Source organism: Alterluteimonas muca (genome assembly GCF_021191595.1).
GTDB lineage: Bacteria > Pseudomonadota > Gammaproteobacteria > Xanthomonadales > Xanthomonadaceae > Luteimonas > Luteimonas muca.
Genome location: NZ_JAIWPS010000007.1, coordinates 1 through 55,804 on the forward strand (window position 1 = coordinate 1; position 55,804 = coordinate 55,804).

The following is a 55,804-nucleotide window of genomic DNA, read 5'->3' on the forward strand; positions in this document are numbered from 1 at the left end:
ATCTCCTTGCGGGTCCGCTTGCGCTTGCCCATGCCTTCGGCATCACCGAACGTCAGCTGCATCGATCGTCACCCTCATCGCGTTGCGCTATTGTCGCCCACGTCGGGGGAGTTGTTCAGAGTTTCCCTAGGCACTAGGGTCGGCCCCAGTTGTCGGCCCTGGCTGACTTGTCCAGTATCGCTTCCATCGCGCTGCAGTCCCTGCTTTACGACCGGGACCCCTACGGAGACGACATGGTTCGTTTACCCCGCCGCCCCACCGCTCGCAGACCCGCGACGCAGGGATTGTCGATGGCAGGTTTCCCCGCGGCGCAGGTTGCGGTGGACCAGCCGGCAGTTCCTTCCGTGGAAGAAGATGGCGCAGCTGCACGGATCAGGGCGAACGTCCTTGCCACCTTCGAGAGTGCACTGCGGGAACAGCCGGGGCTGGAGGGTGAGGAACTCGAATCGCTGATCGACACCTATCGAAAGGCGATCGAGGAGACCCCGCTTGAAGCCACATTCAGGCCCTACGACCCGGACGATCTCGCGCAGACCCTGAATGGTCTGGTTGCCGTGGGTGCCATCGACGAGGACGACCGCAACGGCCTGGCGCGCCAGTTCGAGGCCATGCTGGAGCCGCTGCAGGACAGGGAAGTGCAGGTCGCGATCGAATTCGCCGAACGCTGCGAGCGCGATAGCGAAGAACAGGCCCTCGCATGGTTGGAGGCACAGCGTGCCGCCGCACTCGAATCCAAGAGAGCCACCCAGGCGGGCCTCGTCGGCCAGACGCTGGAGCCGAAACAGGCATCCGTCCGCCGCAGCCATCGCTCGAGGGCGCCGCCGGCCTGAGGTGATTTGCAGGTTCCGCGCATCCACTCTGGACCACAGCGCGGCCCCATCACCCGGTCCGTTTCGATTTGCCCAAAACATCAGACACGAGGAATTACCCATGGCCAATATCTCCGTCAGCGATTTCAACAACGCCGCCTTCCTGCAGGGTGTCGATAGCGCCAACAAGAACACCTCCGGCAAGACCCAAGGTGGCAAGAGCTGGCTCGGCGCCCTTGTCGAGGGTCAGATGAAGGCGCTTGACGCCAAGGCCGGCGAGATGAAGAGCCTGTCCGAGAAGGTGAGCAGCTCCAATCCGAGCACCATGGCCAAGTTCCAGGTGGCGTCGCAGGAGTTCTCGCTGCTCATGAACACGGTCACCACCGTGATCAAGACGATCGGCGAGGCCCAGTCCAACGCCGCACGCAAGCAGTAAGCATCAATCGCGGATCGCGGATCGGCGCCACGCGTCGATTCGCGATTCCGCAGATCGGAAAAGGCCCGGCATCTCCGCCGGGCCTCTTCTGTTCTGCGACTCCGGGACCCCGGGTGCCATGGATGGCCAATCCGGGGCCGGGCGCATCGAACTGGGACGGCTGCCCACGATCAGCGCATTCGAGCGACCAGCCAGGCGCCAACCGCGGACGCCAATCCCAGCGCCACCAGCAGGCCTGTCGAGACAGGCTCACGCACGCCCCGGCTGACCAGGGCAATGCCTTCGCCCCACGGCAGCAGCGCGACCAGCAGGATGCCGAAGCTGGAGAACGCGACGATGGTGAGTACCCAGTACAGCCACTGATAGGCGAGTTCCGCCTTCTGGATTTCGGCGAGTTCGCGACGTGCGGCCTCGGAGCCCGCTCCGACCGCGGCGAGCAGGGCGCCGAGGCGGTCGCGCCGGTCGCGGCGCCCGTCGCCGGATGATGCGACGGTATGGCCATGGGCCACCGTGGCGCCCGTTGGCTGGGTGACGCCGCGTTCGGCGCCTGCGAGCAGTGGATTGCCACGCACGTCGGCGGGGGACTGCGACGGTGGTACCACGGCGGGCATCGTCGGCATCGCGGGGACCGGTGGCGCCGTGGCCAGGGCAACGGTGGCACCGGCAGCCGCTGCGGTACCGCCGGGCGCCTGCGCGAGCATGGCGCTCGACGGCATCGCCCCTGCGCGTTCCGCGACCAGTGCTGCATCCGCGCGCAACACGCCGGGAAGCGCGGGTTCACCACGGACCGCGACGTGGGCCGGGTTTGCGCCCGCAAGGTGCGCCGCCTGCGCCTGCGCGGCCAGGGCGGTCGGCGAGGCGTTCGATGCGTTGGACGTATTCGCCGTGTTGGTGGCGAATGCGCTCCCGGCCGGCGTTCCTGGCTGGGCCATGGGTCCCGTGGGCGTCATTGTGGCCGGCACTGCGGCCGCTACGGGCGCGCCCCGGGGAAGCATATTTGCCGTCGCCGTCGCCGTCGGCGTTCCGGGTGCACTCTGGAGCGCCGCCGGCGCGGCCTGGCCCCCTGTCGGGGCACCTGCTGCCGTCCCTGCCATGGCTGGCCCGGCACCGGTCGGCGCCATAGCCCCGGGCGGTACACCACCGGGCGTCGCCTGCCGCGGAAGTGCGGTGGAGACGGATGGGTCCGCCAGCGGACGGGCGGCTGCGGCACCGGCGGCGGTGGTGATGGCGGTGACCACCGCAGCGAGGGGTGTTGTGGGGCCGGCACCGCCGGCAGTCGCCATCATCGATGGCATGGCTGCCGCTGGCGTCGTGGTGGTGGACACCCCCGCCGCCGTCGCTGGCATTCCTGCTGCGGGGTTTCCGAGCCCCTGCCCACGCGCGAACGCAGCCTGGGCAAGGCCCGGCGGCGCCGGCGGCGCCACCGGCGCCGATGCCGGCAGCGAAGGTTGCAGGCCGTTTCCACGCACCGTCTCCGCCACATGCGAGCGGGCGCCCTGTGTCCATGCATCCGCGCGCCCCTCCCCCAGCCCCATGCTGCGGGCCAGCGGGCTGGTCAGGCTGTGCAGTACGCCGATCAACGAACGCCCGCCGCCGGGACCGGCGAAAGGCGAGGGGGGAGCGAGATTGGAAAGGGGACCGACCATGGGCCTTTGCGCGGTTGCCGGGTGCCGGCTCCCCCATCGCCGGTTGCCTGCACGCTAGCCTGCACGCGTCGGCTGCGCACCCCCGGGAAAACCCCAGGGTGCGCGCACGTGTACGCGGATACGACGCTCGTGCGGCGTCGTGCTACTGCGCCAGCCGCAGCGCCTCGCGCTTCAGCACGCGGCGCTGTTCGCGCGGCTGCTCCCAGCCGTTGTTGAACAGCGCCGGCTCCCAGCCACCGTAGGTGGGATTGGGCAGCATCCACCAGCGCTCGCCGAACCAGTCGCCGTATTCCTCCAGCAGGCCGTTGCGTGCCTCGTCGGTATTGGCGATGACCTGCACGAAATCGCCGAGCTGGTCGCCGAACTGCATGATCACCCGGTAATCGCGGCCAGCCAGTCGGCGCCGGCAGAGCTTTTCGCTGCCGTGCTGTTCGCAGCCGTCGACATGGGTGCCGAGGCCGAGGAACACGCTGTCGTCCTTCACCGGCAGGCCCACGGCGCGCAGGTTGGCGAGCGTGGCCTCGTTGAGATGCTGGGCGCGATTGGACAGGTAGAGGATGGTCACGCCCTTGTCGCTGGCGGCGCGTGCGAAATCGACGACCCCGGGCACCGGCTCCGCCTTCTTCTCCGCCACCCAGGCGGCCCACGTCGCCTCGTCGTACTCGGCGCCATCGCGCACCAGGCGTGCCTGGTAGGGCGAGTTGTCGAGCACGGTCTCGTCGATGTCCATGATCACCGCCGGCGGCAGCTCCGCCCACGCGTCGGGGTTGTCGCGCTCGTCCGGCACCAGCGCGTCCCAGTTCTTCTCGGCGATCGCCGCGTCGAGGTGGTCGGCCGCGGCGCGGAACAGCGACAGCGCCGTGGCCCGGTATTCGACGGAGCGCTGCACCCACAGCACCGCGTTGAGGTTGTCGTCGGCGTCGGTCGCGGCCGGACGCGTGGCCTGCTGGGTGGGAGTGGCCTGCGGCACCTGCGCAGTGGTGGTCTCGGGTGCCGGCCGGCAGGCCGTCAGGCCCACCGCGAGCAGGGACAGGGTCAGCAGCAGGGGACGCATCGCGATCTCCGCGGATCTTGCAGGGCGTGCGAGTTTAGCCGAGGCGCATGACAGCCCGCCGCGCGCGCTCGCGCCTGCGGTGAGGCGGCACATCACCGCAGCCCCGGCAACGGCGGCGCCGGCTCAGGCGTCGAGCAATGCCCTGATCGCGGCGAATCCCGCCCCCGCGCGTTCGCGCTTGTGCTCGGCATCGGCCACCGGGTCGGCGCCGTCGCGTTGCAGTTCGTCGGGCGGCAGTTCGTCGAGGAAGCGACTGGGCTTGAGCTTCATCCGGCTGCCCCACTTGGTCGCCTCGCGGGCATGCGACAGCCACAAGCGCTCCTTGGCGCGGGTGATGCCGACGTACAGCAGGCGCCGCTCCTCGTCGATGCGCCCCTCGTCGATGCTGGCCTCGTGCGGCAGCACGCCGTCCTCCACGCCGACGATGAACACGTAGCGGAACTCGAGGCCCTTGGCCGCGTGCATGCTCATCAGCCGCACCTGGTTGCCGGGATCGTCGCGATCGGCATGGGTGAGCAGCGCCAGCTGCGCGGCGAGGTCACCGGGGCCTGCCCCACGCGCGCCGCCCTCGAACCAGCCGGCAAGCTCCTCGAGGTTGCCACGGCGCATCGCGAACTGCTGTTCGGTCCTGCACTGCGCGCGCACCGCGGCAAGCATCCCCGACCGCTCGACCAGGTTGCGCACGAGTTCCGCCGGCGGCAGCCGGTTCGCATCCTGGCGTAGGCCGCGCAGGATGTCGGCGAAGGTGCCGAGGGAGTTCGCCGCGCGTGGCGGCAGCTGCTTCAGCAGCCCGATCGATTCGATCGCCCGCGACATCGGCATCTGCGCCTGCTGCGCGAGTTCCGACAGCCGCGCCAGCGTGGTCGCGCCCACTTCGCGCTTGGGCGACTGCACCGCACGCAGGAAGGCGCTGTCGTCCTCCGGGTTGGCGACCAGCCGCAGCCACGACAGCGCATCCTTGACCTCGGCGCGCTCCAGGAACGCGGTGCCGCCGGACAGGTGATACGGCACGCGCATCAGCTGCAGCGCCTTTTCCAGTGCGCGCGACTGGAAATTGCTGCGGAACAGGATGCAGCACTCGTTCCACTGCATGCCGCCCGAGGCATGCAGGAACTGCAGCTCGGCGGCCACGCGCTCGGCCTCGTGGGCGTGGTCGCGGCATTCCCAGATGCGGATGCGCTCGCCATCGGCCTGCGCGCTCCACAGCGTCTTCAGATGCTCGTGCGGGTTGTTGGCGATCAAGGCGTTGGCCGCGCGCAGCACCCGGTTGGAACAGCGGTAGTTCTGCTCGAGCTTGATGATCTCGAGGCTCGGGTAATCGGTGCCGAGCGAGGTCAGGTTCTCGGGGTTCGCGCCGCGCCAGGCGTAGATCGACTGGTCGTCGTCACCCACGCAGGTGAAGTTGCCCTTGGGCCCGGCGATCGCCTTGAGCAGGCGGTACTGGGCATCGTTGGTGTCCTGGCATTCGTCGACCAGCAGGTAGCCGATACGTTCGCGCCAGCCCAGCCGCAGGTCCTCGTGGGCTTCCAGCAACTGCACCGGCAGGCGGATCAGATCGTCGAAGTCGACCGCGTTGAAGCTCGTCAGTCGCGCCTGGTAGCGGCTGTAGAGCTCGGCCGCCTCGAGCTCGCGGGTGCTGCGTGCGAGCGCAGCGGCTTCCTCCGGCGACAGGCCGGCGTTCTTGGCCCGCGACACCAGACCCTGCAGCGCCTGGATCGCGTCGGGTTTCATGCCGCTGCACAGGTCCTTGAATTGCGCCGCGCAGTCGTCGGCATCGAACACCGAGAAGCCGCGGCGCAGGCCGGCGCGTTCGTGTTCGATCTGCAGCAGCTTCAGGCCCAGCGCGTGGAAGGTGGAGATGGTCAGGCCTTCGGCCGCGTCGCCGCGGATGCGCTTGGCGACGCGTTCGCGCATCTCCTTGGCCGACTTGTTGGTGAAGGTGATCGCGGCGATGCGACGCGCGGGGTAATGCCCGGCGGCGATCAGGTGGGCGATCTTCTCGACGATCACGCGGGTCTTGCCGCTGCCGGCGCCGGCGAGCACCAGCAGCGGCCCTTCGCAGTGGAGCACCGCGGCACGCTGGGGGGGATTGAGACCTTGCATCGGCAATCGGCAACGGCGGGCCGGCCATTGTCGCCGAAGCGGCCTGGTGCGCTGCACGTTGCAGCTGCCGGCGACGTGGTGTAAGGAAAGCAATCCACAGGGAGGGTGGGCGATGAACAGGCTGTCGTATGGACTGCTGGCGGGTGCGATCGGGCTGGCGATGGCGGGCGGAACCCCGGTCCTGCCGGCACGCGCAGCGGATTCGCCCTCCTGGAATGACCGGACTCCCGATTACTGGAACGCGCATCCCGACCAGAAGCACCGGATGCTCGGGATTGCCGCGTTGCAGGAAGGGCGCGCGGAGGAAGCACGCGGGCATTTCGAGCGCGCCGCGCGCCATGCCGACAAGGCATCGCAGGCGCTGATGGCGCAGTTGCTCTGGGAAGGCCGCGGCGTGCCCAGGGACCGCGCGCTGGCCTATGCGTGGATGGATCTCGCCGCCGAGCGTGGCGATCCGCGGCTGGCGGCGCAGCGCGAGGTCTACTGGGCGGAGCTTGACGGGGCCTCGCGAGAGCGCGCGGTCGAGGAAGGCAAGGCAGTCTATGACCAGTACGCGGACGATGTCGCCCAGCCACGCCTGGAACGCGAGCGCCGACGCTGGACGATGGTGGCCGCCGGCAGCCGCCTTGGATCACCGGGCGCGGCGCGCGTTTGCACCGAACAGGCCATGCCGCGCGGCAAGGGTGCGATCACCGGGCTCGGGATGTGCGGGTCCGGGGCCGACTCGGCCGTGCATTACGCGGACGCGAAACTGAGTCCTGCCGAGTACTGGCGCCAGCGCGACCTCGAGGCCGCACGCCTGTTCGGCGCGGACCTCGGCCAGGTCGACGCGCCGCGTCGTTGACCCCACAGCGCGGGACCGCGGCATGAACAGCGCGGCTCGGTGTTGCGCAACGACAGTTCCAGACAGGAAACACAGGCATGCGACAGGACGTTGCCCTCATCATCGCCGCGTTCGCGGCGTTCACCGTTGCCGGCGCGGAGTGCAGCGCCCAGGAGGCCGCCCAGGGCGTTGCGGCGGCGATGACCGTCGATACCGGGTCGGGGCGCTTCATCCCCGAGCTCGATCCCTCGGTGGTCACCTCGGGGATGCTGGAAGCCCACCCCGACCTTGCCGGCCGGCAGCGGGGCATGGACGCGCTGCTGGATGGCCGCGCGGAGGACGCTTTGCGGCACTTCCGCCGTGGCGCGTACTACGGCGACAAGCCGTCTCAGGCCATGCTCGGCGAACGGCACTGGTCGGGCAGGGGCGCCCCCGCGGACCGCGTGGACGGCTATCTGTGGATGTTCCTCGCCGCCGAGCGCGGTTATCACCAGTTCCAGGTCTGGGCGCAGCTCTACTGGGAGCAGCTCGACGCCGCGGAACGCGCGCGCGTGGCCGAACGCGGCCCGGCGCTGCGCGCGGAATACGGCGATGCAGCCACCGGCCCACGTCTGGCCACCGTGCTGCGTCGCGAGCGCCGACGCGGCACCGGCAGCATGCTCGATGCGTCCGGCCAGGGGGCGACGATCACCGCCTACGACGGTACCCGCCCCATCGCGATCGATGGCCGCAGGTTCTACGCCAAGGAGAACGTCGACCCGACGGCCTATCGGGAGGTGCAGGACCGGGTGTGGACGGCCCCGGTGCGTGGCCGGGTCGACGTCGGCGAAGCGGAAAAGGTGGGCAAGCCGAAGGAGCCGACGCCGTAGAATCCACGGCATGGCCAAGCTGTACTTCTACTACTCGGCGATGAATGCCGGGAAGACCACGACCCTGCTGCAGTCCGCGCACAACTATCGCGAACGCGGGATGCGCGTGCTGATCCTGACGCCGGCGCTGGACGATCGCGCCGGGCGCGGCCGGGTCGCCTCGCGGATCGGGTTGGAGTCGCCTGCCGAGGCGTTCACCACCGAGGACGACCTGCTGGCCCGGGTGGAACGCGACGTGGCCGACCACAACGGGCGGCTGCACTGCGTGCTGGTGGACGAGGCGCAGTTCCTGCGCAAGCCGCAGGTGTGGCAGCTCACCGAAGTGGTCGACCGGCTGCGCATCCCGGTGCTGTGCTACGGCCTGCGCACCGACTTCCGTGGCGAGCTGTTCGAGGGCAGCCAGTACCTGCTGGCCTGGGCGGACGAGATGCACGAGATCAAGACCATCTGCCATAGCGGCTCCAAGGCCACGATGACCGTGCGCGTGGACGACAGCGGGCACGCGGTGCAGGCGGGGCCGCAGGTGGAGATCGGCGGCAACGAGCGCTACCTGTCGGTGAGCCGCGCGGAGTTCAAGCGCATCGCCCGCGGCGAGGGTGGCGTGGAGCCGGCGCAGGCGTCGCTGCCGTTGCAGTAGGCGATTGCCCGGACCGGCGGACCGTGAGGCGAGCGCCGGCCACCTTTCCGTCGCGGGCTTCGACGACGCCCGTGGCCGCTCACCCCGGCACGATTGCAGGTACGTCAGCGGCCGGCCGTGCGTACTCCGGCGTGCGTGGCGTCTTCGATCGGTCGGTCGCATGCGGCCAGCAGTGCGGTGGCCTGGCGGCGCACGCTGCCGCCTTCGGGAAAGGCGGCGCGCAGTTCGCCCGTGATCCGGGTGGCGTCGAGCCGGCCGCGGCCGCTGTCGTTGCCGGCGCAGCGCAGCGCGGCGGCATCGGCAGCCGCCAGCCAGGCGGCCTTGCGGGCTTCGAGGTCCGCCGATGCCGCGGTGGCCAGCGGATCCAGGCGGCGCAGGAGCCGCGTGGGGTCGCCTGCGGATTCGGCCAGTGCAAGCGCGTGCCGGGCACGACGGGCCTGCGGGTGCGCGGTCCCGTAGCCGGTGCCGGTCAGGCGGGCGGCGTCGCGCAGCGCGGCGAGCGCCGCGTCGCCGCGACCAAGGCGCAGCAGCAGCTCACCGCGCAGCCGCCGGGCCACGCCCACCTGCGGATGCTCGCGGCCCAGCAGCTGCACGCGCAGGGCCAGCGCCTGGTCGAGCGGACGCAGCGCACCCTGCGCATCACCCACGTCCGCACGTACCAGCGCGAGGTTGAACAGCGCGTCGGCCAGCGCATGGCCGGGGCCGCGCGCGGCCAGCATCGCGGTGGCGGCGCGCAGGTCGCGCAATGCCGAATCGGTGTCGCCCCGTTCCCAGGCCACGATTGCCAGACTGTTGAGGTTGCGCGCGACGTCGGCGTGGTCCGGCCCCAGGCGTGCGAGCAGCCAGGCATGCGCTTCGCGGAACTCGGTCTCGGCCTCGGTCAGCCGGCCCTGGTCGACATGCAGCGCGGCCAGCAGGCGGCGTGCGTCGATGGTGTCGGGATGGTGGCTGCCATGCAGCGCCTGGGCGAGCGCGAGCGCTTCGCGGCAGTGGCGTTCGGCCTGGGTCACGTGGCCGCCGTCGCGTTCCACGGCGCACAGCGCGCGCAGCATGTCGACGGCGAGCGGGTGGCGTCCGCCGACACCGCGGCGCAGTTCCTCCAGCGCCGCCTGGTAGCCGCGTCGTGCCGCCGCGGTCTGCCCGCGTGCGGCATGCAGCGATGCGAGGTCGGCGAGGTTCTCGGAAACGCCGGGCCCGTTGGCGACCCGTGCGCGGCGCAATGCCAGCGCGTGGCGGAACAGGGTTTCCGCCGCGGCCATCTCGCCGGTCTGGCGGCGGCAGCGGCCGAGCTGGGCGTAGTACTCGGCTGCCTGCGCCGGCAGCCGCCCTTCCGCGGCATGCGCGACATTGCGTGCCGGGTCCATCCGCGCCACGCAGTCCGCGGGCCGGCCGAGCAGGCGCAATGCACGGCCACGGTCGGCGCTCGCTTCCAGGCGCAGGCTGGCCGGCACGTCGCCGGCGCCGTCGATCAGCGTCGCCTGCCGGTCGAGCAGATCGAGTGCGCGCGCGTAATCGCCCAGGCCCAGCCGCAGGCGCGCCAGCACTCCCAGCAGTTCGGCGTGCAGGCCCGGCTGGCCGGCAAGCTCCACCGCGCCGCGGGCCTGGCCGGCATCGAGCAGTTCGCGCACGTCCAGCGGGCGCGAAGCCCTCGCGCTGCCGGCATGTTCGAACAGGCCCACCACCAGTGCCTGCATGGCCCGTGCACGGTCCGCTTCGCGCTGCGCCTGCGCGCGCTGCCAGCCGAGGATCGCCAGTGCCAGCGCCAGCACCACGGTGATGGCCGCGGTGGTGGCAAGTGGCCAGCGATGCCTGCGCACGTACTTGCCTGCCCGGTACAGCAGCCCCTGCGGCCGTGCCAGCACCGGCCGGCCCTCCAGATAACGCTGCAGGTCCAGCGCGAACGCCTCCACCGATGGATAGCGCTGCTCCGGGCGCTTGGCCAGCGCCTTGAGCACGATGTTGTCGAGGTCGCCGGCACTGCGCCGCGCGCGCCGTCGCAACGTCGGGGCATCCGCCGACGAAGCTTCATCCGCGCGCCGCTGCAGCACCACGGAAGGGCGCGGCGGGTCCACCCCGAGGATCGCTTCCTCCCACTGCGCGTCGCTGGGGCGCTTGAGCGCATACGGCTTGGCGCCGGCCACCAGCTCGTAGAGCACCATGCCCAGCGAATACACGTCGGTCATCGTGGTGACCGGCTCGCCGCGGATCTGCTCGGGCGCGGCGTAGTGCAGGGTGAAGGCGCGCAGCCCGGTGCGCGTGCGTTCCAGCGCCGGCTCCGGTGCATCGAGCAGCTTGGCGATGCCGAAGTCCAGCAGCCGCACCTCGTCGAGCGGAGTGACCAGGATGTTGGACGGCTTGAGGTCGCGGTGCACGACCAGGTTGGCGTGCGCGTGGCTGACCGCATCGCAGACCTGCAGGAACAGGTGCAGGCATGCCTCGATGCCGGCCTCACGGCGCGTGCACCAGTCGGTGATGGGTTCGCCGTCGACGTAATCCAGCGCCAGGTACGGTTGCTGGTCGGCACTGATGCCGGCGTCGAGCAGGCGCGCGATATGCGCATGCTCGAGCCGGGCGAGGATCTGCCGTTCGCGGGTGAAGCGCAGGCGCAGGCCGGGATCGGCGAGCCCCGGGCGCAGCAGCTTCAGGGCGACCCGGCGCTGGTAGAGCCCATCGTCGCGGCGCGCCAGCCAGACCTGGCCCATGCCGCCCTCGCCCAGCAGGTGCTCGAGCCGATAGGGGCCGACCGCGAGGCCGGGTCGCGCGCCGGGCAGCGGCGCGACAAGCGGCGTGTCGAGCGGGCTTTCGGTGTGCTCGAGGGCGAGCAGTCGCTCGAGCTCGGCGGCCAGTGGCGGATCGTCCACACGGATCCGCGCCAGCACCGTGCTGCGCGCCGGGATCTCCAGATCGAGCAGCGCATCGAGCTGCGTGGAGACCTGCTGCCAGCGCGCGGCGTCCATGGAAGCTATGCGGTCGCGCGCGGCGCGACGATCGCTCCCCCTCTCCCGCCAGGGGGAGAGGGCAAGGGTGGTTGGGGGCCGCGCACCCTGCCCACTCCGCCGCGTCCGGGACCAGGCAGCGGTCGCGCGCGGCGGCCATCCACTTCCGCTCCAGCGTCTGCGCAGGAGGCTCGACCGGCGGGCCGCCGCCGGCCAGGGTCAGCTCGCCGTTCCATCCTGCAGCGCTGCCAGCAGGTACATCCGCGCCTTCTGCCAGTCGCGGCGCACGCTGCGCTCGGAGCGCTCCAGCAGCGCTGCGATCTCGAGTTCCGACAGGCCCGCGAAATAGCGCAGTTCGACCACCCGTGCGAGTCGTTCGTCGACGCGGCCCAGCGCGGTCAGCGCGGCATCCAGTGCCAGCGTGTCCTCGTCCAGGCGCACGCCGCCGGCGAGGTCCTCGGGCAGGTCGGTGACGCGGTGCAGGTCGCCGCCACGCTTGCGGGCCAACCGTTGGCGCGCGTAATCGACCACCACGCTGCGCATCGCCGAGGCCGCATAGGCGAAGAAATGCGCGCGGTCGTCGAAGCGTGCGGCCTGGCCGCCGATGAGTTTGAGATAGGCCTCGTGCACCAGCGCGGTGGCATCGAGCGTCTGGCCGTGCTGGCCGGCAAGCTGGCGCCGCGCCATCGCGTGCAGCTCCTGGTAGAGCGTCGCCAGCACCTGGTCCATCGCGGCCCGATCACCGCCGCGCGCGGCATCCAGCCAGAGGGTGATTTCCGCCGTGCCCGACATTGCCATCCCCGAATGCCGCCCGCGCCGACTATAGCGCGCACCGGCGCGGCAGGTGCGCCGCTCAGCGCTGGCAGGCCGGGCACCACACGCTGGCGCGCTGCCCGATCAGCGCCTGCCGCAACGCGCGTCCGCAGCGGCGGCAGGGCGCACCGCCGCGGCCGTAGGCGTTGAGCTCCTGCTCGAAGTAGCCGGGGGCGCCATCGGGGCTGATGAAGTCGCGCAGCGTGGTGCCGCCGCGTTCGATGGCATGCCCGAGCACCGCCTTCACCGCATCCGCCAGCAGAACGTAGCGATCGCGCGACACCTTGCCGGCCGCGCGCAGCGGCGACACCCCGGCCATGAACAGCGCTTCGGCGGCATAGATGTTGCCCACGCCCACCACCACCGCCTGGTCCATCAGGAACGCCTTGACCGGCGCCTTGCGGCCGCGCGAGAGGCGGTACAGATGCCCGCCGTCGAACGCATCCGACAGCGGTTCCGGGCCCAGCCCGGCCAGCAGCGGGTGCACGTCGCCTGCCGGTTGCCACAGCAGGCAGCCGAACCGGCGCGGGTCGTTGAAGCGCAGCACGCGGCCGTCGTCGAGGCCGATGTCGACATGGTCGTGGGCACGCAGCGGGGTGTCGGCCGGCAGCACCCGCAGGCTGCCTGACATGCCAAGGTGCAGCAGCGCGCTGCCGGGCGCGGTATCCAGCAGCAGGTACTTGGCACGGCGACGCACGTCCTCCACGCGCTGGCCGGCGAGCCACTGCGGCAGCTCGGGCGGGATCGGCCAGCGCAGGTCGGCGCGGCGCAGGGTGACCGCGGCGATGGTGCGTCCGGCCACGTGCGGCAGCAGGCCGCGACGCGTGGTTTCGACTTCGGGCAGTTCGGGCATGGGCAGGGCTGGCAGGATTCACCCACAGATGGGAGCGCCGGTCGCCTGCGGCAAGGCCTGCACGACGGTGTACCGGCCGCAACGTACGCGCGCGCAGGGATGGCATCGGCCCCGGACCCGGCCCAAGATGGCCCGGTCCCTCCGATCCGGTGCATGCCCGTGCTCGACTTCCTCGCCGGTGGCCTCGTCCAGGCCGGCTTCTGGCCGCTGCTGGCGGTGTTCCTGGTCACCACCCAGCTCACCATCTTCTCGGTCACCCTGTACCTGCACCGCAGCCAGGCACATCGGGGCGTGGACTTCCACCCGGCGGTGGCGCACGTGTTCCGCGCCTGGACCTGGCTGTCGACCGGGATGGTGACCCGCGAATGGGTGGCCATCCACCGCAAGCACCACGCCAAGTGCGAGACCGAGGAGGATCCGCACAGCCCGATGCACAAGGGCATCGGCACGGTGTTCTGGCGCGGCGTGGAGCTGTACCGCGAGGCGAGCGCGCTGCGCGGCGATATCGAGCAGTACGGCCGCGGCTGCCCCGACGACTGGATCGAGCGCCACGTCTATGCCGCGCATTCGGCGCTGGGTCCGACCGTGCTGCTGCTGGTGCTGTTCGTGCTGTTCGGTTTCGCCGGCGTGGCGCTGTGGGCACTGCAGATGGCGTGGATCCCGTTCTGGGCGGCCGGCGTGGTCAATGGCCTGGGCCACTGGTGGGGCTACCGCAACTTCGAGACCACCGACACCGCCACCAACCTCAGTCCGTGGGGCGTGTGGATCGGCGGCGAGGAGCTGCACAACAACCACCACGCCTTCCCGAGCTCGGCGAAGTTCGCGCTGCGCCGGTTTGAAGTCGACATCGGCTGGGTGGTGATCCGCGCGCTGCAGGCCGTCGGGCTGGCGCGGGTGCTGCGGGTGGCGCCCGCGCTCGACATACGGCCCAACATCCACGTGCCCGATGCCGACACCGTGCGCGCGCTGCTGGCGCACCGCTTCCAGGCGATGACCGACTACCACCGCAACGTGATCAGGCCGGCGCTGCGCGAGGAGGCCCGCGCCGCCGGTGCGCGCATGCGCGCGCTGTTGCCGCGTCGCCTGCGCAGGGCGCTGGTCGACGACGGACGCTGGCTGCAGCCGGAAGCGCGCGCGCAGCTGCAGCAGTGGGTCGACCAGCGGCCGCGTATCCGCACGCTGGTGGAATACCGGGCGAAGCTTGCCGCCGTGCTGGAGGCGCGCAGCCACGACGCCGGCGAACGCCTGCGACAGCTGCAGGCCTGGTGCCAGGACGCCGAGGCCTCCGGCATCCACACCCTGCAGGCGTATTCCGCGCGCCTGAAGGGTTACACCCTGCAGCCGGCGCGTGGCTGAGGTGCAGGTGCGGCGTCGATCGGGCCTGGCCACGAGCGCGCATGTGTGCGCTGGCCTGTTGCTGGCGGCGATGGGCATGGCGAACGGGCAGGTCACCGCCACCGGTGACTATCTGTCGCGGATGGACGGCGATGGCGACGGCCGGGTGTCGCTGGCCGAATACCAGGCGTGGATGCTGTATGCGTTCGAGCGCATGGATGCCAACGGCGATGGCCGGCTCGAGCCATCGGAACAGCCCGGCGGCCGCGCGCCGCTGCTGACCCGCGAGGCCTACCTCGCGCGGCTGGCGGAACGCTTCAACCGCCAGGACACCAACCGCGACGGCTACCTCGACGCACGCGAACTGGCCGCGCCGCCGCAGTAGCCGGCGGCACGCATTCCTACATGCGTTCCCAGCTCAGCAGGAACAGATGGTCGGCATGCCCGCGCAGGGCGGCGGGCCGCTGCACGCGACCGACAAAGGTGTAGCGCTCGCCCACGGCCGGCAGCCCGGCAGGCATCAGCGGCACGGTGCGCGGTTCAAGGTAGACGATGGCGTCGTAGCCGTCATCCGACTTCACGTGCACCGCGCGCTTGCCCTGCCCCACGATGGCGCCATTGGCGAGGATCTCCTCCGCCACGCCAACCACGCCCACCGGGGTGTCGAGGGTCTGCACGGTGCCCTCGAAGCGCACCAGCTGGCGGAAGATCGGGTCGTCCGACGCCCGGTACTCCCCGCCCTGTTCCAGCCGTTGCCGGGAATAGCCCTCGGACGCGGCGCGGAACCCGGCCAGTCCGCGGTGGCGGATGTTCCAGTCGAGTCCGGCGGTCTGGCGCATCAGCAGCTCGGGCATCATGAACAGGTTCTGCGTCCAGCCGCGGCACCCGCCCGGCTGCTGGCAGATCGGTCAGGCCTGCTCGATCCAGCCCTGCAGCCGGCTGGCACCCTCGAAGCCTTCCATCGCCAGGGCCACGCCGGGGCCCATCGCCACGCCGGCGTCGTTCTGCTCCGGAGCGACCACCAGCACCGCGCCATTGCCGACATCCAGCTTGCCGATGCGCATCTGCCGCAGCATCGCCCAGGCGAAATCCTCCGCCGACAGGCCCTGCAGGTCGCGCACCAGCAGCAGCGCGATCTCCACGCCATGGTCGCGTGCGTGCTCGAACAGCTGCTGTTCCAGGCGCACGCGTTCGTCGGCACCGAGCAGCCCGCTTTCGTCGACGACGAAGCGGCCCCCCTGCTTGGCCGGCAGGTTGCCGGGATCGGCGCTGGGCAGCCGCTCCGGCACGCCCGGCTGCGCGACCGTCGGGGTGTCGGCCGGTGCGGGCGCAGTGGGGCCGCCCGGCTGCGTTGCCGGCAGGGTGGTCGCGGTGGCCAGCGTCTCGCAGTCGGCGCGGCCCTGCTGGCGGCAGGCATCCATCCAGCCTTCGCGGATCGCCGCCATGCGGCGGTCGCGGCCCGGGTGGGTGGCGCTGTCGTCCGGACCGACCAGGGTCTCGATCGCGCGGGACGCTTCCAGCAGCGGTGCACCCATGCGGTAGAGGATGAAGCCGGAGAACTTGTCGGCTTCCAGTTCGATCGGCGGCTGGCTGCCGGTGCCGGTGATGGTGTGGCCGGACAGGTGGTGGCCGATCTCGTGCGCCATGATGCTCATCGGCGCCCAGGTGGTGCTGTTGGTGGCGCGGCCGACGGCGTCGATGAAGCGCGGATTGAAGGCGATCACCCGCTGCGGAACCTTGCGGTCGTCGAGCAGGATCGTCGCCACCGCGTTCGGCACCTGCGCCTCGCCGACCACGAAGTTCGGCGGCAGGCCGGTGAAGCGCATGATGTGGTCGACCATCTGCGCGCAGTCCTGCGGCGCACGGCTGCCGAGCACATCGCTTCCGACCTGCACCGGCGCGCCCGACCACCGCGCAAGCCCCGGTGGTTGCGGTAGGCGCGACGCCGGCTCCGGATGCGTCGCTCAGCGCGGCGGCGGACGGCTCCCGTGCAGCGATGGCGCCCGGCCCCCGCGCAACGCCAGCCAGCACAGCGCGACGGTGGTGGCATCACCCAGCGCGCTGTGGCGGGCAAGCACCGGCACGCCGAGTGCATCGGCGATGGTCCGGAAGGCAAGATCCGCGGGCGCCCCGGGGTGTGCCCGCAGCGCGCGGGTGGCGAAGGCATCGGCCAGCTCCACCCGTGGATTGGGCAGCGGGAAACCGGTGAGCGCGCGCACGTGAGGGGCGAGCATCGCGAGGTCGAAGCGCAGGTGATAGCCCAGCAGCCTGCGGCTGCCCAGCCACTGCAGGAGTTCGCGCACCGCGGGGGTCACGGACATTCCGGTACCGGCCTCGCCCGGGGTGATCCGGTGGTGGCGGATCGATTCGATGTCGAAGTCGCGATCGGGGCGGATGCGGCGTTCGAACCGTTCCGACAGCCACACCCGCCCGTCGCGCACCGGCACCGCGGCGAGGCTGAGGATATGGTCCCGTGCGTGGTCGAGCCCGGTGGTCTCGAGGTCGAGGCTCACCCATTCGTCGTCGGGCGGGCGCTGCAGCAGCCCCGCCCACGGTCCGTCGCCATGCCGACGCCGCAGCCACCAGCGATGCAGCGGATCCATCGCCGCTAGTCCTGCAGGTGGAATGCGCGGCGCACGTGGTCGCGGAACTCCTTGACCACATGCAGGGCGTCACGCAGCAGTTCGCGGTCGAGCCTGCGCAGGCCGCCGGTGTCGACGTGGTTGTCGGGTATCCGGCCATGGTCGAGGGTGGCCAGCTGCGCCTCCAGGCGCATGCGCTGGAACACGTTGAGCACCTGCGGCAGGTCGCGTCCGAGACCGTGCGGCAGGTGGCCCGCGGCGACCAGCGCTTCGCAGCGCTCGATGCTGCCGGTGGCGCGGATGCCATGGCGCAGCGCCAGGCAGCGCAGCCCGTGCACGACCGGGAAGATGCCGCCCTTCTTGAGGTCGATGCCCTGTGCGTCGCCGCGCACGCGGCCGAAGAAGGTCAGCGGCGTGTCGAAGCGCAGCGTCGCGCCGGCGAGGTGGTGCATCAGGATCCCGTCGCTGCCGAGCGCCATCAGCGCATCCTTCACCGGGGCGAACAGCGTGGCATTGCCGGCCACAGGCCTCGCATCGAGCGCGATCGACAGGTCGAGTGCGGTCCCGCCGCCATGGTCGTGGCGCCAGTGGGCGATGCGCGTGCGCCACTGCGACGCGGTCAGCCGCCAGTGCGGGTTGTCCACCATCACCCGGCCCGGGCAGGGCGGGTAGCCGGCCTGTGCGAGCGCCTGGCTGAAGCGCGACATCGCCGCGGCCAGTTCCGGCCAGTCGAGATCGTCGGCCACCACCAGCGCGTTGTCCTGGTCGGTCCTGAGCAGCTGCTCGCGCCGCCCTTCGCTGCCCATCACCAGCAGGCACACGCGCTCGCGCAGCTGCGGCGGGACGACGAGCTCGAAGATCTGCGCCATGACGCGGCCGTTGAGCGCGCTGACCAGCTGCATCAGGTCGGGCATCCGCACGCCCTGGCGCGACAGCCCGCGGATCAGCGCGGTCATGCCGCCGGCGGCACGGGTGATCTCGTCGAGCGTGCGCGCCCGCGCCAGCCGCAGGCCGATGAGATGCGAGTGGCTGGCGAAGTGCGACAGCACCTCGGCGATTCCCAGCGTGCCGCCGATGCCCTCGCCACGCCGCACCACCACGCGCTCGACCCGGTGCTCGGTCATCGCCGCCATCGCCTGGAACAGCGCGTCGCCGGGATCCACGCACAGCAGCGGGCGATTGGCCAGCGGCCCGACCGGTGCCTCCAGCGGCAGGCGCTCGAGCGCCAGCGCCTCGAGCAGGTCGGTGCGGGTGACGATGCCCGGGCCGTCATGCGCCGGGTCGTCCACCAGCAGGCAGTCGACGCCGCGCTCGCGCAGGTGCCGGGTGGCCTCGGCCACCGACAGCGTCGAGGCCACGCGCTCGGCGGGCGCCAGGTCGACATCGCCCACGCGGGTGGCCAGTTCGGGCGTCCAGCGCCGCCCGGCCGAGAACGCCAGCTGGCCCTTGGTCGCCAGGCCCTCATTGAACCAGGCGGCGAAACGCGGGTTGTCGTCGACCAGCCGGCGGAACACCTCGGCGGGAATCAGGAAGGCCAGGCATTCGCCATCGGTACGATAGGTCAGCCGCGCACGCCCGGCCATCACCGCCCAGGCACCGAAGACATCGCCGGGGCCGTAATCGGCGAAGTGCGTTTCACCACCGCCGGCCTGCGGCTGGTAGGCGTGCACGCGCCCCTTCAGCAGCACATAGGCATGCGGCGAGGCGCGGCCGGCCTCGATCAGGGTGGTGCCGTCGCCATGGAAACCGAGGTCGACGCCTGCCTGCAGGCGCGCGCGCCCGGCGTCGTCGAGCAGGTCGAACGGTGGCTGGTCGAGGTCGAGGCCGGGCACCGGATCCATCGGGCTATCCGCGCGGTCCCGGGCACGCACAGACGCAGGCGGCGCCGTGGCCGCTGCTCATCGCGCGCATGCCGTACGCAACACGCGGTCATCGGCCTCCAGCTGGATCCAGCGCGCATTGGGCAGGGTGCCGTCGGCGGCGAATTCCACGCCGTCGAGCAGGTCGGCGCGCCGGTGTGCATTGCAGTCGTAGACCACGCCGAACTGCCGCGTCGGCTCCCAGCGCCCGGCGAGGAGTACGCGCGTCAGCACCTGGCCCGGCGCGTGGGCATGGCGGCGATCGAAGCGGCGATCGACGGCGATCAGGCGGTTGGTCAGCGGCACCACATAGGTCCACGGGCGGTACCAGGAACGCGCCTGGTGGGTGGAGGCGATCTCCACACCGTCCGGGAACGTCGAGGCGGTGCGCTCGAACCACGAGTACTCCAGCCAGATCGCCATCAGCAGCATGCCGGCGCCGGCCGCGGCCGGCACGATCCACGGTGGGAGCCGCCTGCGCAGCGCGATGTTGAGCGTGAGCGCGATGCCGGCCAGGCCGAAGCCGGCGGCGATGATGGCGATGAACTCCAGCAGCATGGACGCTCCCCGTGCGTTGGCGGTTGGAATGAAGCCCGATTGTAGTCAGCGGCCAACGCTGGCCACGGGCTGTGGAAGAAGAGCGGCCCGCCTCCGTCGCCGGAAGCGGGCCGCGGTGTCACCACCCCATGCGGATCAGTGGTGGCCGGTGGCCGCGCCCGCGCCACGCGGGACGCGGATGTCCTCGACCAGGTGCTGGATATGCTCCGGCACCGGTGCAGTGACCTTCATCGTGATGTAGGCAGCGAGGAAGTTGATCACCGCGCCCACCGCGCCGAAGCCCAGCGGCGAGATGCCGAACAGCCAGTTCTCCGGGGTATCGGCGAGCATGTTGGTGCCCGGGATGAAGAACCAGCCCTTGTAGGTGAACAGGTACACGCTGGTGGAGATCAGGCCCGCGAGCATGCCCACCACCGCGCCGGCGGAGTTCATGCGGGTGGAGAAGATGCCCATCATGATCGCCGGGAACAGCGAGCTTGCCGCCAGCCCGAATGCGAACGCCACCGTCTGCGCCGCGAATCCCGGTGGATTCATGCCCAGCCAGGTCGCCACCACGATCGCGAACGCCATCGAGACGCGCGCGGCCAGCAGTTCCCCCTTGTCGCTGATATCGGGTTTGAACGTGCGTTTGATCAGGTCGTGGCTGACCGCCGACGAGATCGCAAGCAACAGACCTGCGGCAGTGGAGAGCGCCGCGGCCAGGCCACCGGCCGCGATCAGCGCGATCACCCAGCCGGGCAGGCCGGCGATCTCCGGGTTGGCCAGCACCAGGATGTCCTGGTTGAAGGTGACCATCTCGTTGCCCTGCCAGCCGCGCTCGGCGGCCACCGTGGCGAACTCCGGGCTGGCCTCGTTGTAGGACTGGATCATGCCGTCGCCGTTCTTGTCCTCGAACGCCAGCAGGCCGGTCTGTTCCCAGGTCCGCATCCAGTCCGGGCGCGCCTCGTAGCTCAGCGATTCCGCGGCGCGGGTGCCTTCCGGATAGATCGTGGTCAGGATGTTCAGCCGTGCCATCGCGCCCACCGCCGGTGCCACCGTGTAGAGCAGGGCGATGAACACCAGGGCCCAGCCAGCCGACCTGCGCGCGTCGGAGACCTTGGGCACGGTGAAGAAGCGGATGATCACGTGCGGCAGGCCCGCGGTGCCGACCATCAGCGACAGCGTGAACAGCGTCATGTTCAAGGTCGAATCGTGCAGCCCGGTGTAGTCGTTGAAGCCGAGGTCCACCAGGATCTGGTCGAGACGTGCCAGCAGCGGCATCCCGGATTCGGTATGGGTGGAGAACAGCCCGAGCTGCGGGACCGGGTTGCCGGTGAGCTGCAACGAAATGAAGATCGCCGGGATGGTGTAGGCGATGATCAGCACGACGTACTGCGCGACCTGGGTATAGGTGATGCCCTTCATGCCGCCCAGCACCGCGTAGACGAACACCACCGCCGATGCGATCAGCAGGCCGGTATTGGTGTCGACCTCGAGGAAGCGCGAGAACGCCACGCCCGCGCCGGTCATCTGCCCGATCACGTAGGTGATCGAGATCATCAGCAGCGACGCCACCGCCACCAGTCGCGCGGTGCGGCTGTAGTAGCGATCGCCGATGAAGTCGGGCACGGTGAAGCGGCCGAACTTGCGCAGGTACGGCGCCAGCAGCATCGCCAGCAGCACGTAGCCGCCGGTCCAGCCCATGAGATACGCCGAGTTGCCGTAGCCGACGAAGGCGATCAGGCCGGCCATCGAGATGAATGACGCCGCCGACATCCAGTCCGCGGCGGTCGCCATGCCGTTCATCACCGGGTTGACGCTGCGCCCGGCGGCGTAGAACTCCGACGTCGAGGCCGCGCGCGCCCAGATCGCAATCGCGATATAGACCAGGAACGAGCCGCCGACGAAGATGAGGTTGAGAGTGAACTGATCCATGGCGGCCCCTTATTGCTCGTCCACGTCGTACTCGCGATCGAGCCGGTTCATGTACCAGGTGTAGTAGAAGATCAGCACGATGAAGGTCAGGATCGACCCCTGCTGGGCGAACCAGAAACCCAGGTCGGTGCCGCCGATGCGGATGCCCGCCAGCAGCGGGCGCAGGATGATGCCGAAGCCGTAGGACACCAGCGCCCAGATCGACATGCAGATCCAGATGATCTTCAGATTGGCCTTCCAGTAACTGGCGGCGGTCTTGTCGAGTGTCATGTGGCGTCCCCCTGTTGCAGGTGTGGCCGTTGCCGGCCGGGCTGTGGATGCCGCCACCGGTGCGGTGGCGGGGTGCAGGTTGATTGCATCCTCTGGTTCTCCGTGACCTGGAAGGGCGGCGCGTGCCGGGGCACGCGCATGCGGATCAGAACGTGTAGCGCGCCATCGTGTGCAGGCGGATCAGTTCGCCATCGACGCCGGATTCCAGCGTGCGCTCGCCCCAGATCGCCTCGACGCCGAGGTCGAGCTTCGGATACGGCGTCCAGATCAGGTTGGCGTGCCAGGACTGCACCTTGCGGGTGACGCCCAGGCCGGTCCACGCGGTCTCGTTGTCCCACTGCGAACGTGCGTGGTAGAGGTTGCCGCGCACGCGTCCGTTGAACACGTGGCGCAGGCCCACGTACCCCGCCCAGCCACCGAGCGCATCGATATCGCCATTGGCATCGAGCATCGCGTCCTGCTGGATCGTCGCCAGGCCGATGTAGCGGCCGATGCCGTCGCCGCCGGTGAGCTGGTAGCGCAGGTCGGTGGTGTCGCCCATCTTCACCAGGCCGCTCAACGTGGCGCCGTAGCCGGTATCGGTGCTGTCGGCGCCGGCGACGGGTTCGTACTTCAGCTGGCGGGCCATGCCGGCCACGCTGAAGTGGCCCCAGTCGGCCTTGTGGGTGTAACGGGCGATGACGTCGGGCATCGCGCTGTTGTCGCCGCCGATTGCGCGCGCGCCGCCGCCGAACGGTTGCACCGTCGTTTCCGGGCTTTCCAGAGACACCGTCCACGGGCCACTGGTGTAGCGCAGCTGCGGCTGGCGCACGAACACCACAGCATCGGTGGGGCCGACGAAGTCGACCGCATCGATGAGCGCGGCGGTATCCATGAAGTTCGACCAGGTCTGGCCGGCCAGCCAGTTGTTCCAGGTCACGTAAGCGTGGCGCAGGGTGGCGCCGTAGGTGTTGGTGGCGGCGGTGTTGCCGAGCGAGCCACCGAAGAAGTCCAGTTCCAGGCGCGCGCCCAGCCTGTCGCCGGAGTCGAGCGTGGTGCTTGCATCCAGCCACAGCCGCGAGAATTTCATGTGCGCGTCGGAGTAGGTCTCCGGGCCGTCGCCACCCACCGGGATCGCGCCGGGCACGTAGAAGTCGCGTCCCGCGGTGCCCTTGGCGATGTCGCCGTCGGTGGTTTTCGTGGCCATCGCGTCCATGCGGATCATCCCGCCCACGGTGAACGTGGTGCCCGGGTTGGCCTGCGGGGTGATGGTGGTGGCCTGGATCGGCTGCGTACCCGCCGGCGTGGCCGGGCGTGCCGGTTGCGCCGCCTGCGCGGTGCGCACTTCCTGCACCTGGGTTGCGGTCTGCTGCTGCTGCGACAGCAGCGCCTGTACCTGCGATTCGAGCTGGGCGATGCGTGCCTCCAGCTCGCGTTCCTTGGCGGTCTGCGCCGATGCCATGCCGGGTGCGGCCAGCGCGGCGACCATGGCGACGGCCAGCAGGCGCGGTCGCAACTTGCGGTGGACTGGTTTCATGTTCCCTCCCCGATGCGGATCCGGATCTGCACGCGGACCGGTCGCAGCGAGCCTGCATGCCACCCCCCGGCGCGCCAATACACCATTGGTCGTAGTGGTCCGGACCTAGACCAACGTCTAAGCCGGCGCCCGGTTGGATGCGGCACACTCTGGGGTCAGGTCATTTGCGGAGCGCGCCATGTCCACGACTCCTTCCGTCTATTCCGTGCCCGAGGCACTGGCCGCCGAGGCCGCGATCGGCCGCGAGGATTACGAACGCCTCTACGCCGAATCGGTACGCGATCCCGATGCATTCTGGGCGCGTGCCGCCGAGCGCCTGCAGTGGATGACGACGCCCACGCGGATCCGCGACGTGAGCTACGCGCTGGAGGACTTCCGCATCCGCTGGTATGGCGACGGCGAACTCAACGCCAGCGTCAACTGCCTCGACCGCCATCTCGAAAGCCGTGGCGACAAGACCGCGATCCTCTGGGAAGGCGACGACCCCGCCACGCCGCCGCGGCATGTGAGCTATCGCGAACTGCATGCGCGCGTGTGCAGGCTGGCCAATGCCATGCGCAGCCTCGGCGTGCGCAAGGGCGACCGCGTCACCATCTACCTGCCGATGATCGTGGAAGCGGCGGTGGCGATGCTGGCCTGCGCACGCATCGGCGCGGTGCATACGGTGGTGTTCGGCGGCTTCTCGCCGGCGTCGATCGCCGATCGCGTGGCCGACTGCGGTTCCAGGCTCATCATCACTGCCGACGAGGGCCTGCGCGGTGGCCGCCGCATCCCGCTCAAGGCCAATGTCGATGCCGCCCTGAAGCTGCCCGGCACCAACAGCGTCGAGACGGTACTGGTGGTGCGCCACACCGGCGGCGCGGTGGGCATGCAGATGCCGCGCGACCGCTGGTACGACGCGGTGGTCGACGACCAGCCCGACATCTGCGAGCCCGAGCGCATGAACGCGGAAGACCCGTTGTTCATCCTCTACACGTCGGGATCCACCGGAAAGCCCAAGGGCGTGCTGCACACCACCGGTGGCTACCTGGTGTTCGCCAGCTACACCCACGAAGCGGTGTTCGACCTGCGCGAGGACGACGTGTACTGGTGCACGGCCGACGTGGGCTGGGTCACCGGCCACAGCTACATCGTCTACGGGCCGCTGGCCAACGGTGCGACCTCGCTGATGTTCGAGGGTGTGCCGAACTATCCGAGCGTGTCGCGCTTCTGGGAGGTGGTCGACCGCCACAGGGTCAGCATCTTCTACACCGCGCCCACCGCGATCCGCGCGCTGATGCGCGAGGGCGAGGCACCGGTGAAGGCGACCTCGCGCGCTTCGCTGCGCATCCTCGGCACCGTGGGCGAGCCGATCAATCCGGAAGCCTGGCGCTGGTACCACGAGGTGGTCGGCGATGGCCGCTGCCCGGTGGTCGACACCTGGTGGCAGACCGAGACCGGGGGCATCCTGATCGCCCCGCTGCCGGGTGCCATCGACGCCAAGCCCGGTTCCGCGACAAGGCCGTTCTTCGGCGTGCAGCCGGCGATCGTCGATGCGCAGGGCACCGTGCTCGAAGGCGAGGCCGAGGGCAACCTGGTGATCCTCGATTCGTGGCCGGGGCAGATGCGGACCGTGTACGGCGACCACCAGCGTTTCATCGACACCTATTTCAGCGCCTATCCCGGCAGCTACTTCACCGGTGATGGCTGCCGGCGCGACGCCGACGGGTACTACTGGATCACCGGTCGCGTCGACGACGTCATCAACGTGTCCGGTCATCGCATCGGCACCGCCGAGGTCGAAAGCGCACTGGTCTCGCACCCGAAGGTGGCGGAGGCCGCGGTGGTCGGTTTCCCGCACGACATCAAGGGCCAGGGCATCTACGCCTACATCACCCTGGTGGCCGGCGAGGAAGGCACCGATGCGCTGATGAAGGAACTGGTGGCCCATGTGCGCGGCGAGATCGGACCGATCGCCACGCCCGACCACCTGCAGTGGGCGCCGGGCCTGCCGAAGACGCGTTCGGGCAAGATCATGCGCCGCATCCTGCGCAAGATCGCCGAGAACGCACCCGACCAGCTGGGCGACACCACCACGCTTGCCGATCCCTCGGTGGTGGAGTCACTGGTGCGCCAACGCCGTGGTGCCGGCGGCTGACGGCCGCCGCGACCCGCCAGGCCCCGCAGGCATGCCACAGACCATCCTCGTCGCCGACGACCATCCGCTGTTTCGCGAAGCGCTTCGCGGGGCGGTCGCGCGTACGCTGCCCGATGCACGCCTGTGCGAGGCCAGCGACACCCACAGCCTCTACGGGCTGGTGGATGCGGAACCCGATGCCGACCTGCTGCTGCTCGACCTCAACATGCCGGGCGCGCAGGGCTTCAGTGCGCTGGTGCACCTGCGCGCGCAGCACCCGCAGCTGCCGATCGTGATCGTCTCCGCGCGCGAGGAGCCCACGGTGATGCGGCGCGCGCTCGACCACGGCGCGATGGGCTTCATCCCCAAGTCGGCCGATACCCAGGTACTGGGCGAGGCGCTGCAGCGGGTGCTCGATGGCGATCGCTGGGTGCCGGCCGCAGCCGGCGCCGCGCCGGCGGCAAGCGCCGACGAGCACGATGTCGCCGCGCGCATCAGCGACCTCACCCCGCAGCAGTTCCGCGTGCTGCAGATGCTGGGCGAGGGCATGCTCAACAAGCAGATCGGCTACGAGCTGGGCGTGTCCGAAGCCACGGTCAAGGCGCACATGAGCGCGATCCTGCGCAAGCTTGGCGCCAGCAACCGCACCCAGGCAGTGCTGATCGCCGGCCGCCTGGCGGTGGACCCGGCGGCGGTGACCGCACCGCCCGACGAGATCGACTGACGGTTGATGGCGCGAGCGCGAAGCCGCACGCGTCGCGAAGGGCTTTATCCACGACGGGAGGACTCGTGCGCGAGCGCGGCCCCACGGCTCAGCTGCCGCCGACCATCCGCCACAGCGCGTGCAGCGCATAGCCGCCGCCGCCGATCAGCACCGCGAAATAGACGACCGTGCCGATGGTGGCGAGGTGGCCGAGCAGAATCGCGCCGCCGTCGCGCTGGATCATGCCGATCGCGTAGAACAGCAGCGCGACCGCCGGGAAGGTGTTGCTGAAGGGCACGAAGCCGAACGGCGCCATCAGCAGCAGCGCGGCGAAGATGAAAGCCAGGCTGTTGAAGATGTCGACGGCGCGGCCTTCGGCCAGCGCGGCCAGGCGGCCGGGGCGGCTCACGCGCTCGAGCCTGCGCACCCAGGACAGCCCGCGACGCAGGCCGTTGCGCAGCTTCTCGGCGGGCAGCCGGCGCTCGCGCAGGCGCGCGGGCAGCCACAGCGGGCGCCCGGTCAGCCGGCTGACCCCGATCAGCAGCAGCGCGGCGCCGAATACCGTGCTCACGCCGGGGATCGAAACCGGGATCAGGAACACCACCGTCAGCAGCATCGACAGCAGCAACAGGCCTTCGCTGCCGATGCGCTCGACGATGCTGCCGAGGCTGAGGTGCTCGCCGTCGAGGTCGGCAATGATCTGTTCGAGGCGGTCGCCCAGTGCGTCGCGGCGGGTACGGGAGTCGATCATCCGACGGCAGGACCTTGCAGGGCGGGGCAGTGTAGCAAGCACGTTCGCGCGGCCCGCCGTGCCGGCTGCTAGCGGTCGTGGACGCGTGGCGGCCGCCGCTGCGCGGCCAGGAAGGCACGCAGCGACGCCGGCTTGAGCGGCTTGGTCAGCACCCGGTAGCCACGCCTGCGTGCGGCCTGCTTGAGCGCATCGCTGCCGTCGGCGGTCAGCAGCACGCCGGGCGTTCCGGGCGCGATTGCCCGCAATGCATCGAGTGTGTCGAGGCCGTCGAGGCGGTCATGCAGGTGGTAGTCGACGACCAGCACATCGGGCGCATCGTCCATGCGGGCCAGCGCGGCATCCACGGTGGTCGCGGTCAGCACCAGCACCTGCCAGCGCTGCAGCAGTGCCTGCATGCCGGCGAGGATGTCGGGATCGTTGTCCACGCACAGCACGCGCATGCCGGCCAGCGACTCGCCGAGTTCCATCGCCGCCCGTGCAGGCACCGGCACGGCGTGTTCGGCGCGCGGGACCATGATCGAGAACACGCTGCCGTAGCCCACGCGCGAACGTGCGTCGAGGCGGTGGCCCAGCAGCCGCGAGATGCGCTGGCAGATCGACAGCCCCAGGCCCAGCCCGCGCTCATCCCAGTCGAACGGCTGCTGGTAGCGGTGGAACTCGTCGTAGATCTGCCGCATGTGGTGCTCGGGAATGCCTGGGCCGGTGTCCCACACCTGCAGCGCGACGCTGTCGCCGCGCGGGCGCGCCGCCAGCACGATGCGGCCCTCGCGGGTATAGCGCAGCGCGTTGGCGAGGAAGTTCTGCAGCACGCGGCGCAGCAGGCGGCGGTCGCTGTGCACCGGCAGCGCGCGCACGCTCAGGCGCACCTCGATGCCGCGCGCCGCCGCCATCGGTGCGTACTGCGCGGCAAGTTCGCGCATCAGTTCGGCGGCGTCGAAGTCCGACCATTCCGGGCGCAACGCACCGGCATCCAGCCGCGAGACGTCGAGCAGGCCGTCGAGCAGTTCCTCGGCCGCGCGCAGCGAGGTGTCCACGCGCTCGGCGAGGCGGCGCTGCTCGTCGGCCTCGTCGCTTTCGCGCAGCGCCGAGGTGAACAGCCGCGCAGCGTTGAGCGGCTGCAGCACGTCATGGCTGAGCGCGGCCAGGAAGCGCGTGCGCGACTGCTGCGCGGCCTCCGCTTCGCGGGTGCGCACGGTGACGCGCTGTTCGAGCGTCTCGTTGACCTCGCGCAACGCACGTTCCACGCGCTTGTATTCGGTGACGTCGCTGTAGCTGGTGACGTAGCCACCACCCGGCAGCGGCTGGCCGCGCACCTCGATCACCAGCCCGCTGCCGAGCACGCGTTCGGAGACATGCGGCGAACCGCCGCGCATATAGGCGATGCGCTTGGCGGTCTCGGTGTCGACGGCCGCCTGGTCGAGCTCACCGAGCTCGCCGCGCTCGGCGTTGTAGCGGATCAGGTCGGCGACCGGGCGGCCGACGTAGAGCATGCCGTCGGGATAGTCGAACAGCTGCTGGTAACGGCGGTTCCATGCCACCAGGCGCATCTCGCGATCGACCACGCTCACGCCCTGGTCGATGTTTTCCAGCGTGGTGGACAGGATCTCGCGGTTGAAGCGCAGTTCCTGACCGGCCTCGTCGAGCACCGCGACCACTTCGCCCAGGTCCATGCCGGTGCCGCGCAGCGAGCTGGTCAGCACCAGTCGCGCCGAGGCCGCGCCGATGGCCGACGCCAGCAGGCGTTCGGTGAACTGCACCCAGATGCGGTCGGCCGGCGCCGAGGGCTGCAGCGGCTGGCCCAGCGACTGCGCCTGCTCGATGAAGGCGCGCTGCGCGTGGCGTGCGCCGACGATGCGGCGTGCAAGCGTCAGCAGGTCGCGCACCTGCAGCCCGCTGCGCCATTCGCTGGTACCGGGCGTGCGCCGCTCGGCATACGGATTGAGGTAGGGCACCGCCGCCAGGTGCTCCTCCAGGCCCGGGCGCCAGCGCTGCGAGACCAGCAGCAGCGTGCCGATGTTGAACAGCAGCGCCCAGAACGTGCCGTGGGTGAGCGGATCCCAGCCCTGCATGCCGAACAGCCCGCGCGGCTGCAGCCAGCCGATGCCGAACGGGCCGTCCTCGAGCCAGGCGCCGTCGAACCAGCCGGCATCGGTGAGGGTGGGCAGCAGCAGCGTGTAGATCCACACCGCGAAGCCGATCAGCAGGCCGGCCTCGGCGCCCTCGCGGCTGGCGCCGCGCCAGTACAGGCCGCCGATCAGAGCCGGCGCGAACTGCGCCACCGCGGCGAACGCCATCAGCCCGTAGGAGGCCAGCGTGGTGTCCGAGCCGCTGGCGCGGTAATAGCCGTAGGCCAGCCCGGCGAAGCACAGGATCGTCACCCGTCGCACCCACAGCACGGTGCCGGCGAGATCGCCGCCATGGCGCTGGGCCCAGCCGGGGCGGCGCAGCAGCAGCGGCATCACCAGGTCGTTGGAGACCATGATCGCCAGCGCCACGCTTGCCACGATGACCATGCCGGTGGCCGCGGAGAACCCGCCGACATAGGCGAACAGCGCCAGCGCCTCGCGTTGTTCGGCCAGCGGCAGTGCGAGCACGTAGGTGTCGGCGATCGCGGCGCCATCGTCGAACAGGGCGATGCCGGCGGCGGCGATCGGCACCACCATCAGGCTCACGATCACCAGGTAGCCACCGAACAGCCAGCGCGCGCGGCGGATCTCGGAGACGTCGCCGCATTCGACGATCGCCACGTGGAACTGGCGGGGCAGGCAGAAGATCGCCGCGAACGCCAGCAGCGTCTGCGCCACGAAGCCATCGGGCGCGGCGTTGGAGAACAGCGCGGTGCTGGCCTCGGCGAAGCGCGGCGCGCTGCCGAACCAGAACAGCGCGAACACGCCCACCGCCACCAGCGCGACCAGTTTGACCAGCGATTCCAGCGCGATCGCCAGCATCATGCCGGGGCGGTGTTCGGTGGCATCGACCTGGCGGGTGCCGAACAGGATCGCGAACAGCGCCATCAGCAGCGCCACGTACAGCGCCGGATCGCCGAAGCTGCTCTGCGCCATCTCCGGCCCGCCCAGCACCTGCAGCGACAGCGCCACCGCCTTGTACTGCAACGCCAGGTACGGCACCGCGGCCACCAGCGCGATGACCGCCACCATCGCCGCCAGCCGCTGCGAGCGGCCGTAGCGCGCGGCGATGAAGTCGGCGATCGACACCGTGCTCTGCGACTGCGCGACCAGCGCCATCCGTTCGAGGATGCGCCAGCCGAACACCAGCAGCAGCAACGGGCCGAGGTAGATCGGCAGGTAACCCAGGCCATGCCGCGCGGCGCTGCCGACCGCGCCGTAGAAGGTCCACGACGAGCAGTACACCGCCAGCGCCAGGCTGTAGACCACCGGGCGCAATGCCGGGCGCTGCACGTGGGTGGGGTTGCGGTCGCCCCACCACGCCACCGCGAACAGCAGCGCGGCATAGCCCACGGACACCAGCAGCACCCAGCTCGGGAGCATCAGCCCTCCCCGGCCGACCTCGAGTCCGCCCGGAGTGTACGCCCACACACACGAAACCCGCCTTGCGGCGGGTTCCGGTGAGCCCGCATGGTGCGGGCCGTGATCGTACGCCTGCAGCGCAGGCGGTCACATCACTTGATCTTGCCTTCCTTGTACGGCACGTGCTTGCGCACGACGGGATCGTACTTCTTGATCTCCATCTTGCCGGGGGTGTTCTTCTTGTTCTTGTCGGTGGTGTAGAAGTGGCCGGTACCGGCCGACGAAATCAGGCGGATCTTGTCGCGCTTGGAAGCCATGGTTCAGATCCTCCTCAGATCTTTTCGCCGCGCTTGCGCAGCTCGGCGATCACGGAATCGATGCCGTTCTTGTCGATGGTACGCAGCGCCTTGGCGGACACGCGCAGCTTGATCCAGCGGTTCTCCGACGCGACCCAGAAACGGCGCTCGTGGAGATTCGGCATGAAACGGCGGCGGGTCTTGTTCATCGCGTGCGAGACGTTGTTGCCGGTCGTCGTACGCTTGCCGGTGACTTGGCAGACTCGGGACATGGTGCACCTCTGGTGGGTCGCGGAGATTCCGCATGGATGCCCCCCTTGGCCAGGGAGGCGACGGCCCCGCCGGCCACGCGGTGAAGCGGGCGGCGCGCGATACGGGCAGGCCACCATGAAGGCGGCGGCGGTGCCGGGTGGGCCGGAATCGCGCTTCCGGAAACGTCCACCCTGTCTGCCGGAACGGCCAGGCGGGCACAGCGAGCCGGGCATTATGCCGGCCTGGCCCGCCGCAGGCAAGTTATCCACAGCAGCCGCCGCGCGGCGGGGTCCGCCCGGACGCGCGGTGCCGGTGCCTGGGGGGGTCAGGGCGCCGCGGCGGCCTGCGTCGCGGCGGCCGGTGCCGCCTTCGCCTCACGGATGAATGCCCGGATCTGCGATTCCAGCACCGGCAACGGCACCGAGCCTTCGCGCAGCACCGCGTTGTGGAAGGCGCGGATGTCGAAGCGCTCTCCGAGTTCGGCTTCCGCCTCGCCGCGCAGGCGCACGATCGCGATCTCGCCCAGCTTGTAGGACAGCGCCTGCGCCGGCCAGGAAATGTAGCGGTCGACCTCGGTGGTGACCTCGTGTTCGGACAGCGCGGTGTTGTCGCGCAGGAACGCCAGCGCCTGGTCGCGGCTCCAGCCCTTGTGGTGCACGCCGGTGTCGATGACCAGCCGCGCCGCGCGCCACATCTCGTAGGTCAGCCGGCCGAAGTGCTCGTAGGGCGTCTCGTAGATGCCCATTTCCTCGCCCAGCTTCTCCACGTACAGGCCCCAGCCCTCGCCGTAGGCGGAGATGTAACTGTCGCGGCGGAACGCCGGCTGCTCGCCCTGTTCGCGCGCCAGTGCCGCCTGGAAGGCGTGGCCGGGATCGGATTCATGCAGGGTCAGCGCCGGCAGGTTGTACATCGGCCGCGACGGCAGGTCGTAGGTGTTGAGCCAGTAGGTGCCCATGCCACCGCGGCCGGCGGTCCAGAACGGCGCGATGTCGTCGGGCACCGGCACGATGGTGAAGCGCCCGCGCGGCAGCGGGTCGAAGTACTGGCCGATCACCCCGTCCACGCGCTTGGAGATCCACGCCGCACGGTGCAGCAGCTCTTCCGGGGTCTTTGCGTAGAACCGTGGATCGGTGCGCAGGAAGGTCAGGAACGCGCCGAAATCGCCGTCGAAATCCAGCCCGTCGATGATCTCCTGCATCTGCGCGCGGATCCGCGCCACCTCGGCGAGGCCGATGTCGTGGATCTCCTGCGGCGACAGCTCGAGCGTGGTGTATTCGCGGATCTGCTGGCGGTAGAACGCCTCGCCGCCGGGCATGGCCTCGGCGGCCAGGGTGGTGCGCGCCTGTGGCACGTACTCGTTGCGGAAGAAGGTCAGCAGGTTGGCGAACGCGGGGATCACCGCCGATTCGATCGCCGCGCGGCCCTCCGCGCGCAGGCGTTCCTGTTCGGCTGCCGGCATGCCGGCCGGCATGCGCTCGAACGGCGACCAGAACGTCGCGTTTTCGGCATCGTCGAGTTCCGCCACCGCCGCGATCGACACGTCGCGGCCGTCGAGCACCGCGCGCGGCACGCTGAAACCGCGTGCCAGCCCGGCGCGCATGTTGCCGATCTGCTGCTCGAAGTAGCGCGGCACGTCGGCCAGCCGCGCGATGTAGGCCTCGTAGTCGGCGGCGGTGCGGAACGGCCGGCGGGTCATGAACGACAGGCTGGCCCAGAACGAGCTGTCGGAATTGAACGGCATCTCGTAGCTGCGCAGGCGCACGTTGTCGGCGAGGTTCTCCACCTGCGACCGGTAGATCGCCAGGTTGATGCGGTTCTCCGCCGACAGCGCATCGGCGTCGATGCCGTCGAGCCCGGCCAGCACCTGCTCCCAGCGCGCCAGCCGCGCCGCCTGCGCGTCGGGGCCGACATCGGGCAGCCCGCGCCGTGTTTCGCTGCCGGCCTCCTCCTCGCCACGACCGAACTCCGCCTGCCGCCATGCCCACTCCGCGGTGTAGATCGCCTCGAAACGGGCATCCGCCTCGCTGCGGAGCGTGCTGGCGGCGGCCGGCGCGTCCGACGCGGTTGCCTGCGGCGGCGCCGCGTACGCGGCCGGGACGGCGAGGGCGGTGGCGATGAGGGCAGGCAGCAACAACGACTTCATGGCGTGATCCGGCAATGCGACGACCACCGATCATGGCATCCGCGCGCAGGCCACGCAGGGGTCGGAAGTCGTGGTGGGATGTCTGCCCCGTCCCTGCGACGCGTCGGGCGTTCGGATTACTGGACGGAGCGGGTTCGCATCCGGTGGCGACTCAGCGAAAGACGGTGCCACGGTTCGACGGTCGGCTTTGGCGTGAATCCGGTGCCGCCGCAAGTCGGCGCCCGATATTTGCCCTGGTTGCGACGGCACCAGACCCGCGCTGGAGGCGGCGCATGGCTGGAAAGGGAGCAACGGCCCGCGTCGGCCTTTCCGCTCCGATCGCCGAACTCTCCTCAGGCGCCTGCCGGGTGTTTCGCCGACCAAGGCGATATCGGGCGCCGACTCGGCGGAATGCCCGGCAGGCGCCCTTGCGGAGTTTTCGTCCGATTCCTCCGGAGTCCTATCGGGAGTCCAGTCCGCCCACCGCGGCCACAGGGGGATGCCCAGCCGGATATCTCCGCGTCCTGCTCCCACATCCGGCCGCCGGCCATCCATGGCCGGCTCTGGACATCCCCCTGCGTCCGCGGCGGGCTCCACCTGTCGTCGTGTCGGGACGAAGATCAACCGCGAATAGCGCCGGGCGGGCAGGGCTTGATCGGCTGCAACTGCTATCGATCCCCATACCGAAGTGCCCAGCGCACGGGCGTGGGCGTTGCAGGCGCTCGGCGGGGACCGCCCATGCTCTTCGTGCTTTTCGTGCCGAACCTGCGGACGTCGGAGCCCGGTGCGCGCCACGGGCGGCGCGGAGTTAGAGCGGAGCAACTCTTGCGTGCACGAGCAGTCCAGCCAGTCCCTATCGCGGCTGGTGTGTCCTACCGTCGCAGCCGCTCCAGCAGCCCGTCGAGCGTGTCGAGGTCGGTGTAGTGGATCACCAGCCGGCCTTTGTTGCCGCGGCCGTGGGCGATGGCGACCTTCGCGCCCAGGGTGGCCGACAGCTCGTTCTCCAGCGCCACGATGTCCGCCTGCTGCGGGCGCGCCTTCGTGCCCGGCTTGGCCTTGCGCGAGGGAATGCGGCCCTCGGCGAACTGCTGCGCGCGGTGCTCGACCTCGCGCACCGACCAGCCGTTGGCCACCGCCTCGGACGCGAGCCTGCTGGCCAGCTCCGGCGACAGCGTCAGCAGCGCGCGGGCATGGCCCATTTCCAGCTGCTTGGACTCCACCAGGATGCGGATCGCCTGCGGCAGTTCCAGCAGCCGCAGCAGGTTGGACACCGCCGCGCGCGAGCGCCCCACCGCGGCCGCGGCCTGTGCGTGGGTCAGCATGAACTCGTCGATCAGCCGCTGCAGCGCCTGCGCTTCCTCCAGCGGGTTGAGATCCTCGCGCTGGATGTTCTCGATCAGCGCCATCGCGATGACGGTGCGGTCGTCGACCTCGCGCACCACCACCGGCACTTCGGTGAGCCCTGCGCGCTGCGAGGCACGCCAGCGGCGCTCGCCGGCGATGATCTCGAACTTCCGCCCGCCCAGATCGCGCACCACGATCGGCTGGATCACCCCCTGCGCCCTGATCGACTCCGCGAGCTCGTCGAGCTTGTCCTCGCTCATCGTCCGCCGCGGCTGGTACTTGCCCGGCGACAGCGCATCGATCGGCAGGTTCTGCAGGGTGTCGGCCGGGGTCGCCTCGAGTGCCGGCGTGGCGGCGCCCTGCGGCCCGAGCAGCGCGTTCAGCCCGCGGCCCAGCGTGCCCTTCTTCGTAGCGGTTCGGTTCTTCGTTGCGGTCATGCCGCTCCCCCTGTGCGGACATGGCGGGCGCCGCATGCGACGCAGGCGGCGTGGATGCGGGCGGCGTGCGCGGGCAGGTGGTTATGCATGCTCAGCCCGCCTGCACCAGTTCCGCCGGCGCGCCCAGCGGCGCCGCCGCGGGCTGCTCGCGCTCGCGCTGGTGGCGCAGGATCTCACCGGCCAGCCCGAGGTAGGCGATCGCGCCGCGCGAATTGCGGTCGTAGCCGATGATGCTCTGGCCGTGGCTGGGTGCTTCCGCCAGGCGCACGTTGCGCGGCACCACGGTGCGGAACATCTTGTCGCCGAAATGCTGGTCGAGTTCGTTGGAGACCGCATTGGTGAGGTTGTTGCGCACGTCGTACATCGTGCGCAGCACGCCCTCGATCTCCAGCGCCGGGTTCAATCGCGCCTTCAGCGCGTCGATGGTTTCCAGCAGCGAACTGATGCCTTCCAGCGCGTAGTACTCGCACTGCATCGGCACCAGCACCGAGTCGGCCGCGGTCAGTGCATTGAGCGTGAGCAGCGACAGTGCCGGCGGGCAGTCGATCAGGATGAAGTCGTAGCGCGGCTTCAGCGGCTCGAGCGCGCGTTTCAGGCGCTGCTCGCGGCCTTCCTCGTCCATCAGCTCGATCTCGGCCGCGGTGAGGTCGGTATTGGACGGCAGCAGGTCGAAGTGCTCCGCCGTCTCCATCAGCGCGTCCTCGGCCAGCAGCCCGCCCAGCAGCACGTCGTAGGTGGAGGCGTGCAGGTCGCGCTTGTCGATGCCGCTGCCCATGGTCGCGTTGCCCTGCGCATCGAGATCGACCAGCAGCACGCGCTTGGGCGTGGCGGCAAGCGCGGCCGCCAGGTTGACCGACGTCGTGGTCTTTCCGACGCCGCCCTTCTGGTTGGCGATGGCGATGATCCGGGCCATTGCAGCGGGTCTCGAAGCACAGGGAACGGCACGCGCGAAAAAAGCGGGCCGGCCGGGGATTATGCCGGACCCGGGCCACGGGGGCAGGACCGGGGCTCAGGCCGCGTCGGCGGCGCGTCCGACCCGCACCAGATGGCGCGCGGCGCCGAGCCCGGGTACCGACAGTGGTTCCACCGACAGCAGCCGCCAGCCCGCCGGCAGCGCGGCGATCTCCTCGTCCGGGCGCGTGCCCTTCATCGCCAGCAGCTGGCCATCAGGGGCGAGCAGATGCCCGCCGACCGCGAGGATGTCGGGCAGGGTGGCGAGCGCGCGCGCGGTGATCGCGTCGAAGCCACCCGGCTCGGCCACCGCCTCGGCGCGCGATTCCAGCACCCGGGCATTGCCCAGGCCGAGCGTGCGCACCGCCTCGCGCAGGAAGCGTGCCTTCTTGCCGTTGGATTCGACCAGCGCCACCTGCAGCTGCGGATGGGTGATCGCCAGCGGGATGCCGGGCAGCCCGGGTCCGGTGCCGAGGTCGGCCAGCGTGCGCAGCCCTGCCACGTGCGTGGCCATCGCCAGCGAGTCGAGCAGGTGCAGCACCACCATCGCGTCCGGGTCGCGGATCGCGGTGAGGTTGTAGGTGCGGTTCCAGCGCTGCAGCAGGTCGAGATAGGCCAGCAGCGGGGTGGCCAGGGCCGGGTCGAGGGCGAGTGCGTCGAGGCCGTGGAGCAGACGCTGGTGCTGCGGATGGGCGGAGGTGGGCATCGGCCTATTGTAGGTGGGTGCGTGCCGTCGGCAGCGGCGACCACGCCAGCGTGGCGAGGTAGCCGGGCGCCGGTTCGAATGCGTGCAGCGACCAGTCCTGTGGCTGCCCGAGGGCGGCATCGCAGTCGACCAGCGCCAGCGCGTCGCCGCGCTCGGCGAATTCCAGCCGGTGCAGGCCGAAGGCGATGCCGCGGCCATGCGCCTTCAGCACTGCTTCCTTGGCGCACCACAGGCGCACGAACACCCGCTCGCGCAATGAGGCGGGCAGCGCTTCGAGCCACGCCGCCTCGCGGGGATGGAAGAAGCGCTGCGCCAGCTCCAGCGAGTGCAGCCGGGGTCGCATCCACTCCAGGTCGCAGCCCACGCGCAGGCCGTGCGCCAGCGCCATCAGCAGCCCACCGCCGCTGTGGCTCCAGCTGACCTCGGCGCCCACGGCCTCGGGCCAGCGCGGGCGGCCATGGGCATCGCGTTGGAGCGCGGGCACGCCATCGGGCAGCAGGCCGGCGAGCCAGGCACGCACCTGTGGCTCGGCGCGCTCGCCCCGGGCATACGGGCGCCACGCACAGTCGATCGCGCCCAGCCGCAGGGCTCCGGCGGCCAGCGGTGCGTCGGGTTGGCGGGCGGCGGGTGCTGTGGCCATCAGGCGCGCAGCGTAAGCTATCGACGCCCGCGCGCCCGGTCGTGCCGGCGCAGTCCGCACACGAGGAACGGCGTCCACGCCACGCATGTCCGCCATCATCGACAGCCCCGCCTGCGCCGACCGGCGCGATCTGCCACTTGCCACCGGCGATGCCGGGCGCACCATCGCCGTCGTCGCCGGGGAGCGCATCAGCCTCGGGCGTTTCCTTGCCGAAGTGCGCGGCCTCGCCGCACGCCTGCCGGACCGGCGCCACGCGGTGAACCTGTGCGAGGACCGCTACCGCTTCCTGGTCGCCTTCTGCGCGGTGGCCGCGCGCGGGCAGACCACCCTGCTGCCGCCGTCGCGCACCCGCGCCGCGATCGACGACGTGCGCGCCCAGCATCCCGACAGCTACTGCCTCGGTGATGTCGACCCCTGCGGCTGCAACGCGCTGGCGCCGTTGCCGCATTTCGTGCCGATCCCGGCACAGCTTCCGCAGGCGCCCGGTGGGGTGCCACGGGTCGACAGCGGGCATGTGGTCGCGATCGGCTACACCTCCGGCAGCACCGGCGCGCCGAAGGCCAATCCCAAGCGCTGGCGTGACTTCGCCGATGGCGTGCAGCAGAACCTCGCCGCGCTCGCCGGGCTGTACAACGAAGATGCACCGTCGATCGTGGCCACGGTGCCACCGCAGCACATGTACGGCGTGGAGATGTCGGTGCTGCTGCCGCTGCTGGGCAATGCCGCGGTGCACAGCGGCCGGCCGTTCTTCCCCGACGACATCGCCGCCGCGCTCCGCGCCATCGACGCGCCGAGGCTGCTGGTGACCACGCCGGTGCACCTGCGCGCGCTGGTGGAATCGGGTGTGGAACTGCCGCGTCTGGCCGGCATCGTCAGCGCCACCGCGCCACTGCCGCAGGCGCTGGCTGCCGCGGCCGAACAGCGCTTCGGCGGGGAAGTGCGCGAACTGTTCGGCTCCACCGAGACCTGCATCATCGCGCGCCGCCGCACCGCCATCGACGATGCCTGGACGCCGCTGCCGGGTGTGCGCCTGCAGCCGCAGCCCGACGGCACCGCGGTGGAGGCCGCGCACCTGCCGGCACTGGTGGTGCTGGCCGACCTCGTGCAGTTGCTGCCCGACGGGCGGTTCCTGTTGCGCGGCCGCCAGGCCGACCTGCTGGAGATCGCCGGCAAGCGCGCCTCGCTGGGCGACCTGACCGCGCGCCTGCTGGCGGTACCGGGCGTGGTGGACGGCGCGGTGGTGCAGCTCGACGACGCCGATGCGGGCGGGGTGCGCCGGATCGCCGCGCTGGTGGTGGCGCCGACGCTGGACGAAGCGGCGATCCACGCCGCACTGCGTGCAAGCATCGATCCGGTGTTCCTGCCGCGGCGGCTGCGGCGCGTGGATGCACTGCCCCGCAACGAGACCGGCAAGCTGCCGCGCGACATCGTGCTGGCGCTGCTGCGCTGAGGCAGCCGCAGTCAGATTCGCTTACATCGCCGTCACGGCAGTCCATCGCAGACTCCGGACCCGAGGGGCAACCGCCCGCACAACGGAGGAGCAAACACCATGGGAATCATCATCTGGTTGATCGTCGGCGGCATCGTGGGTTGGCTCGCCAGCCTGGTCATGCGCACCGATGGCCAGCAGGGAATCATCCTCAACATCGTCGTCGGCATCATCGGCGCTTTCATCGGCGGTCTGCTGATCGGCCCGATGCTGGGCGCGCCGTCGATCAACAGCGGCGAACTGAGCGTCATGAGCTTCGTCGTCTCGCTGATCGGCGCGATCATCCTGCTGGCGATCGTGAACCTGTTCCGCCGCGGCCGCGTGCGCTGATACGCGCACTGCCGTGATGTTCGTCAGGGGCGGCCAATGGCCGCCCCTGCTGTTTCCGGGGCGTGCTGTTTCGGTGCGCCCCAGGCATGGCCGCGCGGGGCGCGCGCCGATCCGCTAGTACAGCACCCGCGTGCGCAGGGTGCCGGGGATCGCCGCCAGCGCGCTGCGCAGTTCGGCCGCCTGCGACTCGCTGGCGGTCACGTCGATCACCACGTAGCCGACCAGGCTGTCGGTGCGCAGGTACTGGCCGTCGATGTTGATGCCGCGTTCGCGGAAGACATCGTTGGCCTGCGACAGCACGCCGGGCATGTTGCGGTGGATATGCAGCAGCCGTCGCGAGCCCTCGTGGCCGGGCAGCGCGACCTCCGGGAAATTCACCGCCGACAGCGTGGAGCCGTTGTCGCTGTAGCGGATCAGCTTGGCGGCAACCTCCAGCCCGATATTGTCCTGCGCCTCCAGCGTGCTGCCGCCGACGTGCGGGGTCAGGATCACGTTGTCGAGGCCGCGCAGCGGCGATTCGAACGGCTCCGCCGCGCCCTTGGGCTCGACCGGAAACACGTCGACCGCAGCGCCGCCGATCTGCCCGCTGCGCAGTGCATCCGCCAGCGCATCGATATCGACCACGGTGCCACGCGAGGCATTGACCAGATGCGCGCCTGGCTTCATCGCCGCCAGTTGCGCGCTACCGATCATGCGCTGGGTGCTGGGGGTTTCCGGCACATGCAGGGTGACGACGTCGCTGCGCGCGAGCAGGTCGTGCAGGTCGAGCGCCGCGCGTGCATTGCCCAGTGCGAGTTTGGTCTCGATGTCGTGGAACAGCACCTGCATCCCGAGGCCTTCGGCAAGCACGCCGACCTGGGTGCCGATATGGCCATAGCCGACGATGCCGAGGGTCTTGCCGCGCGCCTCGTGGCTGCCGGCGGCGGTCTTCGACCAGCCGCCGCGGTGGCATTCGGCGTTGCGGCGCGGGATGCCGCGCAACAGCAGGATGGTCTCGGCGATCACCAGCTCGGCGACGCTGCGCGTGTTCGAGTACGGCGCGTTGAACACCGGCACGCCGGCGAGTTCCGCGGCCTCGAGGTCGACCTGGTTGGTGCCGATGCAGAAGCAGCCGACCGCGATCAGCCGGCGCGCGTGCGAAAGCACATCGGCATCGAGCTGCGTGCGCGAGCGGATGCCGACCACGTGGGCGTCGGCGATCGCGCGTTTGAGCGCGTCACCGGCCAGCGAGGTGTCGTGCTGCTCGATGTGGGTGTAGCCGGCGGCCCGGAAGGCGTCCACCGCGGTGGGGCTGATGCCCTCGAGCAGCAGCACGCGGATGTCCTGGCGCGGGAACGAGGTCTTGCGGTCGTCTACCATCTGCAAGGTGCGGCGCGGGCGGAGACCTACGGTACGCGCGGCCCGTGGGTGTCGCAACACGATGGACGCATCGCACCGGCGCTGGCAGCCTGAGCGCCCCAGCGCACGACCGCCGCCATGACCGACCCGCGACTCGAGACCCTGCGCCAGGCGCTGCCCGCGTTGCGCCTGTCGGTGGAGCCGTCCGACCTCGAACACTACGGGCGCGACTGGACCCGGCGCTGGACCCCGGCACCGCTGGCGATCGCCTGGCCCGTGGACATCGCGGACGTGCAGGCGCTGCTGCGCTGGGCTCATGCGCATCGCGTGGCGATCGTGCCCTCCGGCGGACGCACCGGCCTGTCCGGCGGTGCGGTGGCGGCCAACGGCGAACTGGTGGTGAGCCTGGAACGGATGAACCGCGTGCTCGATTTCGATCCGGTCGACCGCACGCTCACCGTGCAGCCCGGTATCGCGCTGCAGGCGGTGCACGAGGCGGCCGCGGCGCACGGGCTGCAGTACCCGGTGGATTTCGGTGCACGCGGCTCGTGCACGATCGGCGGCAATATCGCCACCAACGCTGGCGGCATCCGTGTCATCCGCTACGGCAATACGCGCGAATGGATCGCCGGGCTGAAGCTGGTCACCGGCACCGGTGCGTTCCTCGATCTCAACCGCGGCCTGGTCAAGAACTCCAGCGGCTACGACCTGCGGCATCTCGCGATCGGTGCGGAAGGCACGCTCGGCATCGTGGTGGAGGCCACGCTCAGCCTCACCGACCCGGCGCCGCCGGCACAGACGCTGCTGCTGGCGCTGCCGTCGTTCGAGGTACTGATGCAGGTGTTCGCCGCGTTCCGTGCGCGCGTGCGCCTGCAGGCATTCGAGTTCTTCACCGCCAACGGGCTGGCGCACGTGGTCCACCACGGTGGCGTCGATCCGTTCGATACACGGCATCCGTACTACGTGGTCGCCGAATTCGATGCCGCCGATGATGTGCAGCAGGCGGCCGGCCTGGCCGCGTTCGAGGCCTGTGCGGAGGCCGGCTGGGTGCTCGACGGCGTCATCGCGCAATCGCAGGCGCAGGCGCAGCGGCTGTGGCGCCTGCGCGAAGGTATCACCGAGGCGGTGGCGCGCTACCGGCCCTACAAGAACGATGTCTCGGTGCGTGTCGGGGCGATGGCCGCCTTCCTTGCACGCGCGCAGGCGCTGCTGGGCGAGGCGTATCCGGATTTCGAGGTGGTCTGGTTCGGCCATATCGGCGACGGCAACCTGCACATCAACGTGCTGCAGCCCGATGGCAGCGACGATGCCGACTTCCTGCGCCAGTGCGGCCAGGTGACCGAACTGCTGGCCGCGCTACTGGAGGAGCACGGCGGCAGCATCTCCGCCGAGCACGGCATCGGCCTGGTCAAGAAGCCATGGCTCGACAGCACCCGCAGCGCCGACGAGATCGCGCTGATGCGCGGCATCCGCGCGGTGTTCGACCCGGCAGGCATCCTCAACCCGGGCAAGCTGTTCGACTGAGTGCAGGGGCCGCCTGTGCTCGACGTGGCGTGCGTCTGCGCCGGCGCTCGATTACCCGCGTGGATCCATCGCGGACGTCAGTTGCACCCAGACCGGCGCGTGGTCGCTCGGGCGCTCCCAGGTGCGTGGTTCGCGATCGATGCCGGAGGCGACTGCCGACGCGCGCAGGCCGTCGGACACCAGGGTGAGGTCGATGCGCAGGCCCATGCCACGGCGGAACGCCGCCTGGCGGTAGTCCCACCAGCTGAAGATGCCGGCGTCTTCGTGGTGCAGGCGGAAGGCATCGTGCAGGCCGAGGGCGAGTAGACGCTGCAGCGCGGCGCGTTCGGCGGCCGAAGTGAGGATGTGGGCGTCATGCCAGACCTCCGGGTCGTGCACGTCGCGCGCGTCGGGGGCGATGTTGAAGTCGCCCATCACCACCAGCCGCGGATGCGCACGCATCTCCCCGGCGATCCAGTCGCGTACCGCGTCCAGCCAGCGCAGCTTGTAGACGTACTTCTCGCTGCCCACCGACTGCCCGTTGACCACGTAGAGATTGATCACCCGCACGTCGCCGATGGTGGCGGCGATCACCCGGCGCTGGTCGTCCTCGAAGCCGGGGATGCCCATCTGCACCTGGCCGATCGCAGCGTTACGGCTCAGCAGCGCAACGCCGTTGTAGGTCTTCTGCCCGTGGAACACGCTGGCATAGCCCAGCGCCTGCAGCTCGTCGAGCGGAAAGCGCGGATCCTCGAGCTTGGTTTCCTGCAGGCCGACGACGTCGGGCCGCGCATCCTCCAGCCAGCGCACCAGGTGCGGCATGCGCACGTTGAGCGAATTGACGTTCCAGCTGGCGATCTTCACGGATGATGCTCCTCGGCAGGTCACCGCACATTGTAGGAGCGATGCGTCTGCTGCCCGGTGCGTCGCTGTCGGGTCGTACGCCTGATGCCCCGCGCGACGCTCGCGCGTGCGGGAAGTTCACGACGGAAATAAAGGCGCACGTCCCCTTGGGCACACGGATCCATGCACCCCGCCGCGCCGGCCGTCATGGCGTCGCACGGTATCCTCCCCAGCCCCGACCATCGGAACCGGCACCGCCATGCATCTGCGTCCCTACCGCGACCGCCATCCACGCCTCGGTGCGCGCGTGTACGTCGATCCCGCCGCCACCGTCATCGGCGATGTCGAGCTCGGCGACGACGTCTCGGTGTGGCCGGGCACGGTGATCCGCGGCGACGTCAACTTCGTGCGCATCGGCGCGCGCACCAGCGTGCAGGACGGTAGCGTGATCCATGTCAGCCACGACGGCCCGCACGCGAAGCTTGGCGGCTTCGCCACCGCGATCGGCGCCGACGTCACCATCGGCCACAAGGCGATCATCCACGCCTGCACCATCGGCAACGCCTCGCTGATCGGCATGGGCGCGATCCTGCTCGATGGCGTCACCGTCGGCGACAATGCGATGGTCGGCGCCGGCGCGCTGGTGCCGCCGGGCAAGGTGGTGGGTGATGGCGAGCTCTGGGTCGGCAACCCCGCGCGCCCGGTGCGCACGCTCACCGACGCGCAGATCGAGGGCCTGCGTTACAGCGCCGCGCACTATGTGCGGCTGAAGGACGAATACCTGCGCGGGCCGCTCGGCTAGGTGCCCAGATTTGCGTTATGAAGCGCGGCATCTATCATTCCGCGCCGGTGCCGTGCTTTCACCTCAACTTTTCACGCCGTCGCGATGATTGCGTCTGACTCTCGCGGTAGGCGATCCGTCCATGTTCGATCTTCACTGTCATCTGCTCCCCGGTATCGATGACGGTTCGACCGATCTCGCCATGTCGCTGCAGATGGCGCGCATGGCCGTGGACGATGGCATCCGCGTGACGGCGTGTACGCCCCATATCTACCCGGGCCTGTACGAGAACACCGGCCCCCAGATCCGGGCGGCCGTCCTCGCATTGCAGGCGGAACTCGATCGCGAGGGAATCCCGATGCGGTTGGTCGAGGGCGCCGACGTCCACCTCGACCACGGTCTGGTCGAAGGCATCCGTAGCGGACGCGTGCCGACCATTGCCGGTTCACGCTACCTGCTGTTCGAGCCCCCCCACCACGTGGCACCGCCGCGGTTGGAGGAGACGCTGTTCGAGTTGCTGGCCGCAGGAATTGTCCCCGTGATCACGCATCCGGAGCGGCTGTCATGGGTGGAGCAGCATTTCGACACGTTTGTCAGGGTGGCGCACCGCGGCGCCTGGATCCAGGTGACGGCTGCCGCGCTCACCGGTGGCCACGGTCGCCGGCCCAAGTACTGGGCGGAGCGATTCATCGGCGAGGGCCATTGCCATCTGCTGGCAACCGATGCCCACCATCCCAGGCGGCGGCCTCCGGTGCTGTCCGAAGCCCGTGATGCCGCCGCGGCGCTGGTGGGACAGGAGGAGGCGCGCCATCTGGTTGATTCCCGGCCGGCCGGCATCCTCGCCAACAGCGCACCGGATACACTGCCGCCCCTGGTGGCACCTGCGCCACCGTCCCCGCGACGTGGTTTTCTGGGCAGGTTGCTGCGTGCGAGTTGATGTCCCCCTGATCCCACGAGGTGCCCGATGAGAGAGATTTCACGACTCCTGTTTGTGGCGCTCTTCGCGCTGGTGCTGTCGGCGTGCGCTTCGCCCAACCGGTCCGCGCATAGCGTGAACATGGGCAGAGTGCTCCCGCCGCCCGATACCACGACCGACTCCGGTGCCTACGAAGGCGCGACGGACTACCGGATCGGGGCGCAGGATCTCCTGGAGATCAGCGTGTTCGGGGTGGACGAACTCAAGCACCAGGCGCGCGTGAATTCCAACGGCCTCATCAACGTGCCACTGGTCGGCAGCGTGATGGCCGGCGGCCGCACGATCCCCGAACTCGAGCGCGACCTGGCAACGCGGTATGCGGAAGGCTACCTGCAGAATCCGCAGGTAAGCATCTTCGTCAAGGAATACACCAGCCAGCGGGTGACCCTGGAGGGGGCGGTCAAGAAACCGGGCATCTATCCACTGACCGGCCGTACCACGCTGCTGCAGGCCATCGCCATGGCCGAGGGGCTCGACGAGTTCGCCGACCTTGAAGGCATCGTGCTGTTCCGGCACGTGAATGGCGAGCGCATGGCAGCGGCGTTCGACATGGCCGCGGTTCGACGCGGTGCCATGCCCGATCCGCAGATCTATGGCGACGACGTCATCGTAATTGAACGCTCGGGCAGCAAGTCCGCGTTCCGGGAGTTCCTGCGCACGGTTCCGGCCCTCGGCCTGTTCTTCGCGCTCTGAACGGATTCAACAGGATAGCCACCAATGCATGACGACCAGCTTCCGGTTCCGCCGGATGGCGATAGCGGGAGCAACCTTCCGGCCAACAGCGACAGGCCCCTGCAGCCCGCTGGCTCCCGCGCGCTTGCGGTGGAGATGTTCGACGAGAGGAAGGACGCCGACAGCGACGAAATCGATCTTCTCGCGTACTGGCGCATCCTGGTAAAACGCCGGTGGCTTGTGCTCGGCATCCTTGCTGCAGTGGTGGCGCTGGCGCTGATCGCCACCCTGATGATGCCCCCGATCTACAGGGCGACGGCAGTCCTGCAGATCGATCGCGAATCCGTGCAGATCCTGCAGGTCGAGGGCGTTGGCAACGCGGAAGCTGCGGCACCGGACTTCCTGACCACGCAATACGAGCTGCTGCAGAGCCGCTCCCTCGCGGAACGTGTCGCCAACGAATTGAACATCGACGCCGCGACGGTGGCTCGACTGGATGCGACAGGTTGGTGGCAACGCGCCACCAGCGCGCTGCGCCCCCAGTCCAGCGACGGCGCGGAGCCTGGAGGCGAAACGGAAGCCGAGGCCGACCAGCTCGCCAACCTGGGACAGGCTGTCGGGATCGTGCGACAGGGACTGACGGTCGAGCCGGTTCGCAATTCGCGGCTGGTGCGCGTGCACTTCGATTCGACCCTGCCCGCGTTCAGTGCGCAAGTGGTGAACGCGGTCGCCGACGGCTTCATCGCCCATGCCATCGAGCGCAAGTTCGACGCGTCCTCGTATGCCAGCAGGTACCTGGAAGAGCAGCTCGCGCTTGCGAAGGGCAGGCTGGAAGAATCCGAGCGCGCACTTGTCGATTTCGCCTCGCGGGAAAACATCGTCGCGAGTGGCGAAAGCGGGCAAAGCCTGGAAAGCCAGAACCTGGGTGCGCTCAACGAAGCGCTGGCGGCTGCGCAGAGCGAGCGCATCCGCGCGCAGGCCGCGTGGAACCAGGTGTCCGGGGGCGGTGCGCTGCCGGCCGGCGCCATCAGCAACTCGATTCTCAACACGCTGCAGCAACAGCGCGCCACGCTCAACGCGCAGTACCAGCAGCAGTTGCAGACCTACAAGCCGGACTATCCCAGCATGCAGGCGCTGCAGGGGCAGATCGAGGAGGTCGACCGGCAGATCGAACAGGAACGTGCCTCCGTGCGTGCTTCCATCCGGGCGGAATACGACGCCGCACAGTCCCGGGAAAACATGCTGGTCGCCCAGCTCAACACGCTGCGCACGCGCACGCTGGATGTCGACAACCGTTCGATCGACTACAACATCCTGCGTCGCGAAGCCGACACCAATCGCCAGCTCTACGACAGCCTGCTGCAGCGCTACAAGGAAGTCGGCGTGGCCGCCGGCGCGGGAGTGGGGACGAACAACATCTCCATCGTCGATCGCGCGATGGTGCCGACCAGTCGTTACAAGCCCAGCCTGCCCCTCAACCTGGCGATTGGCCTGATGCTGGGCCTGATGCTCGGGGTTCTGGTCGCATTCGTGCTCGAGTTCCTCGACGACACGATCAAGACACCCGAAGACCTCGAGCAGCACCTGCGCCTGGCACTTCTGGGCGTGGTGCCCAACCTGCGCAAGGGCACCGTGGCCGAGGCCCTCGCCGACCCGAGGTCGGCATTCTCGGAAAGCTACCGCTCGGTGCGCACGGCGCTGCAGTTCTCCACTGATCGCGGTGTGCCCAAGGTGCTCCTGGTCACCAGTCCCAGCGCCGCCGAGGGCAAGTCGACGACGGCGCTTACGCTGGCGCGCAACTTCGCCCAGCTCGGCAAGCGCGTGCTCCTGGTCGAAGCCGACCTGCGCAATCCATCGCTCCATCGGGTCACCGGCATGCGCGCGGAACAGGGTCTCTCCAGCCTGCTTGCCGGTGCCGCCAGCATTTCGCAGGTGATCCGCGACACCGATGACGAGCGGCTGCAGGTCATCCTGGCCGGCCCCCTGCCACCCAATCCCGCCGAGCTGTTGTCAGGGAGCCGGCTGTTGTCGATGCTGACGATCGCCGCAGAGAAGTACGACCAGGTGATCATCGACGGCCCACCGGTACTAGGCATCGCCGATGCCCCCATTCTCTCGAACGTCGTCAGCGGAACTCTGCTGGTGGTGTATTCCGGCAAGACGCGCATCAAGACGGCGCAGTCGGCAATCAAGCGCCTGGCGGCGGCGAGGGCGCACCTGATCGGGGGACTGTTGACGCACTACGACGCCAAGGTCGCCGGATACGGTTACGACTACGAGTCCTATTACGCCTACGGAACCACGCCCAAGCTGGGCAAGGGTTGACGCGGGGGCAACGTGATGGCCACAGGGGGAGAGGCGCTCGAACTCGCGCTGGGGCTACTGCGGTCACCGGCGCATCGGAATGTGCTGTGGGCACGGCCGCTGCCGGGGGGGATGACCGAACTCCTCGAAGTGGCGTCCGGGTCGACGTCCGCGCAGCGCTCGGCTGCGGAGCGGATGCGGGTCGCGCCGGATCACCTGCGGGAAGCTGCCCGGTTCTTCGTACAGCAGGTGTTGTTCGCCGCAAACGGTGATGCGTATCGCGTGCTCGGAGGGGATGCCCGATCGAGCGACGCGTTACTGCGCAGGCACCACCGCCTGCTGCTGAGCTGGCTGCACCCTGATCGCAATCCCGGTGCGCTCGAATGGGAGGAGACCTTCGCGCACCGGGTGAACCAGGCCTGGAACCAGGTCCGTACCCCATCGCTGCGGCGGCGGTATGACGCCATGTTCGATCCAGCCATCGAACAGGAGGAGATCCGCCCTGTTGGAGTGCGTCGGCCTGCGCCTGGGCTCGCCGTGCCAGTCGCCATGGGTCAGTCCGCAAGCCGCACAGGTCCGTTGCTTGTGCTGTTGCTGGCGTTGCTCTGCCTGATGCTGACCTGGGTGGCCGTGCGCGGCGATGGCAGGATCGTCGACTGGGATGAGCCGCCTGCACGGGCGCACGAACCACACCTCGACGCCGAGGCCGGATCACCGCAGACGCGGGAGATCGCCAGCCGACCCGCAGCCGTGGAGGAGACCCCTGGCACTTCGCGTCCAGAACGCAATCCGAAGCCCGCGGCGCATGCGCTGCCGCCCCAGCGCGAGATCACGTCCATCACGCCTGCAACCGGGCAGCAACCCGCGGCTTCGCGCTCCCTGGTTTCCGGTCCGGTCCCGCCTGAAACGACAACACCTGAAATACCATCGCCCGTGCCTGTCACGGCGCCGGCAGTGGACGAACCCGTCGTTGCGGGCCCAGCCGCGACGGTCGTAGTGAATGACCCGCCTGCCCCATTGCAGCGTGACACCGTCCCGGTAGCGCCGGCATCGCCAGCTCCCGACCCCTACCAGCTCCTCCGCGAAGCTGATGCCACCGTGGCGCACCTGGCCAGGTACCTGGTGTCGCCGGCGGTCGCACCGCCCAGTTGGCGTAGCACCGCGGTCGAGCGCACCGTGCAGGCGGTTCGGACCGGACTGGAGTCGCGCGTGGCGGTTGTTCACGAGGCGCAACTTGCCCTGCATTCGCCCAACTGGACCCTCGGCGACGAGGCCGCCAGCCTCAACACGGCCTACCAGCTCGAACATCTCGGTACCACCATGGAAACGGGGCTGATGCACGTGCGCCTCGAGCGTGGACTGGACCACTGGCAGGTTGCGAGCGTGCAACTGGAGCCGGCGCGATGACGCCCCTGCGCAAAGTGGTGTTCGGCATTTTCCTGCTCCTGCTCGTCGGCCTCTCGGGCTGGTTGTTCGCCACGCGTGGGGATGCAGACGACGTCCAAACCGACCTGGCCCAGGCGCGGGCGCACCTGGCCGCGGGCGTGCGGGACGAGGCGGCGACAGTTGCACGCGCAGTGCTTGCGCGTGAGCCGTTGCACGGCGAAGCGTTCGCGCTGCTCGCGCGGGCACTTGCCGACAACGGCACGGAAGAAGAAGTCCTTGCCCGCTATGAAATCGCCGTGCGGCGGGCACCCCGGGATCCCCATACCCGCAGCTGGCTGGCCGCGCACCACCTGCGCCATGGCGACTACGCGAGCGCAATGCGTCATCTGGACGCGTTGATGACGGTATCGCCCCGTCATCGCGACACTGTGCTCGCGGCGTTGGGGGACCTTGCCGCCGATCCGCAGTTTGCGGATGCGATTGCGCGCCACTTCGCGCAGCACCCGCGATGGCGCGCCGGACTGCTGCGGCATACGCAGCGGCATGGTGCGGCCGGAGCGGTCGACACCCTGCATGGCGCGCTGGGGCACCATGGCCAACTCGACGAGGCCGATATCGCGCGCTGGCTGGACCATCTGATCGGCGCTGGCCGTTGGGGTGAAGCCTACGCGCACTGGGCCGGCACGCTTGCCGGACCGGTGGAGCGCTTGCAGCAACCCTGGAACGGGGACTTCTCGCGGCCGCCCTCGTCCGTCGGGTTCGACTGGCGCCTGCGCCGCACACCCGGTGTCGTCGCGCAGCGTATTGCCCTCGACAATGGCCACGCGATGCGTTTCACCTTCCTGGGCCGGCCGGTGGCCGCGGTCGGGCTCGAGCAGCCACTGCTGCTGGCGCCGGGCCCGCACCGGCTGCATGTGCGCATGCGCACCGTCGGCCTCCGAGCCAGTCGCGGGCTGGAATGGTCGCTTACGTGTGGCGATCGTACCCCCATCGCGACCGGGGCCAGGATCCAGGACGCCACCAGCTGGCGTGATACCAGCCTCGAGTTCACCGTGCCGGACGACAACCAATGTGCAGGGCAGTGGTTGCGGCTGGTAAACCCCGCCCCGCAGGGGGTGGCACAGGCACTGCGCGGCGAACTGCACGTTGCCGACGTACGGATCGAGCGCATTCATTGAGCCTTCTACACGCAAACGTCACATATCCGCTTGATTCGGCAGCAAATTTGCGCTGAAGGGCGTTGCGTTCGACTCCCGGGGGGCTTATCCTGTGTGCCGGCCTGTCTTGGTCGGATACCCCCTACATCGGAAGGACGCCATATGAACAAGCCCCTCTATCTCGCCGCGCTGATGGCGGCCGCAATCTCGGCTCCCGCCTTTGCGCAGGACCAGGTCACCGCAACGCTTCGCGTTGATTCCGGCAGCGCGATGATCAGCCAGGGCGGTGAGTTCACGCCGGCGGCATCGGGTAGCCAGGTTCCTTCCGGCAGCCGCGTCATGCTTGCCGAAGGCAGCCGCGCGACCTTGGTGTATCCGAATGGGTGCTCGCAGGCGCTGTCGACCGCAGGCGTGTTCAGCGTGCCGGCAACCTGCGTGGCCGCCGCGGGCACCAGCGGTGGTGCCACTGCCGGTGGCGGAACTGCCGCCGGCGTCGATCTGGCCGCCGTGGGCATCATCGGCGGCTCGGTCGCCGCGATCGCCGGCATTGCCGAAGCCACGATGGATGACCAGCCGGCGCCGCCTCCGCCGCCGATCAGCCGCTGATCCACATCGCGTGGTAACGAGCGGGACGGGGTCGCCCCCGTCCCGTTTTCGTTGCGTATCAGGTAATGCGCCGGATGGACACTTCGCACACCGCCATGGATACGGGGGATGTCGCAGCCGCGTGTGCGGCATGCGGCCTCCTTGCAGTCACGCTGCTGGCAGGCGGGAGTTCGCAACAGACAGGAGCGGGTTTGACGGTCGCCGCGTCAATGGGTATCCCGTTGCTGGCCTGGGGTGCGTGGCGCAGGGCGCAGGCCCCCCTGGGCACGCTGCCGGCAGCCTGGCTGGTGTTCGCGGCGCTCGTTGTCCTGCTTCCCCTTTTCCAGCTGGTGCCTGTTCCTGCCGAGTGGGGGGGCAAAGGACGGCTTGAGCTGCAGCACGATCTGTTGACCATGGGCGCGACAGCGCCCGCGCAGTGGACGCTGGCTCCCGTTGGCGTGCGCGGTGCGGTGCTGGCACTGCTTCCAGCTGCGGCCGTGTTCGTGTTGACGCTGGGGCTGCCCGCCACCGGCCAGCGCATCGTGCTCATGACGGTCGTCGCTCTGGCGATGGGGAGCCTTCTGCTGGGCGTCGCACAGCTCGGCGCGCCACAGGAAAGTGTTCTGAACCCCTACCCGCAGTGGGCCCCGGCGATGAACGGATTCTTCGCCAATCCCAACCACCAGGCCACGCTGCTCGTAGTTGCCGCCACGCTGGCGTGCGCGGGTCTGGCGCATGCCCTGGGTGCATGGCCGCAGCGCCGACGACACCGGGCGCTGGCGGTCCTGGGCAGCACGGTGGTCCTGCTGTTGTCGCTTGTCGCCCTGCCACTGACCGGCTCGCGTGCCGGCGTGGTGCTGGTGATCCTGGCACTTGGGATGGTTGCAGCGTTGCAGTGGCCGCTGTGGCGTGGCTCGCGCCGCGGCCGTCTCGCACTCGTGGGTGGCGTGGCGGTGGCCGGTAGTGGCCTGCTGGCCGCGTTGCGGTGGATGCAGTTGGATGCAGTGGACGAACTGCGTGCGCCGCTGCGCGCGGCCACTGGCGAGATCGCCAGCCGTTACCTGGCCACTGGCAGCGGCGTCGGGAGCTACGTGCCGGTATTCGAGCAGGAAGCGCCGGACGAATTGCTGATGGACGACTACGTCAACCACGCCCACAACGAGTACCTCCAATGGACGCTCGAGGCGGGGCTGCCCGCAGTCGCGCTCATGCTCGCAGGCGCGGCGCTGCTGGTTGCCACAATTGGCGCCATCCGTCGCCTGCCGGCGCGCCAGCGTGTCCTGCCGCAGGCCGCGCTGCTCGGTCTCGTCGTCGTGCTGGCGCACTCGTACGTCGATTACCCGCTCCGTACGCCAGCGATGCTGGCGGTCGCCGCCGCGCTGGCCGCCGTTGCAGCCACGACCCGTCACGCCCGCCCGAACCCGGCATAATCGGTGGCTGCATCCAACAGGCTCGACGCGGATGCACCCGGGCTTGCACTTCCGGATGCTGCCTGCATCACCGCACCACCAGGACGCTCCACCCGCAAATGACTGCATACCAGCACCTCCTGCAGGCCCTGCCTGCCGCCCCGCGGACCTGGCTCATCACCGGCGTGGCCGGCTTCATCGGGTCGAACCTTTTGGAGACCCTGCTGCGGCTCGACCAGCATGTCGTTGGTCTGGACGACTTCAGCACCGGCCACCAGCGCAACCTCGCCGAGGTGCGCGGGCTGGTGAGCGCCGCGCAGTGGGCACGATTCCGCTTCATCGACGGTGATATCCGCAACGCGCAGGCCTGCCATGGCGCCTGCGCCGGCGTGGACCACGTGCTGCACCAGGCGGCGCTCGGCAGCGTGCCGCGCAGCCTGGAAGACCCGCGGACCACGGATGCGGTCAACATCGGGGGCTTCCTCAACATGCTGGTGGCCGCACGCGATGCCGGTGTGCGCAGCTTCACCTACGCCGCCAGCAGCAGTACCTATGGCGACCACCCCGGCCTTCCCAAAGTGGAAGACACGATCGGCCGCCCGTTGAGCCCGTACGCCGTAACGAAGTACGTCAACGAACTGTATGCCGACGTGTTTGCCCGCAGCTACGGCTTTCCGAGCATCGGGCTGCGCTACTTCAACGTGTTCGGTGCACGGCAGGACCCGGACGGCGCCTACGCCGCGGTCATCCCGAAGTGGACGGCGGCGCTGATTCGCGGTGACGCGGTGTGGATCAACGGCGATGGCGAGACCAGCCGCGACTTCTGCTACGTGGCCAATGCGGTGCAGGCAAACCTGCTCGCTGCTGCCACGACGAACCCGGAAGCGCTCAACCAGGTCTACAACGTGGCCGTGGGCGACCGCACCACCCTCAATGGCCTGTTCGATGCCCTGCGCCAGCGCCTTGGACCGCACGGCGTCGAGCCGGCCGTACAGGCGCATTACCGCGACTTCCGCGCTGGCGACGTGCGCCACAGCCAGGCTGATATCGGCAAGGCGCGGCGCCTGCTGGGCTATGCCCCTACCCATCGCTTCACCCAGGGGCTCGACGAAGCAGTGCCATGGTATGTGGCCAGCCACCACGCCACCATCGCCTGACCGCCGCTCCACCGGCACACCGCGACGCCGTTACAAGGATGACCTACGTGCAATCCCCCCCGGATCCCGCCCACACCCGCATCGCCATCATCGGCCTTGGTTATGTAGGCCTGCCGCTGGCGGTCGAGTTCGGCAAGCAGTACGACACCGTCGGTTTCGACATCAACGAAGCCCGCATCGGCGAACTTCGCGCCGGGCGCGACAGCACCCTGGAAGTGGAGCCCGAGCTGCTGAAGGAAGCCGCGCGTCTGGAGTTCACCAGCGAACCCGAGGGTATCGCGCGCTGCAACGTCTATATCGTCACCGTACCCACGCCGATCGACAGCGCCCGCCGCCCGGACCTGACGCCCCTGCGCAAGGCGAGCGAAGCACTGGGCAAGGTGCTGAAGCCCGGCGACACGGTGGTGTACGAGAGCACCGTGTACCCCGGCTGCACTGAAGAAGTGTGCGTGCCGATCCTGGAGCAGCTGAGCGGCCTGAAGTTCAACCAGGACTTCTTCTGCGGCTACAGCCCCGAGCGCATCAACCCGGGCGACAAGGAACACCGCGTCACCACCATCCTCAAGGTGACCTCGGGCAGCACGCCTGCGGCCGCCGACTTCGTGGACGCTCTGTACCGCAGCGTGATCACCGCGGGCACTCACAAGGCCAGCAGCATCAAGGTGGCCGAGGCCGCCAAGGTGATCGAGAACACCCAGCGCGACCTCAACATCGCCCTGGTCAACGACCTGGCGATCCTGTTCAACAAGCTGGGCATCGACACGCTGGAAGTGCTGGAAGCCGCCGGCACCAAGTGGAACTTCCTGCCGTTCCGCCCGGGCCTGGTGGGCGGGCACTGCATCAGCGTGGATCCGTACTACCTGACCCACAAGGCGCAGGAAGTGGGGCACCACCCGGACGTGATCCTGGCCGGGCGCCGCACCAACGACGGCATGGGCGAGTACGTGGCCAACCAGGTGATCAGGCTGATGGTGCGCAACGGGATCAACCCCGTGCGCTCACGCATCCTGGTGCTGGGGCTGGCGTTCAAGGAGAACTGCCCGGACCTGCGCAACACGCGCGTGGTGGACATCATCGGTGCGCTGCAGGGCTACAACGCGCGCGTGGACGTGTGCGACCCGTGGGTGGACGCGGGCGAGGCGAAGCACGAGTACGGGCTGAGCCTGTGCAAGCCGGGCGAGGGGGAGTACGACGCCATCGTGGTGGCGGTGGGGCACGACGAGTTCCGGAAGTTGGGTGCGGCGGGGATACGCGCGCATGGCAAGCCGGGGGCGGTGTTGTATGACGTGAAGTATGTGTTGCCGCGGGAAGCGGTGGATGGGCGACTCTGAGCCTCGGTGCTCCAAGGTCTCCCCAAAACTTCACTTATAAGTTAAAATGCCCCTCCACCTCCTCCGGATCAACTATCGGGCCTTGGGTCGTGAAACGCCGGAGCCGGTCGCCGAGCCCGGCTGCTGGCGTCTCTACGCCCCGTGTGACGAGGCGGACGCTGCGGCGTGCCAGCTGTTGCAGCACATCGCTGGGATGCAGTCGATCAGGGACCGCAAGGCCGCCCTGGCCGCTCTGGACAAGCTGGTGAAGGTGGCCGCCTCGGGAAAGCCTCTGCCGGTGTTTTATGACGAGAAACAATGCCATGACATCCACCGCTTCCGTCACGACGGGCAGGAGCACGTGCTCTGGCGGATCCGCAACGGCGACATCCGCATCGTTTTCCACTATGGCCAGGACCGCCTGATCCTGCTGACCGATGCGCTGGTGAAGCGCAAGGACAAGCTGTCGACTGCTGAAACCTCAGCCCTTGAACGGCAAGTCAAAGCTTTCCTCGACGCTGAAAAAGCCGGCTCGCTCAGGCTTTTCGACGTCGAAAACCCGCCCGCCCCTCCGGGAGCAACACCATGAAGCAGCCCCGAAACGACATCACCGCCCTGTTCAGCGACGTCTGGGAAGACGCCGATTTCCGTTTCGAGATCAAGGCGCAGGAAATCGCCACCGACCTTGCGCGCGCACTGCACGAAGCAGGCATGACGCGGACCCAGCTGGCGGAGAAGCTCGATTGGAAGCCCAGCCGCATCAGCAAGGTGCTGGGCGGTGGTGCCAATCTCACGCTGAAGACCCTGCACGAGCTTTGCGAGGCGATCGGGCTGGAGTTCGACGTCATCCTGCGTGGGTCGCGTCAGGCACGAGCGGCGCAGCCGTGGGAAGTCCCGCACATCAAGAACGACATCCGTCGGCTGCTTGATGACGCGCAGCACGCCCATGCCCGGACCCAGGCGATGTTCGAAACGGCGCGCCGACTCAACCAGAACAGTTGGCAGCGCGCGTCCTATATGAACCGGCTGGTCGAAACAGGGCACGTGTTCAACGATCTCCCCATGATGCGCGAGGCCTGCTAATGCAAGCGGCCATGCTTCAGCTCAAGCACTACCACTTCAATGCGTTCTCGCTCTCCTGTCGTGCACAGGTGGTGGAGTTCCCGCATCTGGACGCCGGGCAGATGTATCCCGCGCTTCAGGCCGAAGCGTTGCAGCCACAAATCTCCCATGCGGAACCGGACACTGTCGATCCGCATGAGTTCGTGGTCACGCTCAAGCTCGACCATGCTCCTGCCGATGACTCGGTGTTTCCATACAGCTTCATGATCGAAGCCGAGGGGTTGTTCACCATCGACCATGATGGGGACCTGGACGAACGCAGGCGGCTGGTGGCCGTGAATGGTGCGTCGATCCTGTATGGCGCCATGCGCGAGCAACTGCTGACACTCAGCGCTCGCCATCGGTATGGGCCCGTGCTGTTGCCTTGCCTTGATTTCAGGGGGCTGGCAAAGCGGGAATCCGCTCGGGTAGACACCAATGATTGACGCGCGGCCTGCGGAGATTCATCCGCTTTCCGATGTGCAAGCAACGAAGATCGGCGAGGGGACCCGGATCTGGCAGTACGTGGTGATCTTGCCCCAAGCCGTGATCGGATCCGACTGCAATATCTGCTCGCACTGCCTGATCGAAAATGATGTCGTGATTGGTGACCGGGTGACGGTGAAGTCCGGTGTCCAGCTCTG

At 69.5% G+C, this 55,804-nt stretch carries 51 protein-coding genes (1 of these 51 cut by a window edge); 26 read left to right on the forward strand and 25 right to left on the reverse strand.

Annotated features, from left to right (window positions below; genetic code table 11):
• The first annotated feature begins 290 nt into the window (after window positions 1-290).
• Window positions 291-830: a hypothetical protein gene (locus LDO11_RS10115; RefSeq protein ID WP_232141437.1), complete on the forward strand. Its 540-nt coding sequence runs from the start codon at window positions 291-293 to the stop codon at window positions 828-830.
• A 100-nt stretch (window positions 831-930) separates the two neighbouring features.
• On the forward strand, window positions 931-1,245 hold the full coding sequence (locus LDO11_RS10120) for an EscF/YscF/HrpA family type III secretion system needle major subunit (RefSeq protein ID WP_232141438.1): 315 nt from the start codon (window positions 931-933) through the stop codon (window positions 1,243-1,245).
• A gap of 170 nt (window positions 1,246-1,415) precedes the next feature.
• Here LDO11_RS10120 and LDO11_RS10125 read toward each other — a convergent pair whose 3' ends face one another.
• From LDO11_RS10125 to LDO11_RS10135, 3 genes are all read right to left on the reverse strand, one after another.
• A complete protein-coding gene (locus LDO11_RS10125; protein WP_232141439.1) occupies window positions 1,416-2,177 on the reverse strand; it encodes a hypothetical protein in 762 nt (253 codons plus the stop codon).
• Between the two features lie 856 nt (window positions 2,178-3,033).
• Window positions 3,034-3,945: a 5'-nucleotidase, lipoprotein e(P4) family gene (locus LDO11_RS10130; RefSeq protein WP_232141440.1), complete on the reverse strand. Its 912-nt coding sequence runs from the start codon at window positions 3,943-3,945 to the stop codon at window positions 3,034-3,036.
• A gap of 123 nt (window positions 3,946-4,068) precedes the next feature.
• On the reverse strand, window positions 4,069-6,048 hold the full coding sequence (locus tag LDO11_RS10135) for a UvrD-helicase domain-containing protein (RefSeq protein ID WP_232141441.1): 1,980 nt from the start codon (window positions 6,046-6,048) through the stop codon (window positions 4,069-4,071).
• Between the two features lie 112 nt (window positions 6,049-6,160).
• On the opposite strand from LDO11_RS10135, the gene LDO11_RS10140 reads away from it, so the two are divergent.
• The 3 genes from LDO11_RS10140 (at window position 6,161) to LDO11_RS10150 (ending at window position 8,377) form a co-directional block, all read left to right on the forward strand.
• Entirely contained in the window at window positions 6,161-6,892 is a 732-nt protein-coding gene (locus tag LDO11_RS10140; protein WP_232141442.1) for an SEL1-like repeat protein, read from the forward strand.
• 77 nt (window positions 6,893-6,969) lie between these two features.
• Window positions 6,970-7,740, forward strand: a complete 771-nt coding sequence (locus LDO11_RS10145; RefSeq protein ID WP_232141443.1) for an SEL1-like repeat protein — start codon at window positions 6,970-6,972, stop codon at window positions 7,738-7,740.
• Between the two features lie 10 nt (window positions 7,741-7,750).
• Window positions 7,751-8,377 (forward strand): thymidine kinase, encoded by a 627-nt coding sequence (locus tag LDO11_RS10150; protein ID WP_129137005.1) that lies wholly within the window; start codon window positions 7,751-7,753, stop codon window positions 8,375-8,377.
• A gap of 104 nt (window positions 8,378-8,481) precedes the next feature.
• Here LDO11_RS10150 and LDO11_RS10155 read toward each other — a convergent pair whose 3' ends face one another.
• The 3 genes from LDO11_RS10155 to mutM form a co-directional block, all read right to left on the reverse strand.
• On the reverse strand, window positions 8,482-11,334 hold the full coding sequence (locus LDO11_RS10155) for a serine/threonine-protein kinase (RefSeq protein WP_232141444.1): 2,853 nt from the start codon (window positions 11,332-11,334) through the stop codon (window positions 8,482-8,484).
• Between the two features lie 198 nt (window positions 11,335-11,532).
• On the reverse strand, window positions 11,533-12,105 hold the full coding sequence (locus tag LDO11_RS10160; protein ID WP_232141445.1) for an ECF-type sigma factor: 573 nt from the start codon (window positions 12,103-12,105) through the stop codon (window positions 11,533-11,535).
• Between the two features lie 61 nt (window positions 12,106-12,166).
• Entirely contained in the window at window positions 12,167-12,979 is an 813-nt protein-coding gene (mutM, locus tag LDO11_RS10165; protein ID WP_232141446.1) for a bifunctional DNA-formamidopyrimidine glycosylase/DNA-(apurinic or apyrimidinic site) lyase, read from the reverse strand.
• A gap of 153 nt (window positions 12,980-13,132) precedes the next feature.
• Between mutM and LDO11_RS10170 the strand changes: the two genes are divergently transcribed.
• The gene (locus LDO11_RS10170) at window positions 13,133-14,335 is read left to right on the forward strand and encodes a DesA family fatty acid desaturase (protein WP_232141447.1); all 1,203 of its coding nucleotides are present in this window, start codon (window positions 13,133-13,135) and stop codon (window positions 14,333-14,335) included.
• 70 nt (window positions 14,336-14,405) lie between these two features.
• The gene (locus LDO11_RS10175; RefSeq protein ID WP_232141563.1) at window positions 14,406-14,699 is read left to right on the forward strand and encodes an EF-hand domain-containing protein; all 294 of its coding nucleotides are present in this window, start codon (window positions 14,406-14,408) and stop codon (window positions 14,697-14,699) included.
• Between the two features lie 16 nt (window positions 14,700-14,715).
• Here the strand turns inward: LDO11_RS10175 and LDO11_RS10180 are convergent, their stop codons facing one another.
• From LDO11_RS10180 to LDO11_RS10215, 8 genes are all read right to left on the reverse strand, one after another.
• Complete coding sequence (locus LDO11_RS10180) at window positions 14,716-15,171, reverse strand: hypothetical protein (protein WP_232141448.1); 456 nt, start codon at window positions 15,169-15,171, stop codon at window positions 14,716-14,718.
• Between the two features lie 51 nt (window positions 15,172-15,222).
• Window positions 15,223-16,155 (reverse strand): TPM domain-containing protein, encoded by a 933-nt coding sequence (locus tag LDO11_RS10185; protein ID WP_232141449.1) that lies wholly within the window; start codon window positions 16,153-16,155, stop codon window positions 15,223-15,225.
• Window positions 16,156-16,278: 123 nt separating this feature from the next.
• Window positions 16,279-16,917, reverse strand: coding sequence for a 3'-5' exonuclease (locus LDO11_RS10190; RefSeq protein WP_232141450.1), 639 nt, complete (start codon window positions 16,915-16,917; stop codon window positions 16,279-16,281).
• Between the two features lie 5 nt (window positions 16,918-16,922).
• Window positions 16,923-18,737 carry a DUF294 nucleotidyltransferase-like domain-containing protein gene (locus LDO11_RS10195; RefSeq protein WP_232141451.1) on the reverse strand — a complete coding sequence of 605 codons (1,815 nt, stop codon included), beginning with the start codon at window positions 18,735-18,737 and terminating at the stop codon, window positions 16,923-16,925.
• 57 nt (window positions 18,738-18,794) lie between these two features.
• On the reverse strand, window positions 18,795-19,313 hold the full coding sequence (locus tag LDO11_RS10200) for a hypothetical protein (protein ID WP_232141452.1): 519 nt from the start codon (window positions 19,311-19,313) through the stop codon (window positions 18,795-18,797).
• A gap of 135 nt (window positions 19,314-19,448) precedes the next feature.
• Window positions 19,449-21,227 carry a sodium:solute symporter family protein gene (locus LDO11_RS10205; protein WP_232141453.1) on the reverse strand — a complete coding sequence of 593 codons (1,779 nt, stop codon included), beginning with the start codon at window positions 21,225-21,227 and terminating at the stop codon, window positions 19,449-19,451.
• Window positions 21,228-21,236: 9 nt separating this feature from the next.
• The gene (locus LDO11_RS10210; protein ID WP_232141454.1) at window positions 21,237-21,497 is read right to left on the reverse strand and encodes a DUF4212 domain-containing protein; all 261 of its coding nucleotides are present in this window, start codon (window positions 21,495-21,497) and stop codon (window positions 21,237-21,239) included.
• Between the two features lie 145 nt (window positions 21,498-21,642).
• Window positions 21,643-23,013, reverse strand: coding sequence for a DcaP family trimeric outer membrane transporter (locus tag LDO11_RS10215; RefSeq protein WP_232141455.1), 1,371 nt, complete (start codon window positions 23,011-23,013; stop codon window positions 21,643-21,645).
• 178 nt (window positions 23,014-23,191) lie between these two features.
• On the opposite strand from LDO11_RS10215, the gene acs reads away from it, so the two are divergent.
• Window positions 23,192-25,150, forward strand: a complete 1,959-nt coding sequence (gene acs / locus LDO11_RS10220) for an acetate--CoA ligase (protein WP_232141456.1) — start codon at window positions 23,192-23,194, stop codon at window positions 25,148-25,150.
• 31 nt (window positions 25,151-25,181) lie between these two features.
• Entirely contained in the window at window positions 25,182-25,853 is a 672-nt protein-coding gene (locus tag LDO11_RS10225) for a response regulator transcription factor (RefSeq protein WP_232141457.1), read from the forward strand.
• A gap of 88 nt (window positions 25,854-25,941) precedes the next feature.
• Here the strand turns inward: LDO11_RS10225 and LDO11_RS10230 are convergent, their stop codons facing one another.
• The 9 genes from LDO11_RS10230 to LDO11_RS10270 all read right to left on the reverse strand — a co-directional run bounded on the left by LDO11_RS10230 (window position 25,942) and on the right by LDO11_RS10270 (window position 36,819).
• The gene (locus LDO11_RS10230) at window positions 25,942-26,583 is read right to left on the reverse strand and encodes an exopolysaccharide biosynthesis protein (RefSeq protein ID WP_232141458.1); all 642 of its coding nucleotides are present in this window, start codon (window positions 26,581-26,583) and stop codon (window positions 25,942-25,944) included.
• A gap of 68 nt (window positions 26,584-26,651) precedes the next feature.
• Entirely contained in the window at window positions 26,652-30,092 is a 3,441-nt protein-coding gene (locus LDO11_RS10235; RefSeq protein ID WP_232141459.1) for a hybrid sensor histidine kinase/response regulator, read from the reverse strand.
• Between the two features lie 131 nt (window positions 30,093-30,223).
• Window positions 30,224-30,388 (reverse strand): 50S ribosomal protein L33, encoded by a 165-nt coding sequence (gene rpmG, locus LDO11_RS10240; protein WP_036137644.1) that lies wholly within the window; start codon window positions 30,386-30,388, stop codon window positions 30,224-30,226.
• Window positions 30,389-30,402: 14 nt separating this feature from the next.
• Window positions 30,403-30,639 (reverse strand): 50S ribosomal protein L28, encoded by a 237-nt coding sequence (gene rpmB, locus LDO11_RS10245; RefSeq protein WP_129136988.1) that lies wholly within the window; start codon window positions 30,637-30,639, stop codon window positions 30,403-30,405.
• Between the two features lie 305 nt (window positions 30,640-30,944).
• A complete protein-coding gene (locus LDO11_RS10250; protein ID WP_435574632.1) occupies window positions 30,945-32,753 on the reverse strand; it encodes a DUF885 domain-containing protein in 1,809 nt (602 codons plus the stop codon).
• Between the two features lie 860 nt (window positions 32,754-33,613).
• Complete coding sequence (locus LDO11_RS10255; protein WP_129136986.1) at window positions 33,614-34,522, reverse strand: ParB/RepB/Spo0J family partition protein; 909 nt, start codon at window positions 34,520-34,522, stop codon at window positions 33,614-33,616.
• 91 nt (window positions 34,523-34,613) lie between these two features.
• Complete coding sequence (locus tag LDO11_RS10260; protein ID WP_129136985.1) at window positions 34,614-35,435, reverse strand: ParA family protein; 822 nt, start codon at window positions 35,433-35,435, stop codon at window positions 34,614-34,616.
• A 96-nt stretch (window positions 35,436-35,531) separates the two neighbouring features.
• Window positions 35,532-36,179 carry a 16S rRNA (guanine(527)-N(7))-methyltransferase RsmG gene (rsmG, locus tag LDO11_RS10265; RefSeq protein WP_232141461.1) on the reverse strand — a complete coding sequence of 216 codons (648 nt, stop codon included), beginning with the start codon at window positions 36,177-36,179 and terminating at the stop codon, window positions 35,532-35,534.
• Between the two features lie 4 nt (window positions 36,180-36,183).
• Window positions 36,184-36,819 (reverse strand): 4'-phosphopantetheinyl transferase family protein, encoded by a 636-nt coding sequence (locus tag LDO11_RS10270; protein ID WP_232141462.1) that lies wholly within the window; start codon window positions 36,817-36,819, stop codon window positions 36,184-36,186.
• 85 nt (window positions 36,820-36,904) lie between these two features.
• Between LDO11_RS10270 and LDO11_RS10275 the strand changes: the two genes are divergently transcribed.
• Both LDO11_RS10275 and LDO11_RS10280 read left to right on the forward strand, forming a co-directional pair.
• A complete protein-coding gene (locus LDO11_RS10275; RefSeq protein WP_232141463.1) occupies window positions 36,905-38,269 on the forward strand; it encodes an AMP-binding protein in 1,365 nt (454 codons plus the stop codon).
• A 99-nt stretch (window positions 38,270-38,368) separates the two neighbouring features.
• Window positions 38,369-38,638, forward strand: a complete 270-nt coding sequence (locus LDO11_RS10280; RefSeq protein WP_129136981.1) for a GlsB/YeaQ/YmgE family stress response membrane protein — start codon at window positions 38,369-38,371, stop codon at window positions 38,636-38,638.
• A 114-nt stretch (window positions 38,639-38,752) separates the two neighbouring features.
• Here LDO11_RS10280 and serA read toward each other — a convergent pair whose 3' ends face one another.
• Window positions 38,753-39,997: a phosphoglycerate dehydrogenase gene (gene serA / locus LDO11_RS10285; RefSeq protein WP_232141464.1), complete on the reverse strand. Its 1,245-nt coding sequence runs from the start codon at window positions 39,995-39,997 to the stop codon at window positions 38,753-38,755.
• 117 nt (window positions 39,998-40,114) lie between these two features.
• On the opposite strand from serA, the gene LDO11_RS10290 reads away from it, so the two are divergent.
• Window positions 40,115-41,500, forward strand: a complete 1,386-nt coding sequence (locus LDO11_RS10290) for an FAD-binding oxidoreductase (protein ID WP_232141465.1) — start codon at window positions 40,115-40,117, stop codon at window positions 41,498-41,500.
• 51 nt (window positions 41,501-41,551) lie between these two features.
• On the opposite strand, the gene xth is transcribed toward LDO11_RS10290, so the two are convergent.
• The gene (gene xth / locus LDO11_RS10295) at window positions 41,552-42,343 is read right to left on the reverse strand and encodes an exodeoxyribonuclease III (protein ID WP_232141466.1); all 792 of its coding nucleotides are present in this window, start codon (window positions 42,341-42,343) and stop codon (window positions 41,552-41,554) included.
• A gap of 238 nt (window positions 42,344-42,581) precedes the next feature.
• On the opposite strand from xth, the gene LDO11_RS10300 reads away from it, so the two are divergent.
• The 14 genes from LDO11_RS10300 to LDO11_RS15790 form a co-directional block, all read left to right on the forward strand.
• A complete protein-coding gene (locus tag LDO11_RS10300) occupies window positions 42,582-43,124 on the forward strand; it encodes a gamma carbonic anhydrase family protein (RefSeq protein ID WP_232141467.1) in 543 nt (180 codons plus the stop codon).
• Window positions 43,125-43,245: 121 nt separating this feature from the next.
• Window positions 43,246-44,040 carry a tyrosine-protein phosphatase gene (locus LDO11_RS10305; RefSeq protein ID WP_232141468.1) on the forward strand — a complete coding sequence of 265 codons (795 nt, stop codon included), beginning with the start codon at window positions 43,246-43,248 and terminating at the stop codon, window positions 44,038-44,040.
• 54 nt (window positions 44,041-44,094) lie between these two features.
• Window positions 44,095-44,772: a polysaccharide biosynthesis/export family protein gene (locus LDO11_RS10310; RefSeq protein ID WP_232141469.1), complete on the forward strand. Its 678-nt coding sequence runs from the start codon at window positions 44,095-44,097 to the stop codon at window positions 44,770-44,772.
• A gap of 24 nt (window positions 44,773-44,796) precedes the next feature.
• Complete coding sequence (locus LDO11_RS10315) at window positions 44,797-47,076, forward strand: GumC family protein (protein ID WP_232141470.1); 2,280 nt, start codon at window positions 44,797-44,799, stop codon at window positions 47,074-47,076.
• Between the two features lie 111 nt (window positions 47,077-47,187).
• Window positions 47,188-48,462, forward strand: a complete 1,275-nt coding sequence (locus tag LDO11_RS10320) for a DnaJ domain-containing protein (RefSeq protein ID WP_232141471.1) — start codon at window positions 47,188-47,190, stop codon at window positions 48,460-48,462.
• On the forward strand, window positions 48,459-49,619 hold the full coding sequence (locus LDO11_RS10325; RefSeq protein WP_232141472.1) for a tetratricopeptide repeat protein: 1,161 nt from the start codon (window positions 48,459-48,461) through the stop codon (window positions 49,617-49,619). Before LDO11_RS10320 ends, LDO11_RS10325 begins: the two co-directional genes overlap by 4 nt.
• 141 nt (window positions 49,620-49,760) lie before the next feature.
• Window positions 49,761-50,204, forward strand: a complete 444-nt coding sequence (locus LDO11_RS10330) for a hypothetical protein (protein WP_232141473.1) — start codon at window positions 49,761-49,763, stop codon at window positions 50,202-50,204.
• Between the two features lie 209 nt (window positions 50,205-50,413).
• A complete protein-coding gene (locus tag LDO11_RS10335; protein WP_232141474.1) occupies window positions 50,414-51,613 on the forward strand; it encodes an O-antigen ligase family protein in 1,200 nt (399 codons plus the stop codon).
• A 98-nt stretch (window positions 51,614-51,711) separates the two neighbouring features.
• Window positions 51,712-52,749, forward strand: a complete 1,038-nt coding sequence (locus LDO11_RS10340) for an NAD-dependent epimerase/dehydratase family protein (protein ID WP_232141475.1) — start codon at window positions 51,712-51,714, stop codon at window positions 52,747-52,749.
• 47 nt (window positions 52,750-52,796) lie between these two features.
• The gene (gene tviB, locus LDO11_RS10345) at window positions 52,797-54,080 is read left to right on the forward strand and encodes a Vi polysaccharide biosynthesis UDP-N-acetylglucosamine C-6 dehydrogenase TviB (protein ID WP_232141476.1); all 1,284 of its coding nucleotides are present in this window, start codon (window positions 52,797-52,799) and stop codon (window positions 54,078-54,080) included.
• A gap of 46 nt (window positions 54,081-54,126) precedes the next feature.
• Window positions 54,127-54,648, forward strand: coding sequence for a hypothetical protein (locus LDO11_RS10350; protein ID WP_232141477.1), 522 nt, complete (start codon window positions 54,127-54,129; stop codon window positions 54,646-54,648).
• The gene (locus LDO11_RS10355) at window positions 54,645-55,142 is read left to right on the forward strand and encodes a helix-turn-helix domain-containing protein (protein ID WP_232141478.1); all 498 of its coding nucleotides are present in this window, start codon (window positions 54,645-54,647) and stop codon (window positions 55,140-55,142) included. Before LDO11_RS10350 ends, LDO11_RS10355 begins: the two co-directional genes overlap by 4 nt.
• Before the next feature lie 11 nt (window positions 55,143-55,153).
• The gene (locus LDO11_RS10360) at window positions 55,154-55,606 is read left to right on the forward strand and encodes a hypothetical protein (RefSeq protein WP_232141479.1); all 453 of its coding nucleotides are present in this window, start codon (window positions 55,154-55,156) and stop codon (window positions 55,604-55,606) included.
• Window positions 55,599-55,804, forward strand: the start of a protein-coding gene (locus LDO11_RS15790; RefSeq protein WP_305068845.1) for an acyltransferase. Its footprint extends 283 nt past the window's final position; the window shows 206 of its 489 coding nt (coding positions 1-206); its start codon is at window positions 55,599-55,601; the stop codon falls past the right edge of the window. Before LDO11_RS10360 ends, LDO11_RS15790 begins: the two co-directional genes overlap by 8 nt.

Excerpts from the sequence above, each read along its gene's own strand:
- LDO11_RS10195 (WP_232141451.1), bottom strand. The coding sequence starts at position 18,737 with ATGGATCCGGTGCCCGGCCTCGACCTCGACCAGCCACCGTTCGACCTG.
- LDO11_RS10230 (WP_232141458.1), bottom strand. The coding sequence starts at position 26,583 with ATGATCGACTCCCGTACCCGCCGCGACGCACTGGGCGACCGCCTCGAA.
- LDO11_RS10140 (WP_232141442.1), top strand. The coding sequence starts at position 6,161 with ATGAACAGGCTGTCGTATGGACTGCTGGCGGGTGCGATCGGGCTGGCG.
- LDO11_RS10145 (WP_232141443.1), top strand. The coding sequence starts at position 6,970 with ATGCGACAGGACGTTGCCCTCATCATCGCCGCGTTCGCGGCGTTCACC.
- rpmB (WP_129136988.1), bottom strand. The coding sequence starts at position 30,639 with ATGTCCCGAGTCTGCCAAGTCACCGGCAAGCGTACGACGACCGGCAAC.
- LDO11_RS10120 (WP_232141438.1), top strand. The coding sequence starts at position 931 with ATGGCCAATATCTCCGTCAGCGATTTCAACAACGCCGCCTTCCTGCAG.
- LDO11_RS10225 (WP_232141457.1), top strand. The coding sequence starts at position 25,182 with ATGCCACAGACCATCCTCGTCGCCGACGACCATCCGCTGTTTCGCGAA.
- LDO11_RS10125 (WP_232141439.1), bottom strand. The coding sequence starts at position 2,177 with ATGGCCCAGCCAGGAACGCCGGCCGGGAGCGCATTCGCCACCAACACG.
- LDO11_RS10130 (WP_232141440.1), bottom strand. The coding sequence starts at position 3,945 with ATGCGTCCCCTGCTGCTGACCCTGTCCCTGCTCGCGGTGGGCCTGACG.
- LDO11_RS10355 (WP_232141478.1), top strand. The coding sequence starts at position 54,645 with ATGAAGCAGCCCCGAAACGACATCACCGCCCTGTTCAGCGACGTCTGG.
- LDO11_RS10305 (WP_232141468.1), top strand. The coding sequence starts at position 43,246 with ATGTTCGATCTTCACTGTCATCTGCTCCCCGGTATCGATGACGGTTCG.
- LDO11_RS10260 (WP_129136985.1), bottom strand. The coding sequence starts at position 35,435 with ATGGCCCGGATCATCGCCATCGCCAACCAGAAGGGCGGCGTCGGAAAG.
- LDO11_RS10175 (WP_232141563.1), top strand. The coding sequence starts at position 14,406 with ATGGGCATGGCGAACGGGCAGGTCACCGCCACCGGTGACTATCTGTCG.
- LDO11_RS10170 (WP_232141447.1), top strand. The coding sequence starts at position 13,133 with ATGCCCGTGCTCGACTTCCTCGCCGGTGGCCTCGTCCAGGCCGGCTTC.
- LDO11_RS10350 (WP_232141477.1), top strand. The coding sequence starts at position 54,127 with ATGCCCCTCCACCTCCTCCGGATCAACTATCGGGCCTTGGGTCGTGAA.
- serA (WP_232141464.1), bottom strand. The coding sequence starts at position 39,997 with ATGGTAGACGACCGCAAGACCTCGTTCCCGCGCCAGGACATCCGCGTG.
- LDO11_RS10210 (WP_232141454.1), bottom strand. The coding sequence starts at position 21,497 with ATGACACTCGACAAGACCGCCGCCAGTTACTGGAAGGCCAATCTGAAG.
- LDO11_RS10300 (WP_232141467.1), top strand. The coding sequence starts at position 42,582 with ATGCATCTGCGTCCCTACCGCGACCGCCATCCACGCCTCGGTGCGCGC.
- LDO11_RS10330 (WP_232141473.1), top strand. The coding sequence starts at position 49,761 with ATGAACAAGCCCCTCTATCTCGCCGCGCTGATGGCGGCCGCAATCTCG.
- LDO11_RS10325 (WP_232141472.1), top strand. The coding sequence starts at position 48,459 with ATGACGCCCCTGCGCAAAGTGGTGTTCGGCATTTTCCTGCTCCTGCTC.
- LDO11_RS10275 (WP_232141463.1), top strand. The coding sequence starts at position 36,905 with ATGTCCGCCATCATCGACAGCCCCGCCTGCGCCGACCGGCGCGATCTG.
- LDO11_RS10200 (WP_232141452.1), bottom strand. The coding sequence starts at position 19,313 with ATGCTGCTGGAGTTCATCGCCATCATCGCCGCCGGCTTCGGCCTGGCC.
- rpmG (WP_036137644.1), bottom strand. The coding sequence starts at position 30,388 with ATGGCTTCCAAGCGCGACAAGATCCGCCTGATTTCGTCGGCCGGTACC.
- acs (WP_232141456.1), top strand. The coding sequence starts at position 23,192 with ATGTCCACGACTCCTTCCGTCTATTCCGTGCCCGAGGCACTGGCCGCC.
- LDO11_RS10155 (WP_232141444.1), bottom strand. The coding sequence starts at position 11,334 with ATGGACGCCGCGCGCTGGCAGCAGGTCTCCACGCAGCTCGATGCGCTG.
- mutM (WP_232141446.1), bottom strand. The coding sequence starts at position 12,979 with ATGCCCGAACTGCCCGAAGTCGAAACCACGCGTCGCGGCCTGCTGCCG.
- LDO11_RS10135 (WP_232141441.1), bottom strand. The coding sequence starts at position 6,048 with ATGCAAGGTCTCAATCCCCCCCAGCGTGCCGCGGTGCTCCACTGCGAA.
- LDO11_RS10185 (WP_232141449.1), bottom strand. The coding sequence starts at position 16,155 with ATGGTCGACCACATCATGCGCTTCACCGGCCTGCCGCCGAACTTCGTG.
- LDO11_RS10255 (WP_129136986.1), bottom strand. The coding sequence starts at position 34,522 with ATGACCGCAACGAAGAACCGAACCGCTACGAAGAAGGGCACGCTGGGC.
- LDO11_RS10150 (WP_129137005.1), top strand. The coding sequence starts at position 7,751 with ATGGCCAAGCTGTACTTCTACTACTCGGCGATGAATGCCGGGAAGACC.
- LDO11_RS10315 (WP_232141470.1), top strand. The coding sequence starts at position 44,797 with ATGCATGACGACCAGCTTCCGGTTCCGCCGGATGGCGATAGCGGGAGC.
- LDO11_RS10160 (WP_232141445.1), bottom strand. The coding sequence starts at position 12,105 with ATGTCGGGCACGGCGGAAATCACCCTCTGGCTGGATGCCGCGCGCGGC.
- LDO11_RS10335 (WP_232141474.1), top strand. The coding sequence starts at position 50,414 with ATGGGTATCCCGTTGCTGGCCTGGGGTGCGTGGCGCAGGGCGCAGGCC.
- LDO11_RS10235 (WP_232141459.1), bottom strand. The coding sequence starts at position 30,092 with ATGCTCCCGAGCTGGGTGCTGCTGGTGTCCGTGGGCTATGCCGCGCTG.
- LDO11_RS10180 (WP_232141448.1), bottom strand. The coding sequence starts at position 15,171 with ATGATGCCCGAGCTGCTGATGCGCCAGACCGCCGGACTCGACTGGAAC.
- LDO11_RS10205 (WP_232141453.1), bottom strand. The coding sequence starts at position 21,227 with ATGGATCAGTTCACTCTCAACCTCATCTTCGTCGGCGGCTCGTTCCTG.
- LDO11_RS10290 (WP_232141465.1), top strand. The coding sequence starts at position 40,115 with ATGACCGACCCGCGACTCGAGACCCTGCGCCAGGCGCTGCCCGCGTTG.
- LDO11_RS10340 (WP_232141475.1), top strand. The coding sequence starts at position 51,712 with ATGACTGCATACCAGCACCTCCTGCAGGCCCTGCCTGCCGCCCCGCGG.
- LDO11_RS10115 (WP_232141437.1), top strand. The coding sequence starts at position 291 with ATGGCAGGTTTCCCCGCGGCGCAGGTTGCGGTGGACCAGCCGGCAGTT.
- LDO11_RS10190 (WP_232141450.1), bottom strand. The coding sequence starts at position 16,917 with ATGGATCCGCTGCATCGCTGGTGGCTGCGGCGTCGGCATGGCGACGGA.
- LDO11_RS10360 (WP_232141479.1), top strand. The coding sequence starts at position 55,154 with ATGCTTCAGCTCAAGCACTACCACTTCAATGCGTTCTCGCTCTCCTGT.
- LDO11_RS10280 (WP_129136981.1), top strand. The coding sequence starts at position 38,369 with ATGGGAATCATCATCTGGTTGATCGTCGGCGGCATCGTGGGTTGGCTC.
- LDO11_RS10270 (WP_232141462.1), bottom strand. The coding sequence starts at position 36,819 with ATGGCCACAGCACCCGCCGCCCGCCAACCCGACGCACCGCTGGCCGCC.
- LDO11_RS10320 (WP_232141471.1), top strand. The coding sequence starts at position 47,188 with ATGACCGAACTCCTCGAAGTGGCGTCCGGGTCGACGTCCGCGCAGCGC.
- rsmG (WP_232141461.1), bottom strand. The coding sequence starts at position 36,179 with ATGCCCACCTCCGCCCATCCGCAGCACCAGCGTCTGCTCCACGGCCTC.
- LDO11_RS10215 (WP_232141455.1), bottom strand. The coding sequence starts at position 23,013 with ATGAAACCAGTCCACCGCAAGTTGCGACCGCGCCTGCTGGCCGTCGCC.